General features: G+C 57.2%; 38 protein-coding genes and 2 tRNA genes. 20 read left to right on the top strand and 20 right to left on the bottom strand.

From position 1 onward, the window contains the following. Positions 1 to 64 precede the first annotated feature (64 nt). From F4X57_06710 to F4X57_06690, 5 genes are all read right to left on the bottom strand, one after another. Entirely contained in the window at positions 65 to 1,099 is a 1,035-nt protein-coding gene (locus F4X57_06710) for an MtaA/CmuA family methyltransferase (protein ID MYC06844.1), read from the bottom strand. Positions 1,100 to 1,133: 34 nt separating this feature from the next. Further along, a complete protein-coding gene (locus tag F4X57_06705) occupies positions 1,134 to 1,457 on the bottom strand; it encodes a hypothetical protein (GenBank protein ID MYC06843.1) in 324 nt (107 codons plus the stop codon). Continuing rightward, positions 1,438 to 1,707, bottom strand: coding sequence for a DUF433 domain-containing protein (locus tag F4X57_06700; GenBank protein ID MYC06842.1), 270 nt, complete (start codon positions 1,705 to 1,707; stop codon positions 1,438 to 1,440). The genes F4X57_06705 and F4X57_06700 overlap by 20 nt, the downstream gene beginning before the upstream one ends. A 197-nt stretch (positions 1,708 to 1,904) precedes the next feature. Then, a complete protein-coding gene (locus F4X57_06695) occupies positions 1,905 to 2,876 on the bottom strand; it encodes a DUF4268 domain-containing protein (protein ID MYC06841.1) in 972 nt (323 codons plus the stop codon). Between the two features lie 36 nt (positions 2,877 to 2,912). Next, positions 2,913 to 3,584, bottom strand: a complete 672-nt coding sequence (locus tag F4X57_06690) for a hypothetical protein (protein ID MYC06840.1) — start codon at positions 3,582 to 3,584, stop codon at positions 2,913 to 2,915. A 214-nt stretch (positions 3,585 to 3,798) separates the two neighbouring features. On the opposite strand from F4X57_06690, the gene F4X57_06685 reads away from it, so the two are divergent. The 7 genes from F4X57_06685 to F4X57_06655 all read left to right on the top strand — a co-directional run bounded on the left by F4X57_06685 (position 3,799) and on the right by F4X57_06655 (position 9,946). Further along, positions 3,799 to 4,101 (top strand): hypothetical protein, encoded by a 303-nt coding sequence (locus F4X57_06685; GenBank protein ID MYC06839.1) that lies wholly within the window; start codon positions 3,799 to 3,801, stop codon positions 4,099 to 4,101. A gap of 183 nt (positions 4,102 to 4,284) precedes the next feature. Then, entirely contained in the window at positions 4,285 to 5,265 is a 981-nt protein-coding gene (locus F4X57_06680; GenBank protein ID MYC06838.1) for an amidohydrolase, read from the top strand. Positions 5,266 to 5,344: 79 nt separating this feature from the next. Then, positions 5,345 to 6,556 (top strand): hypothetical protein, encoded by a 1,212-nt coding sequence (locus F4X57_06675; GenBank protein ID MYC06837.1) that lies wholly within the window; start codon positions 5,345 to 5,347, stop codon positions 6,554 to 6,556. Between the two features lie 89 nt (positions 6,557 to 6,645). Then, on the top strand, positions 6,646 to 6,990 hold the full coding sequence (locus F4X57_06670) for a hypothetical protein (protein ID MYC06836.1): 345 nt from the start codon (positions 6,646 to 6,648) through the stop codon (positions 6,988 to 6,990). Positions 6,991 to 7,051: 61 nt separating this feature from the next. Continuing rightward, positions 7,052 to 7,942 carry a methionine synthase gene (locus tag F4X57_06665; GenBank protein MYC06835.1) on the top strand — a complete coding sequence of 297 codons (891 nt, stop codon included), beginning with the start codon at positions 7,052 to 7,054 and terminating at the stop codon, positions 7,940 to 7,942. Between the two features lie 183 nt (positions 7,943 to 8,125). Beyond that, on the top strand, positions 8,126 to 8,845 hold the full coding sequence (locus tag F4X57_06660) for a PHP domain-containing protein (GenBank protein ID MYC06834.1): 720 nt from the start codon (positions 8,126 to 8,128) through the stop codon (positions 8,843 to 8,845). Between the two features lie 123 nt (positions 8,846 to 8,968). Beyond that, positions 8,969 to 9,946 carry an ABC transporter ATP-binding protein gene (locus F4X57_06655; protein MYC06833.1) on the top strand — a complete coding sequence of 326 codons (978 nt, stop codon included), beginning with the start codon at positions 8,969 to 8,971 and terminating at the stop codon, positions 9,944 to 9,946. 145 nt (positions 9,947 to 10,091) lie between these two features. Here F4X57_06655 and F4X57_06650 read toward each other — a convergent pair whose 3' ends face one another. From F4X57_06650 to F4X57_06635, 4 genes are all read right to left on the bottom strand, one after another. Continuing rightward, entirely contained in the window at positions 10,092 to 10,595 is a 504-nt protein-coding gene (locus tag F4X57_06650; GenBank protein ID MYC06832.1) for an HNH endonuclease, read from the bottom strand. A gap of 94 nt (positions 10,596 to 10,689) precedes the next feature. Then, positions 10,690 to 11,268: a hypothetical protein gene (locus F4X57_06645; GenBank protein ID MYC06831.1), complete on the bottom strand. Its 579-nt coding sequence runs from the start codon at positions 11,266 to 11,268 to the stop codon at positions 10,690 to 10,692. A gap of 258 nt (positions 11,269 to 11,526) precedes the next feature. Further along, positions 11,527 to 12,480, bottom strand: a complete 954-nt coding sequence (locus tag F4X57_06640) for an SDR family NAD(P)-dependent oxidoreductase (GenBank protein ID MYC06830.1) — start codon at positions 12,478 to 12,480, stop codon at positions 11,527 to 11,529. A 48-nt stretch (positions 12,481 to 12,528) separates the two neighbouring features. Beyond that, a complete protein-coding gene (locus F4X57_06635) occupies positions 12,529 to 13,452 on the bottom strand; it encodes an SDR family NAD(P)-dependent oxidoreductase (GenBank protein ID MYC06829.1) in 924 nt (307 codons plus the stop codon). 231 nt (positions 13,453 to 13,683) lie between these two features. On the opposite strand from F4X57_06635, the gene F4X57_06630 reads away from it, so the two are divergent. Then, positions 13,684 to 14,436, top strand: a complete 753-nt coding sequence (locus tag F4X57_06630) for a histidine phosphatase family protein (protein ID MYC06828.1) — start codon at positions 13,684 to 13,686, stop codon at positions 14,434 to 14,436. Between the two features lie 55 nt (positions 14,437 to 14,491). Here F4X57_06630 and F4X57_06625 read toward each other — a convergent pair. Both F4X57_06625 and F4X57_06620 read right to left on the bottom strand, forming a co-directional pair. Further along, positions 14,492 to 14,568 (bottom strand) — tRNA-Gly (locus tag F4X57_06625). 8 nt (positions 14,569 to 14,576) lie between these two features. Next, positions 14,577 to 14,652: transfer RNA gene (locus F4X57_06620), tRNA-Phe, on the bottom strand. 283 nt (positions 14,653 to 14,935) lie between these two features. Here F4X57_06620 and lpdA point away from each other — a divergent pair. The 6 genes from lpdA to F4X57_06590 all read left to right on the top strand — a co-directional run bounded on the left by lpdA (position 14,936) and on the right by F4X57_06590 (position 22,191). Continuing rightward, positions 14,936 to 16,321, top strand: a complete 1,386-nt coding sequence (lpdA, locus tag F4X57_06615; GenBank protein MYC06827.1) for a dihydrolipoyl dehydrogenase — start codon at positions 14,936 to 14,938, stop codon at positions 16,319 to 16,321. 285 nt (positions 16,322 to 16,606) lie between these two features. Further along, positions 16,607 to 17,527, top strand: a complete 921-nt coding sequence (gene pdhA / locus F4X57_06610; GenBank protein ID MYC06826.1) for a pyruvate dehydrogenase (acetyl-transferring) E1 component subunit alpha — start codon at positions 16,607 to 16,609, stop codon at positions 17,525 to 17,527. Positions 17,528 to 17,541: 14 nt separating this feature from the next. Continuing rightward, positions 17,542 to 18,516, top strand: coding sequence for an alpha-ketoacid dehydrogenase subunit beta (locus tag F4X57_06605; GenBank protein ID MYC06825.1), 975 nt, complete (start codon positions 17,542 to 17,544; stop codon positions 18,514 to 18,516). 298 nt (positions 18,517 to 18,814) lie between these two features. Then, positions 18,815 to 20,275: a 2-oxo acid dehydrogenase subunit E2 gene (locus F4X57_06600; protein ID MYC06824.1), complete on the top strand. Its 1,461-nt coding sequence runs from the start codon at positions 18,815 to 18,817 to the stop codon at positions 20,273 to 20,275. Positions 20,276 to 20,529: 254 nt separating this feature from the next. Further along, entirely contained in the window at positions 20,530 to 21,357 is an 828-nt protein-coding gene (gene thyX, locus F4X57_06595) for an FAD-dependent thymidylate synthase (protein MYC06823.1), read from the top strand. Positions 21,358 to 21,546: 189 nt separating this feature from the next. Beyond that, positions 21,547 to 22,191 (top strand): DM13 domain-containing protein, encoded by a 645-nt coding sequence (locus F4X57_06590; GenBank protein MYC06822.1) that lies wholly within the window; start codon positions 21,547 to 21,549, stop codon positions 22,189 to 22,191. Positions 22,192 to 22,260: 69 nt separating this feature from the next. Here the strand turns inward: F4X57_06590 and F4X57_06585 are convergent, their stop codons facing one another. Continuing rightward, positions 22,261 to 23,097: an alpha/beta fold hydrolase gene (locus tag F4X57_06585; protein MYC06821.1), complete on the bottom strand. Its 837-nt coding sequence runs from the start codon at positions 23,095 to 23,097 to the stop codon at positions 22,261 to 22,263. Between the two features lie 176 nt (positions 23,098 to 23,273). On the opposite strand from F4X57_06585, the gene F4X57_06580 reads away from it, so the two are divergent. Next, positions 23,274 to 23,654, top strand: a complete 381-nt coding sequence (locus F4X57_06580; GenBank protein MYC06820.1) for a nuclear transport factor 2 family protein — start codon at positions 23,274 to 23,276, stop codon at positions 23,652 to 23,654. Between the two features lie 98 nt (positions 23,655 to 23,752). Here the strand turns inward: F4X57_06580 and F4X57_06575 are convergent, their stop codons facing one another. The 3 genes from F4X57_06575 to rimI all read right to left on the bottom strand — a co-directional run bounded on the left by F4X57_06575 (position 23,753) and on the right by rimI (position 25,699). Then, positions 23,753 to 24,475: a DUF3179 domain-containing protein gene (locus F4X57_06575; protein MYC06819.1), complete on the bottom strand. Its 723-nt coding sequence runs from the start codon at positions 24,473 to 24,475 to the stop codon at positions 23,753 to 23,755. A 3-nt stretch (positions 24,476 to 24,478) separates the two neighbouring features. After that, on the bottom strand, positions 24,479 to 24,925 hold the full coding sequence (locus tag F4X57_06570; GenBank protein MYC06818.1) for a DUF3179 domain-containing protein: 447 nt from the start codon (positions 24,923 to 24,925) through the stop codon (positions 24,479 to 24,481). A gap of 84 nt (positions 24,926 to 25,009) precedes the next feature. Next, on the bottom strand, positions 25,010 to 25,699 hold the full coding sequence (rimI, locus tag F4X57_06565) for a ribosomal-protein-alanine N-acetyltransferase (GenBank protein MYC06817.1): 690 nt from the start codon (positions 25,697 to 25,699) through the stop codon (positions 25,010 to 25,012). A 196-nt stretch (positions 25,700 to 25,895) separates the two neighbouring features. On the opposite strand from rimI, the gene F4X57_06560 reads away from it, so the two are divergent. From F4X57_06560 to F4X57_06540, 5 genes are all read left to right on the top strand, one after another. After that, on the top strand, positions 25,896 to 26,552 hold the full coding sequence (locus F4X57_06560) for a sigma-70 family RNA polymerase sigma factor (protein MYC06816.1): 657 nt from the start codon (positions 25,896 to 25,898) through the stop codon (positions 26,550 to 26,552). Positions 26,553 to 26,626: 74 nt separating this feature from the next. Then, positions 26,627 to 27,553: a hypothetical protein gene (locus tag F4X57_06555; GenBank protein MYC06815.1), complete on the top strand. Its 927-nt coding sequence runs from the start codon at positions 26,627 to 26,629 to the stop codon at positions 27,551 to 27,553. Between the two features lie 385 nt (positions 27,554 to 27,938). Next, entirely contained in the window at positions 27,939 to 28,457 is a 519-nt protein-coding gene (locus F4X57_06550) for a hypothetical protein (protein MYC06814.1), read from the top strand. 239 nt (positions 28,458 to 28,696) lie between these two features. Beyond that, complete coding sequence (locus F4X57_06545; protein MYC06813.1) at positions 28,697 to 30,520, top strand: ABC transporter ATP-binding protein; 1,824 nt, start codon at positions 28,697 to 28,699, stop codon at positions 30,518 to 30,520. Then, positions 30,517 to 32,424 (top strand): ABC transporter ATP-binding protein, encoded by a 1,908-nt coding sequence (locus F4X57_06540; GenBank protein ID MYC06812.1) that lies wholly within the window; start codon positions 30,517 to 30,519, stop codon positions 32,422 to 32,424. Before F4X57_06545 ends, F4X57_06540 begins: the two co-directional genes overlap by 4 nt. A 348-nt stretch (positions 32,425 to 32,772) precedes the next feature. On the opposite strand, the gene F4X57_06535 is transcribed toward F4X57_06540, so the two are convergent. From F4X57_06535 to F4X57_06515, 5 genes are all read right to left on the bottom strand, one after another. Further along, complete coding sequence (locus F4X57_06535) at positions 32,773 to 34,977, bottom strand: CRTAC1 family protein (protein MYC06811.1); 2,205 nt, start codon at positions 34,975 to 34,977, stop codon at positions 32,773 to 32,775. Between the two features lie 56 nt (positions 34,978 to 35,033). Further along, positions 35,034 to 35,936, bottom strand: coding sequence for an ABC transporter permease (locus F4X57_06530; protein ID MYC06810.1), 903 nt, complete (start codon positions 35,934 to 35,936; stop codon positions 35,034 to 35,036). After that, positions 35,929 to 36,852, bottom strand: a complete 924-nt coding sequence (locus F4X57_06525) for an ABC transporter permease (protein ID MYC06809.1) — start codon at positions 36,850 to 36,852, stop codon at positions 35,929 to 35,931. The genes F4X57_06530 and F4X57_06525 overlap by 8 nt, the downstream gene beginning before the upstream one ends. 142 nt (positions 36,853 to 36,994) lie before the next feature. Next, on the bottom strand, positions 36,995 to 38,896 hold the full coding sequence (locus F4X57_06520; protein MYC06808.1) for a hypothetical protein: 1,902 nt from the start codon (positions 38,894 to 38,896) through the stop codon (positions 36,995 to 36,997). Positions 38,897 to 39,224: 328 nt separating this feature from the next. Further along, the gene (locus F4X57_06515; protein MYC06807.1) at positions 39,225 to 41,063 is read right to left on the bottom strand and encodes an ABC transporter ATP-binding protein; all 1,839 of its coding nucleotides are present in this window, start codon (positions 41,061 to 41,063) and stop codon (positions 39,225 to 39,227) included. Positions 41,064 to 41,498 lie beyond the last annotated feature (435 nt).

Raw genomic sequence — 41,498 nt, 5'->3', positions numbered from 1 at the left:
GGGCAGTTATCATTCGTTGCCTTTCCCCTCACCTGCCCTTTCCCCTCACCTGCCCCTTGAAATATTAGTCATGGGCGGCGTGCCACTCCTTCACCGCGCGTGGAATCTCCAGCAGGTTCTCCAGCTTAGTCGCCAGCGGGATCGCGCATTCCGGCGCGACCAGCTGTACACCGGCGTCCAGGCAGCGATGCACCTCTTCGCGCACTTCGGCGGGACCGCGCGCGTACAGAGTTTCAGGATTGTTGATGTTCCCCACCAGATTGATTCCGCCGTCCACCGCTTCCATCGCCGCGTGTGGGTCGTTCTTGGAATCAAAGTGGAACGCCGCCATACCCGTCTGCGCTATCCACGGCATCCTGTCAAGTGTGTTGCCGCAGATGTGCAAAATCAGCGGTGCATCCAGCCGCTCTTCCATCTCCTTGTGTATCTCCAGCAGGAAGCGGTGGTAGTATTCGCCGCTGACCAGATCGCCGGTGGCGTGGTCAGGGAACGTGAGCGCGTCTGCGCCTGCGTCTATCTGCGCTTGCCCGAACAGCACGGAGATTTCCTTCAGTGCGTCCAAGCAGCGCACAGTCATGTCAGGGTCGTCGACGGTCATCAGCAGGAAGGTTTCCACGCCGAACACATGGTACGCGAGCGTCCACGGTCCCATCGTCTTGCCGATAATCGCAACTTCGTCGCCGAATTCTTCCTTCAGTAGGCCAATAGAGCGCGTTATGGTGAGGTTGTCCGGATGCTCCAAGAAGCCCTTCGGGATGTGAATGTCGTCCAAACCCTTCCATATCGGGTTGACCATTCGCACGGTGGGCCAGTTGTCCTTTTCTTCCCACTGCATCTCGCAGCCGAGCGCGGCTGATTCTTGGATGATGGTGAAGTACGGCATTACGGCGTCGAAGCCGAGTTCGGTGTAGCCGGTGGCTGCGAGACGAGCGGCGAGTTCGGGATCGCGGCAGGCGTCCGGGAACGGCGCGTCCACCAAGTCCATAAGTTCAACAGTCGCCACATTTGTCGGATTGGCGACGGGCGTGCGATCGACAGGCAAGCCCGCAAGCGCGTTCATCACCCGCTCTCGCGGCGTCATGGTTTCGGTAAATGGCATTGTGGGGTCTCCTCATTAGATTTCGATTAGTCTATTACAATGGAAATATGCGGACGATTTCGCCGCGCCTGATAGTATTCAGACCCTCCAGTATCCAGGGTATGAGTGTCCTCAGCACATTTATGTCATCCGTTCCAGCCCTGATAACCATTAGACCAACATCGTCTTCAGTCAGATTTTGCTGATTTTCCATGCTCTTGTCGAGAGTGATAATCACATCGAATTCATCCCTTTCTAGAGCAAGCAACTCACCATTGACTCTGCCCTTCCACCCCATATAGTCGGCTGTTCGCACATCATGCCCCGGTATGTCATGCCGAAAGGCATGCGGCATGTTCTCATTGAGCAGCAGCTTCATAAGCGATGCTTTCCAAGGCGTCACTTGCTATTCCAAGGGCTTTGAGCGCCTGCTCACGCTCGACAGTCGGGAACATCGCAAGAAATCCGTCAATAGAGTAGCCATACGATATATAGTTGAACAGCGTTCTAACGGGAACTCGCGACCCCTTGAACACCGGAGTTCCGCTCATCCTCTCCCGTTCACTGTGAATGATGTCGTCAGCGTTGACATGCTCCCTTGCCCTAATCGCCACAACAGCCTGCACCATGTCCACCGACGGGAAGTATTTCAGGAAGGTGTACGGGTTGTAGCCCTCGTCCAAATAGGCAAACATGTACTGCACCGGCACATCAGTCCCTTCGAAAAGTGGACCGTCATTCGGCACATCGGCGAGGTCAACGGGCGGGCGGCAGGCTTTGCCTGAGTCCATAACGCCTTCTCTCGCCTCAGTTGTAATCGACTGCGTCATAACGCCCTCTCTGTCGGTTCATCCGCCAACTCCGCCAACCTAGGTCCAAACACTTCCTTGAACTTCAGCAGCCGATCAACCATCCACTCCCGAATTTCTTCGAGCGCCTCTTCGTCGTCGTCAATGCTTCCTTGGCGTGCAATTGATATACGACACGCTTTCTTATCGTCCAATCGCTCCCACAGAAGTTCCCCAAGTTCAGACTCAATGTCGTCTCTATCGCTCACTAACAGGTCAAAGTATGTCTTGTTCTTGTTGCTATCGCCGTTGAGATATAGCTCAACTCTTGCTCTGTTCATGTTGCTTGTGGTGAGATAGGGAGTGTAACTAAATCCTGTCTGTCCTGTGGGGAAAGTGCAGTAGGCTCTAGTCCCTGCTTTCTTCCTATTCGTAAATTTATGCACATCCCTCATTGTGTCTATAAGAGTCTGATAAAACTCCCTATATTGCTCTCCTCGCCCCGATGCAGGTATCGTACCTAATCTCCTATTCGGTGACCATTCGTTAGGGAAGGCTACCATCTTGAAGTTGACTGCGGGGCGAGAGCCATCAATCTTCCAAAGCTCCACTTCAACACCAAAAAACTGCGTATCTTCGCCAGTTCGATGGTTCAGATAGTCCAATGCCTCCCTATGCTCGTCGCGGAAGTTCTCTGCAATCCACACGACTACGCCTGCGTCAAACCCGCTCGCATAAGTCAGTAGTTGACCAAGGTGAGAGTGGTCTGTGTGCCCGAACTGGTTCTCAATTATGACTTCGCCCCTGATGTTTGCGTCTTGCGCTCTCACATCAAGCCTGAACGGACCTACTTGCGCCTCAGTCTCTACTAATTCCAAATCCAAGCCTATTTCAGCACCCAGTTTGTCCAGATTCTCGCCAAGCCAGGGCGTGAAGTGGCCAGGTTCGGTCGGCCACACCTGCCTTATGTCCACCTTCTCAATCGTCCCCAATTCCTGCGCCGTCGTCATCTCAACCCTTTATCCCCTCCATTCATGCCAGTCCGCCTAGGTCTGCGAGAAGCCCAGCGTTCCTGTCGTCATCTGCCCTCGCAATGCTTCGGCTGCCATCATGCCTTCCACGCTGGAAATGTTGCGCGAGTATGGCAGCAGCAGGCGCATTAGCTCGTCGTGGCGACTGCCGCAAGGGAATACGACTTCGGTGTCGCCGACCTTTTGCATCTCGCCGTAGCGCAGAAAGCCCGCAACGACCATTCGCAACCGCACGGCAGGCCTAGGGGCGTCTCCCTCTACGGACACGGAATATACATAAGCGTCGTCTCGCTGGCTGCCTGACACCTTAATCGTCAGCGGCGAGCGTGAGTCTCGAATGGTCATATCGCCCTGCGGTGGCGCGTAGTCCGGCGCCTTGCCCACTGCCTGTGTCATCAGGAATTTCATCGGTCGTTCATGAAGAAAGCCACACGCGAAGCGCGCCTGATTGTAGGTGCCCGATACCGCTTCCATGCCGCCAAGCGCGACAAGTTGATCGCGTATCTGTTCGATGCGCGCCTCTACGCCCCGCTTGCCACTGAATGTCCACACCGTGCAGATGTCGTTCTTCACATACAGTCCAACGCTTATATTCTTGAAGTTCGGGTCCATCGGCACGAGTTCAAGACAGCTTCCGTAGCGTTCCAGAACATCCGCCACCCGTAGGGTATTGCTTGTTTTCATCATGATGGCACCCCCCCTTACTGTCTATTAGCGATGTTACATAATAAGCCGTGCGGGTGAATGCGGCAAGTCAGGGCGTGGCGGCTCATGAGCGATGATTATCGTACTTGTCCTCCTCCTAACCTGCCCATGAGTGTGAAAAGACATGTGGTACAATTCGGCAACGGATGGGATGCTGGCGAGAGCATAAAGGCAGTCAATTGGAGGGATGTCGGGCATGACTACTACTGTGAAGTTCAGCGATGACGATTTCGACGAAGTAGAGCGCGGAATCGACTGGCTCGAAAGGCTGGAAGGCATCAAGTCTCGTCGGGACAAGGAAGCCGCGCTGCTCGAGACGGTCGAGTATGTGGACGCACTGCGGACGGCGCTCGTGGCTCTGTGCGGCGACGATACGGCGGACGACATCGCGGCACGGCACGGCAGGCAAGTCGCTGACTTGGTGAATGGCATACGGGACGCCGGAACTAGGGACCCGTGGGACGAGTATCTCAAGCCCGCGCTGACTGAAACGCAGTAGTGGGAATTTGCCGATATATGTCGACACAGACTGTATCAGCAGTAATCGTGCTCATTGACGGGATCATTGCCGATGGAATAGCGGCGGGCAATGTTCAAATCACGCCCATCCTAACGTTACCGCATCAAGGGGGAAGGGACAAAATGAACGGCGATTATCCCCAATAATTATGCCCAACACTGGATGGGAGATGTTGAGTTGACCAGAAGCATAGACATACACGCGCATATTTCGCCGGAAGGGTTCGTGCGGGCTGCGGGAAAAGGCGAAGACTGGTACGGCACGATGCATGACGCCGGCGGGATGCTTAACTACAATCCCAGAACTGCGTGGACGCCGGAAGAGCGGCTGGCGGACATGGATTCCATCGGCGTGGATGTGCATGTTCTGTCAACCAACGCGTACTTCTACAATTACGACAAGGACGCCGCTACCGTAGCGGCAATGTCGCGCGAGGCGAACGATTATGTCTCGCAGCTGACGAAGGACCATCCCACGCGCTTCGCCGGCTTGGCGAATCTGCCGATGCAGGATGTCGCCGCTTCCGTGGCAGAGTTAGAACGCTCGGTCGTGAAACTTGGGCTGAAGGGCGCGATGATTGGCGACCATGTGAACGGCAAGACCTACGACGACCCGGAGTTCGAGCCGCTGTGGGCGGCAGCGGAGCAAATCGGCGCGGTGCTGCTGATTCACCAAGGAGGGCCTACAATCGTAAGCCCGCGTTCCTCAAAGTATCACCTCCCCAACACGATCGGCAATCTCGCCGACCGCACGGTAACATTCGCGGCGTTCGTGTTCGGCGGCGTGATGGACAGGCATCCCGACTTGCGAATATGCCTGTCGCACGCGGGTGGATATGTATGCTACGGTATCGGTCGGATGGACAGGGGCTGGCAAGTACGTTCCGAGGCGCGCGAGCACATCGTCAAGCCGCCGAGCGAATACCTGAGCGATTTCTACTACGACTGCCTCACGCACGACGAACGGGCGCTCCGAATGCTGATAGACCTCGTGGGCGTGGAACGCGTGTTGTTCGGCACTGATTGGCCCTTCGACATGGCAATCGACTGGCCCGTGTCGTGGCTTATGGGACTGGAAAGCCTGACGGAAGACGAGAAGGAAGCGATTCTGTACAAGAATGTCGAGGCGTTGCTGGGGATATAATTGGTCGCGAATAGCACAATGAACGGTTGCGGGCGGATGGTATGTATAGGCTGACAATTACGGCGGCTAGTCCTGATGAATGGAGTTCGGCGATACGATGATTTCGAAAGAGCGGAACAGCGAAAAGTACATCGAGAAGGCGCGGGAGTTGGCGGCGCTTGTGGCGGCGAACACTGGCCGCATCAACGAAGAGCGCAAGATACCAACCGATGTGTCCGACGAAATTGCGGACGCCGGCTTTTTTCGCCTGCTGATGCCGCGCAATCTCGGCGGCGCGCAACTCGACCACCCTGATTTTCTTCGCATCGTGCAGATATTCGCCGAGGCGGACGGTAGCGTGGGATGGTCTATGAACCAGAACAACGTCTTCGCCACAAACTCCACACGGATGAACGACAAGACGCGCGAAGAGATATACGGCAACCCGCGCGCCGTGATTACGAACGGACCGCCCATGTCGCGGTCGCGGGCTGTCGAGGTTGACGGCGGGTTTAGCTTAAGCGGGCGATGGAACTTCAGCAGCGGCAGCGACCACGCGACCTGGATCGCCGCTCTGACGCCAATCGTCAGCGCAGACGGCTCCGGCGCGAGTGCAGGCGGCGCTGTGCCGCGCGAAGAAATGCGTATCCTGCTGATCCCGAAGGCGGAAGTGGATATGGTGAACAACTGGCAGGTGAACGGTCTGCGCGGCACGGCGAGCTGGGGCTTCGAGGCGGACGAGTTGTTCATCCCCAAGCACCGCACATACGACCCGTCGGCAGCGCCGCGAGAAGACGGACCGGTCTATCAGATACCGACATCGCTGCTATTCGCGTCGGGCTTCGCCACGGTGGCGCTTGGTGCTGCAAGGGCGGGCTTGGACGCGGCTAAGGAACTTGCGAATCGCAAGGTGCCAGGCAATATGTCAGCGGAGACACCATTGCTGCGAGACTGGTCCACGACGCAGCGGCAGGTCGGCGAGGCAGAGGCTATCTGGCACTCGGCGCGGGCGTTCCTGCGTGAATCCGCCGGCGCGGTGTGGCAATCTGTCGCGGCAGGCGAACCATTGACGATGAGCCAGCGAATACACATGCGACTCGCCAGCACGCACGCCAATCGCAAGGCTGCCGATGTGGTGGACATCGCATATACGCTGTGCGGCTCGTCCGCGATATTCGAAAGCAATCCGGTGCAGCGGCGCTTCCAAGATGTGCATGTCATCAATCAGCAGGTGCAAGGCCGGCTTACACATTATGATACGGCTGGACGGTATTTCATGGGTATGGAGCCGGGGACGGACGGGCTGTTCTAGGCGGGCGATGATGGACATGCGGGCATGAGTTTGATGCCTTGTGTCTCTTCGCAAGAATATAATTCGCTTATACTGGTTGAGGGCGGTGTATGGTTAAGGTTAGGGTGATGTACTGGAAGGAGATTCCGGTGCAGGTACAGGCGGTCGAAGCCGGCGCGCCGCCGGTTAGCGTGCCTCTCGATGCTCGCTTTCAACAAGGCGTGGATGCGATTGCCATGTTCGACGGGAGTATGGGCAGCGACGATTACCTGATGGCGTGGGAATGGCACGACTTTGCTGATGTGAGCGGCACGGCACAGGAAGCGGCGGACTCGGTCGCGGCGCGGTTTAATACGAACTTTCCGGCGGACTTCGTGGCACGAATACGCGATTTGCAGAATGCCGGTCAGCGAGACGCTATGCCAGGTGCGATTAATCACTGGCTCGACGAGTGATTCCGGCGAAATGTCGAAATGACCGATATAAGCAAGATGTAAGACGTAGAGGATATTGAATATGGCGGACACGATTTTGCAGCGGCTTGCAAAAGGCGATCTGTTAGTCTCAGACGGTGCAACGGGCAGCTACTTGCAGCAACACGGGCTGGAAGACGGTGATCCTGAAGAGTGGAATGTCAGCCACCCAGATGTGGTGCAAGGCATGGCGAAAGCGTACTTCGATGCCGGGTCTGACATGGTGCTGACGAACACATTCGGCGGCACAAGCCTGCGACAGAGTCATTATGGCTTTGCGGACAGGGCTGCCGAGTTCAACAGGCTGGGCGCGGAACTCGCCCGCAGTCAAGCGCCTGACGGATGCTTTGTCGTGGGGTCGGTTGGACCGACCGGCGAGGTGCTGAACGACCCGCTGCGAGACAATCCGCTGACTGAAGAACAGGCATACGAAGTATTCGTCGAGCAGATTGTCGCACTCGCGGACGGCGGCGTGGACGCGGTGAATATCGAGACGATGATCGACATCAACGAAGCGGTCATCGCGGTGCGCGCAGCGAAGGAGAACACCGATCTCGTGGTGATGTCCACGATGTTCTTCGACAAGGGACCGCGCGGATTCTTCACGATGATGGGGTCGAAGCCGGCGGACGCGGTCAGCAAGCTGCAAGAAGCGGGCGCGGACATTGTGGGCGCGAACTGCGGCAACGGCATCGACGTGATGATCGAACTCGCCCGTGAGCTGCGCGCGGCTACGGACGGCTACCTGCTAATTCACTCCAACGCGGGCATACCGGCGCCCATCAACGGCGAGATTGTATATCCGGAGTCGCCGGAATATATGGCAGAGCGGTTCAAGGTGATGGCGCACGATGTCGGCGTGAATATACTTGGCGGTTGCTGCGGCACAACGCCGGAACACATCAGGGCGCTCATCAATGCGTTGGGGCGATAGTGATTAAAGGGAATTGACTGCGCCATCAGTGCCATAGCCGCGCTTGACAGTCCTCACGTTATCGCAGAAGATACTAGGCTCAATAACGGCGTAGCTGCCTTGACTTTGCGCTATACCAGTGGCAGACTTGGGCAGACGTTATAATGTCCCTTCCCTCTTGATGAGGGAAGGTTACGGTGGAGAGTGAATTGGGCCACTCTCACCTTCGCGATTAGAACCTCACGGCGGACTTTCCACTTGCTTATAGACATTCACACGCACACCTTCCCAACTTCGGACGACGCATTTCATTCTCCTGAAGAACTTATTACCAATTCGAAGCGCTTCGGTCTTGACGGTATATGCATCACCGACCACGACAGGTTCTGGGAACCCAAAGACGTAGAAGCCCTAACGCGCAAGCACGACTTCCTTGTGCTCGCCGGCTGCGAGGTTACGACCGAGGAGGGGCATATCTTGGTATATGGCTTGTCAGAGTACATCTTCGGCATGCACAAGGCGGCGTATGTGCGCGAACTGGTGGACGAGGTGGGCGGCGCGATGGTGGTGGCGCATCCGTACCGCCGTTTCTATCGCAAGCAGGCGCACACCAGCGAGGAGGCGTACCAAGAGATGCTGGAACGGGCTTGCCGCAACCATGTCTTCAGCTTGGTTGATGCCGTGGAAATCTTCAACGGACGAGGCACGGACGAGGAAAACCACTTCGCCAGCGACATCGCGGACTGGTTCAGCATGCACACCACCGGCGCCAGCGACGCCCATGCCATCAAGGAAGTCGGCAACTACGCGACGCGCTTTCAGCAGCCGATACGCGACATTGACGATCTCATCACCGAGATAAAGGCGGGCAGGTGCAGCGCAATTTCGTTGCGCGACGCCGTCCCCGCGCTCGCACGAGTGTAACGGCGCTGGCATAGACGGCGGACATCACGATCGTCAACGCGTTCATTATTGATTGCGCCGCCGTTAATTACGCTGCAATAGCCGTCCCATAACCATATACGCAGCCACCACGAACGATATGCCATGCCTGCAAATCTCCTCGAAATAAGAGACCTGCACACCTACTTCAGCACGAAGGAAGGCGTGAATAGGGCGGTCAACGGTGTTTCGCTCACATTGAAAGAAGACTCCATCCTCGGAGTCGTGGGCGAGAGCGGCTCCGGAAAGACGGTTACCGCGCTTTCCATACTGCAGCTCGTGCCGTTCCCCGGCGAAATCGTCAAGGGCAGCATCACCTACAACGGGCAGGAACTGTTGAGGATGACGCCCGAAGAAATACGGCACATCCGCGGCAAGGAGATTTCGCTAATCTTCCAGGACGCCGGCGCGGCGCTCAACCCTGTCATTCCAATCGGCAAGCAAGTCGAAGAAATCGTCTTGGAACACACGGACATGGGACGCAGGCGCGCGCGCAATCTCGCGATCGATCTGCTGGGGCAAATGGGCATACCGGACGCCAAGAATATGCTCAATCGCTACCCGTTCCAGCTGAGCGGCGGTATGGCGCAGCGCGTGCTGATGGCAATAGGCGTCGCGTTAAAGCCGAAGGTGCTAATCGCCGACGAGCCGACCTCAAACCTTGATGTAACGCTGCAAGCGGAAATTCTGCACCGCCTCAGCCAGCTGCGCGAGGAGAACCACTCCGCGATCATGCTCATCACGCACGATTTAGGTGTGATAGCGCAGATGACGGAGACGGTCGCGGTGATGTACGGCGGCTCAGTCGTGGAATACACTGACACGAAGGCGCTGTTCGCCAAGCCGTTGCACCCGTACACATGGGGCTTGTTCCAAGCGATACCACGCTTGGACACAGGGCAGCAGGCTCTAAACCCTATCCGCGGCGCGCCGCCCAAGATGATAGACGCGCCCGACAGGTGCCCGTTCCTAGAGCGATGCAGCAAGGCAACAACCCAGTGCCGCACCATGCCCATCCCGCCGCTGGTGGAGGTGGAGCCTAATCACCGGCTGGCGTGCTACAACCCAGTCGTATATGCGTGAACTGTGTTGGCGGATAGGCATAGCTCGGACACGCCGGTATCGCCAAGGGCGTCAAGCACAACTTCGCTGCCGCGCTCTTCGGCAGGCAGGAAGCGGATTTGCCAGTTGCGAAAAATTACTTCTACGCTGAATATGACCATTGAGATCACTCCAGCCATGGCATAAATTGCCGCCATTCGTCTTCGATGTGGCGGTGGTGGAAGATGTAGTATGGGTTTGGGCGCGGCGCGGCGGGCTTGGTTAGCAGGCGCATGTTTGCCTCGCGCGGCGTAAAGCCTGCTTTGCGATGGTTGCAGGGAATGCACGCGCTTACCACATTTTCCCAGACGTGAGGACCCTTACGAGAGCGCGGGATGATGTGGTCGAGCGTTAGATTTTTCGACTCTTTGCCGCAGTATTGGCAACGGAAGCCGTCGCGGTAGAACACCGCGCGGCGCGACATCCTGCGGCGCACGACCGGGCGCTTGACCATATAGATAAGCCTTATGACGGACGGGATCGGCACGCGCCGCGACACCGTGGCGATGTGCTCGTCCGCGTCGATTAGGGCTTCCGCCTTGCCGCGTCCGAGCAGCACTATCGCGCGCCGCGCGTTGCACACATTCAGCGGTTGATAATTCTGGTTGAGCACCAGGACAGGCTTGTTTATCGACATTATCAGCCCCGCTCCGAATTCGTGGTGTTCTGGTCCGTGCGTGGTCGGTGTTGTATGGTCGTTTGATCGTATATTCGTCTGCTCGCGCTTAGATTCTTCTCTCTACTAATTCTAACGCTTGCTCGAAGCCTTGCGTTATCAATCCGAATGCATCGTACGGCAGGTCGTCCGCTATCGTGATGAAAAGTCTTACGACGACGGACTCCGCAAGCGTGCTCTCCAAGCCTTCTCGCACATTCAGCACCGCGCCGGCTATGTTCGTGCTTTCCAGCGGCAAATCATAGGTGAGCCTGGCGAGTCCCAGCACGATGATTGCCGCGAGCATGCCACCCAACGCGACTCCAAGCAGCAGCCCGCCCACGCGGTCAACCAGAGACGACGCGCCGAGTGTGACGATGCCCAACGCTCTGCGCAGGATGTTCCAAGCATACTGGATGACTACGACCGTAACCGCGCCGATGAGCCAGTATATGACGACGATGACGGAAGCGGACAGCCGGAAATAACCGTTCCCCACCAAGCCTAGTCCGTAAACGACCTGGCTCGCGATGAGCGCTGCCAAGACCAGCGCGGCGACATTGACCAACGCGCCAAGCAACCCTATGCGGTATCCTCGCAGCGCGCCGATTACCACAATTCCGATTAGTACAACATCAAGCCAATTCATCGCTTACGATTTTACCATACCATATTTAACAGGATTTTCAGGGTGGGCAGGATGGATAGTATGGATAGGATTGTGCTTCCATCCTAGCCTTCCCCCATCAAGAGAGGAAGAGACTTGTGAGTTCGGCAATGCGTATGTCCTTTAATGGATAAGAGGATATGGGATAAGAGGACGGGACTGTGGCGCGAAAAGCAGAACGGGAGCGACGAATGATCGCCGCTCCCGTTGTTTTTGCTGCTTGCGCCCTACCCTGCCCTATTATCTTGGTGGGGTGGGTGGGACTGGATTGACCAGGCCGTTTGCTAGCGAAATGGGAACTAGCTCGTCTAGTTCGTCGAGCGTCCAGCGGCTGTTCTTGTGGATGCTGCGGATTACATGGCGCGGCGAGTATAGCGTCGCGGGCCAGCCGCTCGTGCCGATGACCTGCCCGGTTATCTGGCAGTTCTCGGACGACAGATAGACTGCTTTCGGAGCGTTGTTTTCCGGAGCTCGCGCTTCAGGGGGACCCATAATCGGGGCGCCTTGCGTCGCCTGGCTCGCGCCAGCTGCTGCGGCTGCGGCTTGGCGCTGGGTCTGCCTAAGCTGCTGTGTGCTCTCCGGGATGGTCTCCGTCATTCGGGTCGCACCGCCCGGATACACGGCGTTCACCAGAATGCCATGTTCGTTCAGCTCACGCGAAAGCGCCCGGGCGAAGCCGACCATGCCCTCCTTCGCGGCTGCGTAGTTCGCCTGTCCGGACGCGCCCATGCCTGAGCCGGACGAGAACAGCACTAGCCTGCCGTAGCCCTGATTTATCATGTGAGGCACGGCATTGCGCACCATGTTGTATGCGCCGTAGAGGTGGACTTGCAACACGCCGTCCCACTCTTCCTCTGTCATATTGAACACCATGCGGTCTCGCAGGATGCCCGCTACATGGTTCACCACATCCAAGCGGCCGAAGTTGTCGATTGCCGCTTGCACAATCTTGCCTGCCGAATCGTAGTCTGCCACCGAGTCGAAGTTGGCGACTGCCGTGCCGCCGCGCGATTCGATTTCCGCTACGACCTGAGATGCGGGTGCGTCAGAACCGCCCACGCCGTCAACGCCGCCGCCGAGGTCGTTCACGACCACGGATGCGCCTTCGTCGGCAAGAAGCATCGCAACGCTGCGACCGATGCCACGCCCGGCACCAGTAACGATTGCCACTCGCCCTTCAAGTCTCTTGCCCATGCTTGTTTCCTTTCTGTGATTGCAGTATTGGTTTGCCAAAGCCGTGGGCTAGAGGCCCTTGCCGAATATCTTGGGGAATAGCTCGTCCATTTCCTCCATCGTGAATGTGCCCCACTTGTGGATGGCGTTCGCGATTTCGGGGTTGGAATACAGGTAAATGCTGCCGCCGCGCACGCCGAACACATTGCAGTTCACATTCGGCGCTGCGTAGGTGGACAGATACACAGCCAGCGGCGCGACATTGGCGGGGTCGTCCTCGCTGCCTTCGCCTTCCCAGTCGGAGACGGCCGGCGACTGCCCTATACCCGCGCGCTCTGCCGGCGACGGGGATGGACCCTGCGCCACACGGAACTCTTCGACGGAGCCGGGGAACAAGCGCGTCTCCACCAGTGGGGAAATCGCGTTGCAGGTTACGCCGTAGCGCCCGAGGTCTCTGCCCACTGTGCGGGTCAGGCCGATAATCGCCTCGGATGCCGCCGCGTAGTTCGAGCGCCCGATGTCGCCCAGACCGGCGTCGGATGTGAAGTTCACCACACGCCCGCTGCGCTGCTGCCGGAAGAGAATCGCGGCGAACTTCGTCGGTGCGAAAGTGCCCTTGACATTATATCGGATGACGCGATCCCAATCTTCAGGGGACATTCGATATATCATGCGGTCTTGCAGCACGCCGACGCTGTTGACTAGGACATCTACTTGTCCAAAGTTATCCACGGCTGCGCGAATGACCGACTCGCCGCCGTCCATTTCAGCCACATTGTCGTAGTTGGCGACGGCGTTGCCGCCTGCTTCTTGTATTGCCGCTACCGTGCTGTCGGCGGGTGCTTGCGAAGAGCCGCTGCCGTCAACATCACAGCCGAGGTCGTTGACCACGACGGACGCGCCTTCTTTGGCGAGCAGCAAAGCGGTCGCCCTGCCGATGCCGCGTCCCGCTCCGGTGACAACCGCTGTCTTGCCTTCTAAGCGGTTTCCCATGTATCTACCTCCGTATGTTGGTTAGGATTATTGCTTTCTTTTTGCCGTCTGTTTGCCGATAATTGCAGTTTGTAAGCCGTCGATAGAAGGTCAAACCGGAATGGCGGATGCCGGCCTGCGTTCGCTGCGCGGTATTCTTGCAAGAGAGCAAATCGCGCATTGACAACGCAGGTTCTTTAACAAAAGGCTAATATCGCTTAACCGTCCGTTGCGGTTTGAACCGCGCGAATTATGATACCTTATCGGCGCATGTTTGAAAAGTTTCTCACAATCGGCTGCCAAGATAACAAACTCAGGAGGAACACCACCTTGATACACGAAAACTTCGACTGCGAAATCTACTTCATAAGACACGGGGAGTCTGAATCAAATGCCTTGGGGGATCGGACATCTTTGGACCCTGATTCTTCGCTTACAAGCAAAGGCTTCGTTCAGGCGCGCCTTCTAGGAGAAAGGCTTAGGCAAGACGGTGTTAACTTTGACAAGGTGTACAGCTCCAGCCTTATTCGCACCGTGCAGACTACTCAGACGATGCTTGACGCGATGGGGGAACCGAACAGGGATTTCACGCGGGTAGATGCCATTGTCGAGCAGAGGACAACCGGCTGGAGGGGCATACGTACGGAGGAGTTGATGACGCCTGAATTGGTCGCGTATATGCGGACGAAGGCGAGCCATTTTGTCCCTCCACAAGGCGAATCGTACCGCATGGTGCAGCGCCGCTGCGCCAACTGGCTTGAAGATGAAATCCTTTACAACTCCGAGTTCGACGACAGCCCACAGTCTTTGCGAATAGCCATAGTGGGGCATGGCATTGCAACCCGCTGCATCCTGCACTACATCCTGGGCTTTGACGAACAGTTCATCTGGAAGATGGTCATGGAAAACACATCCGTCTCGCGTTTCCGCTTCAATCGAGAGGGTTGGTTTCCCATCTGCATCAACGACACCGCGCACCTGCGCGGCGCGACATACGAAGATTAGCGCGAAAGTCGGGCAAACAGGGGCGCGGACAGAACAAGGATGGGAGGGTGAGAATTGGAGCGGAAGACGGGGTTCGAACCCGCGACCTCATCCTTGGCAAGGATGTGCTCTACCAACCTGAGCTACTTCCGCTTACACTGTGGTGCCGAGGGTCAGAATCGAACTGACGACACCAGCATTTTCAGTGCTGTGCTCTACCTACTGAGCTACCTCGGCGCGTCCAATAATGTTAATGTCCGCGACTGCAAGTGTCAAGATTTGGTTTAACAGGATGGGCAGCATGGATAGGACGTGGAGTGCGTTTCTTGGCTCCGTCTATCCTGTCCATCCTATTTGACAAAGCCTAGAATCCGCATTTGTGCCGAATTGCGGAATTGGCGTGCTGTCTCACGCTTTATTGAAGTATCGCGGATAGTGTAGAATAGACACTTGATTGGTATTCGAGAGGCTTTGCTTGCGCGAAGTCGCCTCTTCAAGGCTTCTCTATCGAGGTGTTTGATTGGCAGACTATGATGTGGTTGTTATCGGCGCTGGGCCCGGCGGGTATGTCGCGGCGATAAGGGCTGGGCAGCTCGGCATGAGCGCGGCGGTCATCGAAGATGACAATGTCGGCGGCGTGTGCCTGAATTGGGGCTGCATCCCCAGCAAGGCATTGCTGCGAAATGCGGAAGTGCTCAACCTCGTAAAGGAAGCCGACAAGTACGGCATCACCACCGGCAATATTAGCTATGACTATGGCAAGGCGATCGACCGCAGCAGGCAGGTCGTCAGGCGCTTGACCGGCGGCGTAGGCTCGCTGCTGCGAAAGAACAACGTGGAGCACATCAGCGGTCGCGGTGCGCTGCGCGGCGGCACCACCGTATCTATCGACGGCGCAGAACGCGCCATCAGCGCGGACCACATCATAGTCGCGACCGGCGCGCGCGCGCGGCACATCCCAAACATTCCCGTTGACGGCGAGACCGTGCTAACTTCGCGCGAAGCCATTGTGTTGCGCGAAGTGCCTGATCGCGTGGTCATCGTGGGCGGCGGCGCAATCGGCGCGGAGTTCGCGGACATCTACCATTCTTACGGCGCGGAAGTTACGATTGTCGAAATGCTGCCACGCCTAGTTCCGCTTGAAGACGAAGAAATCAGCCAGCACCTCGAACGCGCATTCCGGCGGCGCGGCATCGGCTACAAGACAGGCGCAATGGTAAAGAGCGTTGTCGTCAACGATGGCGTTGCTACCGTTACGGTAACCGATGCAGACGGCGCGAACAGCGAGATAGAGTGCGACAAAGTGTTGGTAGCGATTGGCGTGCAAGGCAATTCTGACGGTATTGGACTTGAGGCGGCTGGCGTCAATGTCGAGCGCGGGTTCATCCCCGTTGACGACAAAATGCGGACGAATGCGCCGGGCGTGTATGCTATCGGCGATGTAACGGGCAAGCTGCCGCTGGCGCATGTGGCGTCCGCGCAGGGCGTAACCGCTGTCGAGGCGATTGCGGGCATGAACCCTATGCCGCTGGACTACACCCTTATGCCGCGCGCGACATACTGCCGCCCACAGATTGCCAGTTTCGGCTTGACCGAGCAACAGGCGGCGGACAGCGGATATTCGTACAATGTCGGCAGATTCCCGATGGCGGCGAGCGGCAAGGCTCTCGCTATGGGCGAGGTGAGCGGGATGGTGAAGCTCATCGTCGATAGCGAAGTTGGCGAACTGCTAGGCGCGCATATGATAGGCCCGGAGGCGACCGAGTTGCTGGGCGAAGTCGGGCTATCGCGCCTGCTCGAAGGCACAACCACCGAGCTCGGCTGGTTAGTGCATCCGCACCCGACCATATCCGAAACGATTAAGGAAGCGGCGCTCGCAGCCGAAGGCGAAGCCATTCACATATAGCAGATGCGGGCATAATTCAGTTCACTGCCATCCTACCCTGCCGCTATCAGCGGGAAAGGAACAATATGAATGGAGATTATGCCTAGCCATAACATTTAGGCGTTTAGAATTAGGCAGCAGCGACACTTGTCAGTCTGCACAAGTACAATATACAGCCGAGACACAGCCAAACAACCAAGATTGCACACCAGAATTACGCTTTAGATACGCCGATAGACGATGAGGTGAAAAGCCAAAGTGGAATCGACACTGAACAAGCAGCAGTTAGCCGAGTTCTACAGGCAGATGCTGTTGATTAGACGATTCGAGGAAGCATGCGGACGCCTTTACATGCAGGGCAAGATTCGCGGCTTCCTGCACCTCTACATAGGCGAAGAAGCGATCGCGGTCGGCACTATGGCGGCACTTCGCCCGGACGACTATGTTATCGGGCATTACCGCGACCACGGGCACGCCATCGCCAAGGGCATGGACACGAAGATAGCCATGGCGGAGCTGTGCGGCAAGGCGACGGGCAGCAGCGGCGGCAAGGGCGGCTCGATGCACCTGTTCGACTCCGAAAAGCACTTCATGGGCGGGCACGCCATCGTAGCGGGGCAGATGCCAATCGCTGCGGGTCTCGCGCTTGCGAGCAAGTATCGCAAAGAAGACCGCATTACCGTGTGCTTCTTCGGCGACGGCGCCGTGAACCAGGGGGAGTTCCACGAGACGCTCAATCTGGCGTCCGTGTGGAAGCTCCCCGTTCTGTTCCTGCTGGAAAACAACCTCTACGGCATGGGCACACACGTCGATCGATCGCGCGCCGGCGGCAGGCATATCTACGAAGCCGCAGCCGCGTACGACATACCCGGCGTGCAGATTAACGGCATGGATGTGTTGGGCATGAATGAATGCGTCAGCGAGACTGTTAAGTCCATGCGAAAGGACGGTGGTCCCCGCTTCATCGAAGCGATGTGCTACCGATACCGCGGGCATTCTATGGCGGACCCGACAATGTATCGCGAGCGCGACGAAGCGGAAGAGTTAGGCATCAAAGATCCGATAGAGAGCCTGAAGAACTTCATGCTGCAATTCGAGGTCGTGGATGATGGCGAGCTTGCGGAGATCAACGCGAAGGTTGAGGCGGAAATCAGCGATGCCGTGCAGTTTGCCGAGGACAGTCCCGCGCCCGAACTGGACGCGATGTACAGAAACGTTTACGCATAATTCTGGAGTAGGATATGGCTGAGATGATTCTCCGGGAGGCCGTCGCAAAGGGGCTGCGCGAAGCTCTAGAAGACGACCGGGTGTTTATCATGGGAGAGGACATCGGCGCGTACGGCGGCGCTTATGCCGTAACACGTGGCTTCCTCGACGAATTTGGGCCAGAGCGCGTTATGGACACGCCCATATCCGAGTCCGTAATCGTCGGCGCTGGCGTCGGCTCGGCGCTGGCAGGCCTGAAGCCGATCGTCGAACTTATGACCATCAACTTCAGCCTTGTCGCCATCGACCAGATAGTCAACCATGCCGCCAAGCTGCGCTATATGTCGGACGGACAATTCACCGTGCCCCTGGTAATTCGCACCGTAACCGGCGGTGGCGGGCAGTTGGCGGCGACGCACTCGCAGAGCTTCGAGAACTGGTACGCCTCCGTGCCGGGGCTCAAGGTCGTGGTGCCTGCGACGCCATATGACGCGCTTGGCCTGTTCCGCACCGCGATGAAGGACGGCAATCCGATTCTGTTCGCAGAGCACTCGCTGCTGTACGGCACGCGCGGCGATGTGCCGGACGACTGGTACGAAATCCCGTTCGGCAAAGCGGACATCAAGCGATCGGGCGACGATGTTACGATTGTCGCGTACTCACGCATGACGCATATCGCTCTGCAGGCGGCGGCGATGCTGGAAGAGCGCGGCAGGCAAGCGGAAGTCATCGACTTGCGCACACTGCGACCGTGGGACAAGGACACCGTATTGCAGTCCGTCCGCAAGACGAACAGAGTCGTCGTGGTCGAAGAGACTTGGCGCACCGGCGGCTTCAGCGGCGAGGTTACCAGCACGATACAAGAAGAAGCATTTGACGACCTAGACGGACCTGTCGCGCGCGTAGGCGGCGTAGATGTGCCCGCGCCATACAACGGCACGCTAGAAGCCGCCACGATCCCGACCGCGGAACGCGTCCTGCAAGCGCTTAACGATAGCTACGGCATTTAGTAGTCCGCGGCGTGATTTGACTTGGCGCAATCCTGCTACTTCAAGCGACGATGTGTGCCTGCCAGAAGTCCCATCCCCCTCTGAGAGAAGGTTATGATGGAGGCAGAGAGCATTAGGGTGCGCGCAATTCAAAGCGAACCTTCGTCAAAGATTAGGTACATTATTTGTCGCGCTTTTTCTATGTTTCAGCAGCGTAGTATGCAAGCAAATACGCAATGCATAGCCTAGTAAAACCTTGCGCTTTATCCTTCACACGCTTAACTTAATTATGTGATTTGCTTGCAATAGGGGGTTTGGATTGGCAACAGAACTGACAATGCCACAGATGGGCTACGACATGCAGGAAGGGACGGTCCTGCGATGGCTGAAGGGTGAGGGAGACGCGGTGGCAAACGGCGAACCCATCGCCGAAATCGAGACCGACAAAGCAGTCGTAGAGTTCGAGTCGTATGCGGATGGCGTGCTGCACAGCATCATCGTTCCCGCAGGGACGACCGTGCCCGTTGGCGAGCCGATCGCCGTCATAGGCGCGCAGGACGAAGCGCCCGCAAGCGCTCCTGCCGCTGCGCCGGAAGATGGCGCGGCGGACGAACCGGCTGGCGACGACACGTCCGCCGATGAGCCGGACAACGCGTCTAGCGGCGCAATTCCCATGCCAGCCGCCAGTACCGGCGTGGTCGAAGAAACGTCCGAGCCGGAGTCTACACCCGAACCCGCCCAGCCGCCGGCGCCATCAGCACCATTGCGCGCATCCCCGATCGCGCGGCGCATCGCAGGCGAGCGCGGCATCGACATCAGCAAGGTCGTGGGAACGGGACCCGGCGGTCGCATCGTCAAGGACGATGTGCTCAACTACGAAGAGCCGGAGCCGGTAGAGCCTGAGGTCGTAGAAGAACAGGAGCCGGAAGTCGTCGAAGCCGTTGCTGAAGTCGAAGCGCCTGTCGAAGAGGAAGTCGTTGAGGAAGAGGCAGCAGCAGTCGTCGAGACGCCTGATGATGATGTTGAAGAAGAGGCTGCCTCAGAGCCGGTAGCCGAGGCAGTCGAAGAAGTCGAGCCGGAACCGTCGACAGCCGAAAGCGATGGCATGGCGTTGTCGCGGATGCGGCAGCAGATTGCGCGCGTTACGGTGCGCAGCAAGCAAGAAAAGCCGCACTTCTATGTAACCTCCGAGGTCGATATGACTGAGGCGATGAGTCTGCGCCAGCAGATTAACAAGTCGCTTGAAGGTGAGGGCGTGCGGGTTACGGTGAACGACCTGATTGTCAAGGCGTGCGCCGATGCGCTGAAGCAGTATCCTAAGTTCAACGCCTACCTCGACGGCGATGTTATTCGGCCGAACGACAGCGTCAACATCGGCATTGCGATGGCGATTGAAGAGGGCTTGCTGATGCCCGCGATAATGGGCTGCGAGCGGATGTCGCTGCGGGAGATAGCGCAGGCGAGCAAAGACCTCGCCGACCGCTCGCAGAACGGTGCCCTGCGTCCTGACGAGTACACGGGCGGCACATTCGGCATTAGCAATTTGGGCATGTTCGATGTAAGTACATTCGTGGCGATAATCCAGCCGCCCCAGACTGCGATTCTCGCGGTAGGCACGGTCGCGAAGCGTCCTGTCGTCCGCGATGACGATATCGTCATTCGCCAGACGATGAACGCAACCATCTCCGCCGATCACCGCGTAGTGGACGGCGCAGAAGGTGCTCAGTTCCTGATTGATGTGAAGCAACGGCTGGAAAATCCGCTGAGTCTTATTCTGTAATGTCCCTGTGACTGCGGGAGACCGCAACCTTTACCGATAACTCGCCGGCGGGTGGATTGATTCTCCCGCCGGCTTTTTGCGCAATTGTGGGACTTTGGCTAGCTTTCAGGTTATGCTACTCACAAGATAAGCTGAGCGTATAACTTAAGATTGCGGTTAGGCAGCAATTTCGTTCATCTGCGTTCACCTCACTATCCCAACCTTCCCCCATCGAAGTGAAAGGGACTAGGCTGGACAGCAGGAACGGCAAAAATATGCCCACCGCTATCAAGGATGGCAGGGATTTGAGCGCAACTATTGGAGAGCCAAAGGTATTTCTGGTTTCCAAGCCGTCGGTAGTATGGGAACAGGTCGCGGCGTTTCTTGATGACGAGGGCGTGCCGGGTATTCCGGACAGCATCCGCGCGGGCAACGACGAATCCGCCGCGATTGCCGAAATTTCGGCGCGGCTGTGCTATATGAGCTACGGCAGGGGCAGAAGAGACATAAGTGACTTCATCAACAACCTGCTTCGTTCCAAGGACGGCAGCGTGTTCGAGCACATCAACTATGGCTTTGTGTTCACGGGCGTGTCGCGCTCACTAACGCACGAGCTTGTGCGCCACCGCGCCGGGTTCGCATACAGCCAGCGCAGCCAACGGTATGTCGATGAGAGCGCGGGCAGATTCGTTGCGCCACCAGCGATTAACGATGCGGCGGACGAATCCGTCAAGCTTGCATTTGATGAGGCTATCGAGCGCGCGGCGACGAGTTATGCGGCGCTCGTCGAGGCGCTGGAGACCGCCATTCCGCGTGAGAAGTTCGAGTTGGCGACGGATCATCGCAAGGCTATCAGACAAGCGGCGCGCGCAGTGCTGCCCAACGCCACCGAGACGAAGATTTTCGTAACCGGCAATGTGCGGGCGTGGCGACACTTCATCGAAATGCGCGCCAGCCCGTATGCCGATGTGGAAATACGCAGGGTTGCCATAATGGTGCTGGAAATCCTGCAAGCGGAAGCGCCGCTGCTATTCGGCGACTTCGCGGTGGACACGCTGCCGGATGGCTCGAAGACGGCGACGCCGGAGTATTCAAAGGTGTAGATTGGGTGATGGCATGCTATTATTGTATTGTAAGAAGGTCGCTGTGATGTTTGGCGCTCTTGCCTGCTTCCTAGCCTTCCCCTGATGGGGAGGAGACCTACACACCGACTTCCATTTAAGTCCGGTGGCAATCTTTTATCCATATCAATGCCACATTAAATCCAAATTCGGAAAAGTGCTGAGGTTCAGATGTTCACTCGCAAGCGCATAATAATTGGCGCAGTTGTAATCTTCGGCATACCGGCGCTCGCGCTGGCTTGGTGGCTGCTGTCGCCGCTGTTCATCACCACTACTGTAAACGAAGACTTTCCGCTCGCGGCGAACGCTGTGCTGCCCGCCGAGGTGGTTATGGACAGCGGCGAGACGGTGATGGTCGAGACGATGGCGGACGCGGAAACGATGATGCGCGACGCCGCGGGCGAGTTCGAGAAGTACGACGAGCGCGTGCCGGCGGAGATGGCGATGCCAGACAATTCGTCCATGATGGATGCGTCTGTGGTAAAGGTCAAGACGGGCAATTTCCGAGACGCGGATAGCTTCCACAAGGGCAGCGGCACAGCGACCATCTACCGCAGCGCGGAAGGCATGCATGTGCTGCGCTTGGAAGATTTCCGTGTTACGAATGGACCCGAATTGCACGTGCTGCTAGTGCCGAACGCCAATCCGCAGGGTCGCGACGATGTACAGGGCTACCTCGGGCTGGGCAAGCTAAAGGGCAACGAAGGCAATCAGAACTACTTCCTGCCGGACGGCGAAGACGGCGAGGGGTATGGCAGCGTGGTAATCTACTGCAGGCCGTTCCACGTGGTGTTTAGCGTGGCAACTTTGGAATGATAGGCTTGTCGAAAGCGACGGTTTAGTGATTTTTGCGCCGGTATCGCCCAATAGGCAATTGCGATAGCATTAGACTTCGCGGGCTGCCCAGTTGCCGGTTTCGACTGCGGTTAGGAAGTCTTGCAAGGTGCGGTTGAATAGGTCCGGCTCTTCCAGGTTGATAGCGTGGCCGGATTGCGGGAACATCACCAATCCTGACGACGGGATGCAGCGCTTCATGAAGATGCTTGGCTCTACACACGGATCGTCTTCATCGCCGAGCATGATTAGCGTGGGCACTGTGAGCGCGCGCATTTGCTCTTCGAGCGCGAATATTGGCGGGCGCTTGCCCTGTACACCACGAAATGTAAGTGCCGAACCAAGGCTGGAGTGCGACAAGAACTGGTCGGTGAACTCGCGGTAACCACGCGGGTCTTTGCGCCGCAGTTGCACGCGCGTCTCGCCCTGCGAGTAATCGGTCATCGCCACCATGCCGCGTTCTTGCATCGCGCGCGAGTTGGCGAACACGCTCTCGCGCCACCCCTCGACGTCGGTCGATCCACTGCCGGCGGCAGCGATGATGAGCGACTCTGCCAAGTCCGGGTGTGCCAGCCCGAAGTTCAGCGCAAGCGCACCGCCCATGGACAGACCGCAGATGTGCGCCTTGTCGATGCCCAGATGCTCCATCAAGCCGCGCAGGTCTTCTACTTCCGACTCTTGCGTATAGGCGTCCTCGTCCGCCGGCACATCCGATGGCGGATAGCCTCTGGCATTGTAGGTGATTACGCGGTAGCGGCGCGAGAAGTAGCGCACCTGTGGCTCCCACGATCGGAAGTCGCCCGCGAATTCGTGCGCGAGCACGAGCGGAAATCCCTCCCCTGTGATTTCGTAGTAGAGTTTGATTCCGTTTACCTCAGCCTTTGGCATTTTGCGATACCCCTTTCGCCTATTGATGCGCGCAAGTATAATCTGCGTTGACTATGGCGGGCAAGTTTGGGCAGATGCGGCGATCATGCCTATCCCCTGGCCTACTCTCATCGATGAGATATGAGCTATTGCAAGTCAGTCACGCAGGGTAGCGAATATCAGCAAAGGAGAATGGAATGTCGGATAACAATGTGAAAGAGACGATTGAGGCGCTGGACGGCGAGCGGATGCGCGCGATGGTCGCGGGCGATGTGGATACGCTAGGACGCATACTCGCGGACGATATGACATACGTGCACACCAGCTCGGCGGTGGACACGAAGGCGAGCATGCTGGAATCCATCGGCAACGGCAATCTGAACTATCGAAAGATGGCGGCGCGAAATGTAGTGGTGCGCGCCTGCGGAGACGCCGCTATCGTTAATGGCGAAGCGGATGTTGAGGTTACTTCAGGCGGAAACGACCTGACATTCTCGCTGCGCTTCACCGATGTCTATGTTAACGGCGACGCCGGCTGGCAGATGGTTGCGTGGCAATCGACGCGGCTGCCGGAGTAATTAATGATTCAAGGGGGTGATGTTAGATGCGGTAGATGTTTCGCGTACGCATTACCCTCCTGCGTAACCTTCTCACATAGGGAATAACGTTCTGCGCATTACTGCGCGTAGATTTCGGTGTGGGGGTTCCAGTCGCTCCAGGCGAACCAGAAGGATAGGTGTGATGGGACGCGCTGAAGGCGACTGCCCTTCAGCTCGCCGTCTGTTGCGCTACCGGTGAAGGCGGTCCATGTGCTGCCGGTCTGCTCATCGACTAGCGTTGTACGCGCGCCTGCGGGTTCGCCTTCCATGCGGAATGTGAGCGACGTGTCGCCAGGGCTGCGGTCAAATGCGAGCGCGGTGCCGGTTGCCGCGTCGAAGAATATCAGCACATCGTTGTCCGCGACGGTGTCGTTGACCACCTGCTGTGCCGTCAGCGCGCCGAACGGATACGCCTTCTGCTTGCCGTCGATGTTCACGCCCAGCACGAGCGCCTTTGGATGCAGGCGGTCGTCCGGGTTGAATTGCCCGTGTATTCCCGCCCTGTCGTTCTCATAGTAGTGCGTGTACGAATCGACTCGGTAGGCGCCTCCCTTGTCGAGCACCCTCGTGTCCGGGTGCAACTCCCGCCACGCCTGCCAGCCGGTCTGCGTTGCGGGCACGACTTCCAATTCGGTGTCGGTCAAAACGCCGTCAACTGCCTTGCTTAAGAATTGGCTCCATAGCGTCTCGGTCTGGTGGTCGTACATCACCAGCGCGTTCATAATGAGCTTGCCGGAGACGCCGAATGTGTGCTCGTTGCCATTGATTTCGCGGCTATAGACTATAGCCGAGTAGCACAGCGGTCACCATGTTACGGCGACGGGCTTGCCGCCAACCGTGTCGTTGACGATTTCGTGTCGGCTAAGCAATGGGATGGAATACGCACGATGGTCGCCGTTGATGGACAAGCCGATGACCTGCTCGTCTTCCGCCATCCACTCTTCGGCTTCAGTCGCGCTCACGAATTCGGGATTGTTGATGGAAGGGATAGCGTCGAACCCAAGCACAGTGATGATGTCGTAGCGCGGCTCGATGATTCGCGGCTGCCACATCGCCTCGCCGTTGATCGCCGCCGGCTCTTCAGGCGCGTTGCCGCCGAAACGCGGGATGACCTGCTCTTGGAAGAACGGCGTAAGCAGCGGCGCAAGCATGCTCACGACCAGCAAGATTGCCGTCAGGAATACTCCGATTTTTACCAGCAGCGACATTCTTTCTCCTAGTTCAATCCGTCCGACCCCGGCACTCGTCATTATCGGAACGCCTATCTTATCTCCTAACTGTGAAAATAAGATGCACTCTCGAAAGATTCGATTTTGCGCCGACGACTTTGCGCATTACGACAGGATGCGCTCTGCGCTGCCCCAACGCTTGCGGTGCTCCGCTGTCAGGCGGCGCAGTTCTTGGCGATACTCCAGGGTATGGATAGACGACACGGTCATAATTAGCGCGTCTTCGCGATTGTCCGAGTAGTAGGCCTTGCGAATGCCAGTCGTCTCAAAGCCGTATTTCTTATACAGATTCTGCGCGACATGGTTGGACACGCGCACTTCGAGCGTGACGATGTGCCGTCTGCGCTGTTGCGCCTGCTCTATCGCACCAATGAGCAGCAGTTCTCCTATGCCCAACCCGCGATAGTCGTTGCGCACGCCGACCGACACGATGTGCGCGTCGTCGGGCATATACCACACGCCGAGAAAGCCGACGATGTACTGCTGACCCGGCTGCCACGCGACTGGACGGCCGCGCCAGATGCTCGCCGCTGCGCGATGCCATAGTCCCCTGTTTCTGTTTGACTTAGCTTGCCGTTCAAATTGCGCCACCAGCTCCGGCGGGTCTTCAAGACGCCACGCAATCAGGTAGCGCGCGAGACGATTCTTCAGCTCGCGGCGAAAAGATGTCGGAGGGAACAGCGTGGGGAACGCGTCCCGCTCTACCTCGGACGCCTGCTCGAGATCGCGTTCGTGCATCGGACGCAGCGCGTAGGGCATCTTGTCGGTTTGCGGCAAGTCTTGGACGGCGCTCAACGGGTGGCTCGCATGTAGTAGTTCGCTAATGGATGGGGTAACTTGCTATTGGTTTGAGATTGAATGGCGGCATTCTATCAGGAAGTTAGCGGGTGTGTCAGTTGAGCGCCGGTCGGAAAGAGATTTGCAGGTTCAGAATTTGCTTTGGGTTGGGGACTTTACCACTTCGGGATTCGAGTGCTAACCAAATCCGGCGATGGGCGTTATAATGGTTGGCGAGATCGAATTCCGCGTGAGAAAGACATCGATGCAAGCTCCGATACAGGTTCAAGACGACATTGCGCTGCTGGTGAAGCAAGCGCAGGCGGGCGGCGCTGCGGCGTTTTCCGCGTTGTATGAGCAGTACTACGATTCGATATTCCGCTATGTCTCGTTCCGCACGGGAAGTGCTGCGGACGCCGAAGACATAACGGCAGAAGTGTTTGTGCGAATGATCGAGTCTATCCATCGCTTCAAGTGGAAGGGCTATCCGTTCAGTTCTTGGCTGTTCAGGATAGCGCACAACTTGGTCGTGGACTTTTACCGCAGGAACGGCAGGCGACAGACCGTGCCGCTGGAAAATGCGCCACCACTGTTGGAAGCCACGACCTTCGATGCGGACGCGCGAATGGACTTGGAGTTGACGATGGGCGATGTGCACAAGGCGATGGAAAGCCTAACTGACCTGCAGCGAGAAGCCATCACACTTAGATTCGCCGCCGGACTGTCGGTCGCAGAAACTGCGAAAGCGATGGGCAAGAAGGACAACGCGGTGAAGGCATTGCAGCACGCGGGACTGAAGAAACTGCGCCGGACGCTGTGTTCAGAGGTGGAAGGGCGACCGGCTGTGGCGTTGCGGTGTTCGGAAGGGTAAGAGGCAAATTGCCCTTATCCTAACCTTCCCCCTTTGGGGAATGGACTAAGTGACTGGAATGTCAGAGGAATGAGATGAAGGACTCTCACTTTGACAATATATTGGACGACTGCTTAGCGAGACTTGCCGCCGGCGAGAGCATCGTGGAGTGCTTGGCGCGGTATCCGGAGCATGCGGACGAGCTAGCTCCGCTGCTGCGGACGAGCCAAGAGACGATCCGCATCGCACACACGGCGACGCCAAGCGATGCGGCACGAGCGCGCGGTATGGCGCGTATGCAGGCTGCGTTGGCAGAAGGCAAGCAGCGAAGTCGCTGGCGCTGGCAGTTGCCCAGACTGTCGTGGCGGCCGCTGTCCACGCCAATACTGGCGGCTTTCGCGGTCGTCTTCCTGACCGTCGTGGCGGCGGGCGGCACCACTGTCGCATCAGCGGACAGCCTCCCGGGCGAAGCGTTGTATCCGGTCAAGACGATGCGCGAGAGTGTCGAAGAGCGCATTATCGCACGCTCGGCTGAGCGCAAGGCAGAGGTGCAAGCGAAGTTGGCGCGCGAACGCGGCAGGGAAATGCGCGAGTTGATTGTCAGAGGACGCATCCACGAGGCGGAAGTAGTCGCGTTTCGGTTACAGCGCCATTTGAACGAGTCCGCGAACCACATCGGCGTCGTGCTGCCATTGCACTTCATAGAGATGCCGCCGGCACCCGCCCATCACAAGCACAAGGCGAGCGTGGACGCACTGAGGCAGCGGCTTAGCAACGATGAAGCGTATGTGAAAGGGCAGCTGACCGCGGTCGTGGAACAGGTGCCGGAGCCGCACAAACAGCGCGTATGGCGGCTGATGCACCAGTCCGACATGGGCTACAAGATAATCATCATCGCGCTCGCCGACGACGGCGCAGGTACGATCAGCGGGTACTACGGTTACTACAGCGTGCCGGTGTCTAAGGGGCATCATCCTGTTGACTGGCATTCGCGCGGCGGCGGGACTGGCAATCGGCACTAGGTTTTGTTGACAGTGGGGGCATTCACGTGGAAACGAGAATGCAAAATCTTAAATGTAGCAGTCTTTGTCATATTGACGCCGCTTGCAAGCGCTAGATTCCTGCTTCCGCAAGAATGACGGGACGCAATTGTGAAATGTCAACGGAACCTAGCGATTTCTAGGCATGGTGGGTAGCACCTCTCATTCCTCACATTGTTCAAGCCTTCTGTCATCCCATAGGCGGAATTGACGGTGAGTCCCTAATATCGGGGATTCTTTTCTTGGCGAAAGACGCAATTTGTACGAAACTGCGGCAATTTTCGCGCAAATCAGTGGAATGGGCTTGACAGCATAGTGTAGATTAAGTGTAATCCAATCAACACTTGGGCAACACTTGGGAATGGATATGCTTTCGATTTCGGAGTTGCGCGCAAGCCCATTTCGGCAGTTCCTCTGGATGTTCGTGGCGACGGTCGCGATACAGACGCTGCACATGGTTGAGCATATCGCGCAGATCTATCAGAAGTTCGTGCTGGATTATTCGTACGCGCACGGGCTGATAGGCGCGCTCGACTTGGAGCAGGTCCACTTCACCTTCAACCTGATGTACCTAGCCGCGCTGATATTCGTAACGCTGGGCTGGCTCAACTTCGGCAAGCGCATGTGCAGGCAGGATAAGATGCTCGGCGCGATTCTAGTCGGTACGGTCGTATTGCAAGGCTACCACATGGTCGAACATTCGGCGCGACTGGTACAGTTCTTCAACTCCGGCTTACAGGGAACGCCCGGATTAGTCGGCGCACACTTCGACGGCGTCATATTCCATGCGCTGATGAACACGGCGGTCTATATTCCGGCGGTCGTGGTTTTCATCTGCTCCGGCGCGCATAGGCAAGTCTTCCGGCGAGGCTACGGCTTGCGGTAGTTCTTCCTTCTTCATTGCCATTCATTGCCGCACTTCATTGCTCCCAAACCCGTCCTTTCTATCCCGCACATGAATGCGAATGTCCATTTCCCTTCACCCTGCATTCAGAATTAGTTACCATAATGGACGCTGCAAGTGGTACAATTATTTGTCGAAGATGGTTGGAGGGATAGTGAACGGGCGGCGTGAGGGTTGTATATGCCGCCGCAGCGCGAATCAGAGGAGGGACTGGAGCGCTTATGCAGGTAATCTGGCGAATTGTGAAAATGGCGTTCAGTCGCAAGCGGGAGATGGCTGCCGCGTACATTGCGATGATAGGTGCGACAACCGCATATTTGATCCTACCGTATGTGTTCGGTCAGGCGATCGGGCAGATCGAGGATATGCTAACGGAGGGCGGGGTTCCTCTTCGGAACCTTCTGATAATTGTCGGAGTCATCATCGGTCTGAGCATTATCCGGGGCGGGCTGTCTTTCTTTCAGAACTACTTTGGCGAGGCGGTGTCGCAGTACGTGTCATACGACCTCCGCAACAAGCTGTACGACCATGTGCAGCACCTGAGTTTCGGTTTTCACGACAAGAACCACACGGGCCAGGTGATGTCGCGGGCAATTACGGATGTGGAGAACATCCGCATGTTCGTCAACATGGGCATCGTCCGGACTCCGTATTTTATGGCGCTGTTCGTAGTAGTCTCCATCATTCTGGTAAGAATGGACTGGCAGCTCGGTCTGGCGAGCATCGGCTTCGTGCCTTTGGTGATGGTGTTTTCGGGGGTCGTGAGGCTGAGGCTAAGAGAAGCCTGGCTGAAGATTCAGGATATGATGGCGGACCTGAACACCGTCCTCCAGGAGAATCTGACGGGGCAGCGCGTGGTGAAGGCGTTCGCGTCCGAGGACTTCGAGAACCAGAAGTATAACGATAAGAGCGAAGAGGTTTCGGTCGCCTTCCTGAGCGCGGAGAGACTACGTGCCGCAAACAACGCGTTCACGCTGTTTTCTTTCCAGATGGGTCTGGCGATCATACTTCTGTTTGGTGGCTGGCGGTATATCAACGGTGACCTGAGTATCGAACAGCTTTCGGCTTTCGTCTTCTATATGCAGATTTTGGCGATGCCGGTGCGGATGTCGGGCTTTCTGGTGAATGCGTACGCGAGGGCGGCGTCGGGCGGCCAGAGGCTGTTCGAGATACTGGACACCGAATCCGAAGTGGCGGAGAAGGCTGACGCCAAGGAGCTTGGGCGCGTGAAGGGTCATGTGCGCTTCGAGGATGTGAGATTCAGCTACGAAGAGGGCAAGCCCGTGCTGAACAACATCAACTTCGAGGCAGAACCGGGCAAGGTTGTCGCACTGTTGGGACCTCCCGGCAGCGGCAAGAGTTCGGTGGCAAACCTATTGCCGCGCTTCTACGACGTGGACTCGGGACGCATCACCATAGACGGAATGGACATCCGGGATACCACGCTGAAATCGCTGCGACACAACATCGGTATAGTGCAGCAGGACGTGTTCCTATTCGGCACGGGCTTGCGCGAGAACATCGCGTATGGCCGCGAGGATGCTCCGCTTGAAGATGTGATACAGGCGGCGAAGATAGCGCAGTTGCATAACTTCATATCGGCGCTTGACGGCGGGTACGATACCGAACTCGGCGAGCGGGGCGTCAACCTTTCCGGCGGTCAGCGGCAGCGAATGTCCATCGCGCGGGCAGTGCTGCTCGACCCACCGATACTGGTGCTTGACGATTCCACATCCAGCGTTGACGCTAATACGGAAGATCTCATCCGACAGGCTATGGAAGAGGTTATGAAGGGCAGGACGACGCTTATCATCGCGCACAGGCTGAGCACGGTGCACCGCGCGGACGAGATTATCGTGATGGATAAGGGTGAGATAGTCGAGCGAGGAACGCACCAGGATTTGCTCGCGTTGGGCGGCAGGTACCACGAGATCTACGAATTGCAGCTGAGGCCGCAGGAGGATGTCATGAGGGACATCGATGTGGGCGACGAGTTTTCGAGCACCGGCCAGGCGGCAAGCGCAAAGGAGGCCGTGACAATATGATGATGAGCGGCGGCGCGTTCAGCGGTAGAAGCAGCTCCAGAGAGGTTGACGGCGAGACCTTTGGGCGCGTTTATGACAAGCGGGTGATAATGCGGCTGATGCCTTATGTACGCCCGTACAGATTGTTTGCGCTCCTGGCGTTTCTGTCTATGCTGGTGTATGTAGGATCGCAGGTGGCTATCCCGTTCCTTCTGGGTCGGGGCATTGACGGATACATAAAGCAGGGGGACTTCCGGGGGCTGCTCGTGATGGGCGGCGTGTTCATAGCGGTCGCGCTGGGCGGAATGGCGGCGAACTTCTTCCAGCAGTTGTTCATGGCGAAGGTTGGCCTGGGAATGCTGTACGACTTGCGGCGCGCCATGTTCGGGCACCTGCAGAAGCTATCACTTTCGTACTATGACAAGACGGAAGTGGGACGCATTATGTCGCGGGTGCAGGGGGATGTGTGGCAGCTCCAGGAGCTTATGACCGTGGTCATTATGACGGCTGCCGACCTGCTGAGCCTGGGCGGGATCGTCGTGATGCTGCTGATACTGAATCTGAAGCTCGGCCTGATAACGATGGCGGTGCTGCCAATACTGGCGCTGACAATGGCAATCTGGCAGCCGTTCGCGGTGAAGGCGTTCCTGCGAATCCGCACCGCCATTTCGATAGTCAATGGTGCGCTGAACGAGAATATAACGGGCGTGCGCGTGGTGCAAGCGCTGAACCGTCAGCCGCGCAACCTGGAACAGTTCGACGAGAAGAATACGGAACACCTGAACGCTAACCTGTGGGCAGGCAAGCTGTCTTCAAGCCTGCTGCCCGCGGTGGATATTCTGACTGCGCTGGCTATCGTGCTGGCGGTATTCTTCGGGTCGAGCATGGTGCAGGGCAACGAGATCGCTATCGGAGTGTTGATAGCGTTCGTCATGTACATTCAGCGCTTCTTCGACCCGATTCGCAACCTGACGATGCAGTACACGCAGTTACAGCGTTCGATGGCGTCCGGCGCGCGCATATTCGAGCTATTGGATGTCGAGCCTGACCTCGTGGACAGACCAAACGCGGGCAAATTGCCGCGCCTGAAGGGCGATGTGGAGCTGAAAGACCTCAGCTTCAGCTACGCGGCGAGCGAGGCGATTGTCGGGCTGGACAGGGAGAACGCGCAGACGAACGGTATAAACGGCAGCGCGAGCGAGATGCCGGATGTGCTGAAGCACATGACGCTGCACATCAACCCGGGCGAGACGGTCGCGGTCGTGGGACCAACGGGCGCGGGCAAGACCACGCTCGTGTCTCTTATCTCGCGGTTCTACGATGTGCCGCGCGAAAAGGGCGCGATACTCGTGGACGGCTACGACATTCGCGATGTTACGCGCAGCTCGCTCGCCGGTCAGATGAGCATGGTGCTGCAAGAGCCGTTCCTGTTCTCCGGCACGGTGCGCGATAACATCAAGTACAACCATCCGGGCGCCAGCGACGAGCACATGATAGAGGCGGCGAAAGCGGTCGGCGTCCACGACATCATCATGCAGATGGACTTCGGCTACGACACCTACTTAGCGGAGCGCGGCGTTAACCTGAGCCTCGGACAGCGGCAGCTGCTGAGCTTTGCGCGCGCAATCGTTGCAGACCCGCGCATCCTAATCTTGGACGAGGCGACGGCGAACATCGACAGTTACACCGAGATGCTAATCCAGCAGGCGTTGCAACGGCTGCTAAAGGGACGCACGGCAATCGTCATAGCGCACCGTCTGTCCACCATACGCGGCGCGGACAAAATAGTTGTGCTGAACCAAGGTGAAATCGTAGAAGTGGGCAACCACGACTCGCTAATGGAACAAAACGGCTTGTACGCGCACCTCTACAGCATGAACTACGCCGCCATGGAAGAAGTAACCGAAGAGGCGGCGGATAAGTAGAATAGTCTGCTTGCACCACTATCGCACCCCAATGTCGGTGCGATAGTGGCACACTCAATGCCGGACACATTTAGAGGGCGGTCTCCTGACCGCCCTCTTTCCATTTGCCGCGCGTGATGACAAGAAGGCTGGCACAAGACTTCTGTGGCGACTTGAGATTCTCGTTAGTCCCTTCCCCTTGCAATCGCCACCACGAGCGTTGCAATTGCGGCTGGCAAGTAGAAGATGCCGATTGACAGCACGCTTACAGCACAAAAGGTGAACGGCAGAACGAATGATGCCCAGTGCAGAATGAGCGGGATGAATGGCGGGAATGACCACCAACCGCGCGCGTAAAGGAAGAAACTATCAGGATTCGGGTTCAACTATCTGAACAACCTGATCTGCGGGCACATCATCGATCACCTGTGTTCTCCCGCTAGGCCAACGCACCCTGATTTCGTCAGCCAATGCCGCAGAGCCTAACCCAAACTCCAGCGCAATGCTATCCATCGACAAATAACTCGATCCCGTGCGTACTTCCTGCACCTGCGTGCGCCCTCCCGAGACCAGATACACCCGCGCTCCAACGGCGTCAGCGTTGCTGCCCGTGCCATCCACGCCCATGCGCCCTTTCAGTAATAGCGTGATCCAGTGATTGTCGCCACCGCCGTTGAGCCACACAAATATCGGTCCCAATTCAGGTATCCACTTCCCCGTCCGATCATCCCATCTTGGTCCGCTGCTGTTCGTTCCAATCAGGTCAAGGTAGCCGTCACCATTCAGGTCGCCATGCGCGAGCCCCTTACCATTCAAGTGGAACCTGTTGCTGATGCGCTGCTTGTCCGCGTTGAAGTCCGGGTCGTCAACGTCAAGAATCGAGTAGTCAACATCACGAATGTCCAACAGGTGCGCCCTCACCGTGATGTCCTCAAAGCCCCCGGCGCCGTCCCCCTTCAGCATTCGCCCCGCTGCCGGAAACGAAGAGTTCCCCGGAGGACCCTCAGAGCCGAGCCAGTACAAGTCCTGATGCCCGTCGTTGTCGTAATCGAAGAAGGTCGTGCCGTAGCCGAAATCGTAGGCGCCGAGACCTGTGGGCGCTTCCCAGTCGGGATGGATACGCTTTTTGTCCAGCGAGCGCGGAGGCATCAAAGGACTTGGCTCCACTCTTGTATCGGATACTACATCCGGAAATACGCCCAACACACCCAGACTAGCGTCCTTTCTCGTTCCGTCGTTCCGAAGCATGTAATGCAGGCATGTTCCCCACTCAAATCTCTCCGTGTACTTACAGTCGCCTCCCGGCTCCTGCTGCGGGGCGAGCAAGCGAAGATGATAACCTACATTGGGGATGAATACATCCAGATCCACGTCTCCGTCATAATCGCCGACCGCAAAGCCCATCCAATTGCCGGATTTATCTATTCCCATAGCTTTGGCAACGGGCGTGAAACGAACATCTCCGGCAGTAGAGTCGTTGCGAAAGACATAAGGGCGATGCCCGTCATTTGCCGCCCATAGGTCTTGGTCCCCGTCATCGTCATAATCGAAGAACAGCACCGCGTGTGTGCGCCCGGAAGGGTCTGCGACCCGATTGCCGTTGGTATCCTTGATATTCGGGTCGTATCCTTCATACTCGGCGCTCGTCTCCTCGTCTTCAAACATGATAGGGGAGCCGTCTTCATACCGCAGCATTATCTCACCCCCCTCAACGCCCGCCGACTCTGATATTTCCTCGAAAGTCAGGTCTCCGTTGTTGCGATAAAGACGGTTGTAGTGGCCCGGATGAGATGGCTGGTCGAACATGAACCAGTCTTCGTCAACGGCATTGCCCACATAGATATCCAGCCAGCCGTCACCGTCTATGTCGGCGCACGCGATACTCGATGCCGAGCGCAGGTTCACAGCATCGCCGAATGCTGCCTCCGTGATGTCGGTGAAGCTGCCATCCCCGTTGTTCAGCAGAAGATGATCCTGAATCGCATCACGAAGCTGCGCCGCGTCCTGCCCGTCGTCCATCGCAGACCTGAAGTCTAACCCATCGCCAATTATCCCTCGCGCTCCAACATACAGGTCCTGGTAACCGTCGTTGTTCAAGTCGCACGCAACCGCACCGCTGCTATTGCTCTGCGAAAGCGCCGCGCCCACGTCCTGTGCCATATCGTTGAAGTTGCCGTTCCCTTCATTGCGATACAGCAGGTTGCCATTCCCTTTGTTCGAGGTAATGTACAGATCACTGTCGCCATCACGGTCATAGTCGAATACCACAACGGCGGGGCGATAGTTGTTCACTTCATGTCCGTCCCTGAGAAACTGCGACGCCACATTGATGAACGGTGTTATGTCAGGTGCTTCCTCTTCCTCTCGCTTCGCGCCCTCCTGAGATTTGCTCTGGGGACTGGGCGCGACTATGACCGCCGCCTTTGGTATGGAAGTCGCGCTGGGGAGAGCAGGGGGCGCTGGTCGAGGAGAAAGCGGCTCAAGCTCTTCCGAGCAGGCAATCACAGACAGCATCGCTAGTAGGATGAGCCAGATACAGGTAATCCGCGTTGTCCTAAGCGTCTGCCGAACCACGGCATACCCCCTTAGCCCGCTGCCGAAAACCGACCGCCAAGCCGGACGCAGACGCGCTATATCTGCCTCAGCCGAGGATCCAACTTATCGCGCAACCAGTCGCCGAAGAAGTTCATCGAGAATACTATCAGCAGGATGGCGAATCCCGGGAAAAAGGAAATCCACCACGCCGTAGAAATATACTGCCTGCCTTCCGACACCATACTGCCCCATGACGGCTGCGGCGGGGGTATTCCCACTCCAAGGAAACTGAGTACCGACTCCGTGAGAATCAGCGAACCAACCTGAAGCGAGGACAGCACCATCACAGTATTTACCACTCCCGGCAGAATATGCCGCACAGTAATGCGAAAGCCGGACGCACCCGCGACTCTAGCCAGCGCCACGTAGTCCATAGTCTTGAGTTGCAATGATTCCGCCCTCACTTGCCGCGCGAACGGCGCCCAGGTGAATAGCGACAGCAAGATGATAACAAGCTCTAGGCTCGCCCCCCAAACGACCGACGCAACTAACGCAACCACGATGAAGGGCAGCGCGAACACGAAATCGACCAGCCGCATCAGCGCTTCATCTACCAAGCCGCCCATGTACCCTGCGACCAGCCCCACGAGAGTTCCCAGAGCCGCGCCCGCTATCAGCACGGTTACGGCGACGATGAGCGACACACGCGCGCCGAAAATCATGCGACTCAGTATGTCCCGACCTATATGGTCTGTACCGAGCAAGAAATCTGGGCTGCCCTCCTCTGCCCACACCGGAGGTTCGTTCCTGTCGTAAGTGTCCCCTTCGAGCGGGTCGTGCGGTGCAACCAACTCCGCGAATACAGCCACCACGACCAGGGACACAGCGATGGCGACGGGGATGAACGGCCACCGCCTGAACGATTGATAGGCTTTGGATATCCGCCCGCCTTCAATCTTGAACTCGGGACTGTCGGCTCCGACTTGCTGCTCATTCATAGCGAATTCTTGGGTCTAGTATGCCGTACAGAATGTCCGCGAAGAGGCTTGCGATCAAAAATACTACGCCGAATACCAGTGCAAGCCCCGTTACAAGCGGGAAGTCCGTATTCAGCGCCGCATTCACCGCCAGCCTGCCTATGCCGGGCCACGCGAAGACCGTCTCTACCACTACTGTGCCGGTCATAAATCCCGCCAGCAATATCATGGCGAAGGTCAACGGCGCAATTAGCGCGTTTCTGAAGGCATGTTTCCATACTATACTCAGCGAGCTAACTCCTTTCGCCTTAGCCAGCTTTACGTACTCGCTGTCCAGCACCTCCAACATAGAAGAGCGAGTCAGGCGCAACAGCCCTGCCGCCGGGAGCCATCCCAGCGTCGCTACCGGCAGTACATAGTGCGGCCAGTCCCCCCTGCGAGAGGTTGGAAGCCACTCCAGTTGCACGCTAAATATCAGCACCAGCACAATCGCTATCCAAAACGGCGGCACAGACTGCCCAAGCAACGCGAAACTGCGCCCCAGATAGTCCCAGACTGTGCTCCTCTTGACCGCTGACAAGACGCCAAGCGGCATCCCGAGAGCGATGGCGAACAAGAACGATATACCGGAAAGCTGCAAAGTGGCTGGCAGCGCCTCCAGTATCATCTCAAGCGAATTGCGCTGGTAATAGACCGAATCGCCGAAGTCGCCGCGCACGGCGTTGCCAACCCAGATGACGTACTGCACTATCAGAGGCTTGTCCAGCCCCATCGCCTTACCCTGCGCCTCCCACGCTTCAGAGGTCGTCCGCGTGTACTGAGTCATGTACAGGTAACGTGGGTCGCCGGTCGCGTGCGACAGCGAAAATACCAGGAGGGTCAGCCCGAACAGCACGACCACTATTGCAGCCAGTTTCCGAAGGATGAGCCTTTGCATCACACCTGCCGGTCGATAGGGATTAGGTCAATGCAATCACCCACACCCGTCAAAGAGGAGGTGCGAGATGAGGGAGAATTAACCAATTCCATGCGCCCGGATTGCAGAATGTATCACTGCGCCGGGCGCATGGGAAAGAACATTACTTGTCGATAACTACGGTAGCCGGGTTGTTGAAGCTGCTGCCCCAGTAAGGATGCCACTCCTTAACTTCCGGCAATTGCACCCAGAAACTCTTTACCGTTGCCACGGCAGCGTTGATGTGCCAGTACGCCATGTAGTCTTGGAAATATATGCTGTTCTGAACGCGCTTCTCCAAGTTCGGCTCTATGTCGTTCTCGTAGTTCACATCGCAGACCACAGCCGGAAGTTCTGCGCCTCCCAAGTGTCCCGGAGTCGGGCAGAAGAACGGCGCTTTCGTTCCGCCGGGCGGCAAACCCCAGCCGTGCAACCAAGGCACATCCATCTCTTTCGTTACCGTCTCCGGTCTGCGCGAGGCATACGGTGATTTATCGACGGTAACATCCAAGTTCAGGTGCTCGCGCCACATCTCAGCTACCGCGTCCGCAAGTTCCGGATCCCATGTGTTCGGCACGCTCTCAGTCGCCCAGAACACTACTGAGAATCCGTCCGGAAAGCCCGCCTCGGCAAGATACTCACGCGCCATCTCAGGGTCGAAAGGCACGGTCCACTCTTCCTGGAAATTCGGGTCTCCCGGCGGGAACTGCGTATGCATTGCCGTATATGCCACATCGCTGAAGCCATCCATAACATTGTCCACGATAGCCTGTCGGTCTATCGCCATAGACATAGCCCAGCGCACCTTGCGCGGTCCTTCCATCTCAGGGCAGACCGAGCCGTCCGGCGGCGGCACGGACGAGAACATTGCGTCGTAGTCGCAGCCCTCTGCGAACGGGTTGCCAATCCACGGATGCTCATCATCCGGCAGGAAGCCCGGCCTAGGCTCCTTTAGCAGGTCCATCTCTTCGCACTCAGGGCATATCTTAGCCCAATAGTTTCCGGAGAAATAGATAGTGTTCGGATTTGGCAAGCCCATTGGAACGGCAACGCCATTAGTATCATCAATGATTCCCGCGACCTTCTTGACGGAAATCTTGGTAATATCTACCTCGCCCGTGCGGATGGCGGCTTCTCTCGTCGCGTCCTCGGGCATCTCGAACACTCTCAGCGTCTTGATGTTGGGCACAATTCGCCAGTGGTCGATTAGCGCCTCGCCCTCAACTTCATCATTGCCTACCCACTTTCTGGCTGCATAAGGTCCCGTGCCAATCGGAGTGGATATCAACTCGCTCTCGCCCATCTCGTCAAAGCAGTGCTTACAGGTCATTCCAAAAGTGGAGTCCCAGCCAAGCCCTCCATGCAGCACTCCCCAAGTCGGGCTGAACTCGCCGGGAACTACATTCATCTTGGCGGTGTACTCATCAATGACTTCCCAGCCTGCCCTGTGGCCCGGCGAAAGCTGCTCGCCCGCGTTGCTCACCGATCCAGCCTTGAACGAGTTGTTGTAGGTGAAGACTACATCCTCAGCCTTCAACTCACCCCAATCGTTATGCCACATAATGCCCTTGCGTATGTTCAGCGTGGCACTGTTGAGGTCCGGCGCAATCTCCCACGACTCGGCAATCTCCGGCTCGTACTCCTCTTGAGATGGGATGACGCCCGGCTCTGTGAACTGCGCGCGGAAGATACCCTCATAAATCTGGAAGTCAGTGCCTGGTCCGCCAACCGTCCCGTTCGCATCCTTCTCCTGCAACTGCACTAGAGGATGCAGCAATGGAACTCCGACTACCAGCTCGCCTTCCGGCTGCTTAGATGGCGGCGGAGTGGTGGGCGCAGGCGCGGGGGCAGCGGGGGCAGCGGTAGGCGCGGCAACGGCTGGCGCCGCAGCGGCGGGTGCGGTTGGCGCAGGCACGGCTACTTCCGGCTCGGACTGACTGGCGCACCCAAACGCTAGCAAAACCATCCCACACACGACGAATACTAGGAAATATCTGACGCTCAACTTTTCGCCCAACCAGATCATGGCACTTCCTTTCCCACCTAAATATACTGACTTATAGCCGCAATACAGAGATTAGCAGGTAATTGATTGGTGAAACAGAAGTTGGAGCCATGATGGTGTTCGCGATGCGAAGAAACCTATCCCATCTTTACATAAGTGTCAAGCCGTCTGTGCGTGGCAAGCACAGTTATCCAGTGTCTGGGTACAGATGAATTTTGGCTGATCGCGGCGCTCCGGCGAATTGCATAGACCATGTGCTCCACGGTAGGCAGCGCGGCTAGGTTTGTATCTATTTCCTTCCACGATTACGGGGGCACGCAGGTGCTTTCTGACGATGGTGGCCACCCACTCAGACACCGCTCCCTACATTCTCCGCAGCTTGCGAAGCGAACTGTTCCTCATACAGTCGCCTGTAGAGGTCGCACCTTTCAAGCAGTTCCGAATGCCGTCCAGAGTCGATTAAGCGCCCCCTGTCCAAAACGAGGATCTTGTCTGCGGCAAGAATGGTTGTGAGCCTGTGCGCTATCACAATGGTGGTCGTCCTTTCTTCGCCACGCCGCAGGGAAGCGAGAGCGTCGCGGATCGCACGTTCGGTTATCGAGTCGAGCGAGGATGTCGGTTCATCCATGACGAGAAGGCGCGGCTTCTTCAGTATAGCTCTCGCAATCGCCAGCCGCTGCCTCTCGCCGCCGGAGAGTCTGTACCCCATCTCTCCCACAACGGTCTGGTATCCTTCAGGCAGGCTCGTTACAAGTGCAAGTAGTTGCGCATCTTTGCAAGCTGCGACGAGCTCTTCTGCGGTGGCATCCGGCTTTGCTATCAGGAGGTTGTCCTTCACAGTGGCGTGAAATATGACGCTTTCCTGGGGGACGATGGATGTGTATCGGTTTAGGGAAGCAAGTCGAATATCGCGCAGGTCACGTCCATCCAGCGTGATGCTGCCTCCATCAGGATCGTAGAACCTGAGGGTCAAGTAAGTTACTGTGGTCTTTCCGGCACCACTCGGTCCTACCAGTGCGACCAGTTCGCCGGTGTCAATCTCGAAGGAAAGGTTCTCGACCACGGGAGCGCCGGGTTCGTACTCGAATGACACATTGTCGAATGTAATATGTCCGTGCGTGTCCTTTAGGTCTTGCGCACCAGGCAAGTCCCTTACGTCGGGCTCAAGGTCTATCCATTGGAAGATCCGGTCGAACAGGGCCAGTGAACCAATCAACGTCACGATCAAGCTTGCCATACCCGACATCCTCTCGGCAAGCATCACGGAAAGGGTCGCAAACGCAACTATCGTCCCCAGGATGGTTTCGCCGCCTATGACCTGCGTGCCGCCGTAAAGGTATATCAAGGCGGTGATGAACACTGGAACAACATTGAAGACCGTACTGACCCCCTGAAGGGTCATGTCCTGCTTTACCGACAGGCTGATCAACTCCGCCGTCTCGTCGGAAAACCGCTTGAGGTCGGCCGACTTGTCGTATCCAAACCCATTGATGACGATGAATCCGTCTATGCTCAGCCTGCTGGTGGCGAAGGACATTATCTCGGCGTACTTGGCAAACACTCTCTCGGTAAACTTGCGGTTCAATCTTCCCACGAAGAAGGACACGCAGAGCACCACAGGCAGGAATGGTATGGACAGGAGCGCTAACTGCCAGTTCCACACGAGCATAAAGATCAGCGTGCTGGCGAAGAGAACGACGCTGCCAAGCGCATTACGAATCAGCGAATGAACGAATATCTGAGTGCCAAACGCATCGTTCCACAGTCGGGAGACAATCGTGCCCTGGTCGGTGCGCACGAAAAAGCCGTACGACTGATTCTGTAGAGACTCGAACAGCATGATATGAACCCGCCGCACCACCTTCAGGGCGGCGAATGACAGCAGATAGTCCGACAGGAAGGAAAGCGCCAGCAGAGTCAAAGCGACGCCTACCGTGACGGCAGAAAGAATGGCAAGCAACCGAGTGTCGCCTGACAGAATTCCGTCATCAATGATTCTGCCCAGTAAGGCGGGTGGAATCAGCCAGAGAATCGAGACGAACAGAGTCAGTATCGAAGTTAGAGCAAGGATGCGCCAATAGGGGGAGAGAACACGAAAGATTCGCGGAACTGTCTCCCTAGCAGGGCGCGGCTCCATGCTGTGTTCGTCGTTAGACAGGGCGTCGTCCGAAAAGTCGAACTCAATCACGTACTGCTACCAAAAGTCACTCAGGACACGATACAAGCAAGAATCAATTCATAGTAGCATTTATTCTTACGATGCGAATGGGGGCAACGCGTTCAAGGGTTTTGAAGCCGCCGTCCATCGGTGCTGAGTTCGCCTGATGACTACGCTCAAAGTGTCGTACTCTTACAAGGCTGTATTTGTATCCAAACGCCTTTTTCTGTTGCATAATGGAATCTCCGCATGCCTTGATCGCCCTAAGATCTTTGCCTCGTAATCTTTGAGGAATCGCTTCTATTGATTCGGATTACTTGACTCTCGACGAGAACTGACAGTTCGGGTATGTCATGACGTACAGGAACCAGAAATAAAGGAGACAGCATTGACCTGCCCACGACCAGTTGTGCCGCCCGTTGCCGACCAACGACCGCACACCTATACTCAACACGGAGTCATGAT

This window comes from Chloroflexota bacterium (genome assembly GCA_009840355.1).
GTDB lineage: Bacteria > Chloroflexota > Dehalococcoidia > Lucifugimonadales > JADFKI01 > Bin90.
The sequence above is the reverse complement of the archived record's forward strand: the minus strand, read 5'-3'. Positions and strand labels throughout refer to the sequence as shown.

Excerpts from the sequence above, each read along its gene's own strand:
- F4X57_06710 (MYC06844.1), bottom strand. The coding sequence starts at position 1,099 with ATGCCATTTACCGAAACCATGACGCCGCGAGAGCGGGTGATGAACGCG.
- F4X57_06705 (MYC06843.1), bottom strand. The coding sequence starts at position 1,457 with ATGAAGCTGCTGCTCAATGAGAACATGCCGCATGCCTTTCGGCATGAC.
- F4X57_06700 (MYC06842.1), bottom strand. The coding sequence starts at position 1,707 with ATGGTGCAGGCTGTTGTGGCGATTAGGGCAAGGGAGCATGTCAACGCT.
- F4X57_06695 (MYC06841.1), bottom strand. The coding sequence starts at position 2,876 with ATGACGACGGCGCAGGAATTGGGGACGATTGAGAAGGTGGACATAAGG.
- F4X57_06690 (MYC06840.1), bottom strand. The coding sequence starts at position 3,584 with ATGATGAAAACAAGCAATACCCTACGGGTGGCGGATGTTCTGGAACGC.
- F4X57_06685 (MYC06839.1), top strand. The coding sequence starts at position 3,799 with ATGACTACTACTGTGAAGTTCAGCGATGACGATTTCGACGAAGTAGAG.
- F4X57_06680 (MYC06838.1), top strand. The coding sequence starts at position 4,285 with ATGGGAGATGTTGAGTTGACCAGAAGCATAGACATACACGCGCATATT.
- F4X57_06675 (MYC06837.1), top strand. The coding sequence starts at position 5,345 with ATGGAGTTCGGCGATACGATGATTTCGAAAGAGCGGAACAGCGAAAAG.
- F4X57_06670 (MYC06836.1), top strand. The coding sequence starts at position 6,646 with ATGGTTAAGGTTAGGGTGATGTACTGGAAGGAGATTCCGGTGCAGGTA.
- F4X57_06665 (MYC06835.1), top strand. The coding sequence starts at position 7,052 with ATGGCGGACACGATTTTGCAGCGGCTTGCAAAAGGCGATCTGTTAGTC.
- F4X57_06655 (MYC06833.1), top strand. The coding sequence starts at position 8,969 with ATGCCTGCAAATCTCCTCGAAATAAGAGACCTGCACACCTACTTCAGC.
- F4X57_06645 (MYC06831.1), bottom strand. The coding sequence starts at position 11,268 with ATGAATTGGCTTGATGTTGTACTAATCGGAATTGTGGTAATCGGCGCG.
- F4X57_06640 (MYC06830.1), bottom strand. The coding sequence starts at position 12,480 with ATGGGCAAGAGACTTGAAGGGCGAGTGGCAATCGTTACTGGTGCCGGG.
- F4X57_06635 (MYC06829.1), bottom strand. The coding sequence starts at position 13,452 with ATGGGAAACCGCTTAGAAGGCAAGACAGCGGTTGTCACCGGAGCGGGA.
- F4X57_06630 (MYC06828.1), top strand. The coding sequence starts at position 13,684 with ATGATACCTTATCGGCGCATGTTTGAAAAGTTTCTCACAATCGGCTGC.
- pdhA (MYC06826.1), top strand. The coding sequence starts at position 16,607 with ATGCTGTTGATTAGACGATTCGAGGAAGCATGCGGACGCCTTTACATG.
- F4X57_06605 (MYC06825.1), top strand. The coding sequence starts at position 17,542 with ATGGCTGAGATGATTCTCCGGGAGGCCGTCGCAAAGGGGCTGCGCGAA.
- thyX (MYC06823.1), top strand. The coding sequence starts at position 20,530 with ATGCCCACCGCTATCAAGGATGGCAGGGATTTGAGCGCAACTATTGGA.
- F4X57_06590 (MYC06822.1), top strand. The coding sequence starts at position 21,547 with ATGTTCACTCGCAAGCGCATAATAATTGGCGCAGTTGTAATCTTCGGC.
- F4X57_06585 (MYC06821.1), bottom strand. The coding sequence starts at position 23,097 with ATGCCAAAGGCTGAGGTAAACGGAATCAAACTCTACTACGAAATCACA.
- F4X57_06580 (MYC06820.1), top strand. The coding sequence starts at position 23,274 with ATGTCGGATAACAATGTGAAAGAGACGATTGAGGCGCTGGACGGCGAG.
- F4X57_06570 (MYC06818.1), bottom strand. The coding sequence starts at position 24,925 with ATGACGAGTGCCGGGGTCGGACGGATTGAACTAGGAGAAAGAATGTCG.
- F4X57_06560 (MYC06816.1), top strand. The coding sequence starts at position 25,896 with ATGGGCGTTATAATGGTTGGCGAGATCGAATTCCGCGTGAGAAAGACA.
- F4X57_06555 (MYC06815.1), top strand. The coding sequence starts at position 26,627 with ATGAAGGACTCTCACTTTGACAATATATTGGACGACTGCTTAGCGAGA.
- F4X57_06550 (MYC06814.1), top strand. The coding sequence starts at position 27,939 with ATGCTTTCGATTTCGGAGTTGCGCGCAAGCCCATTTCGGCAGTTCCTC.
- F4X57_06545 (MYC06813.1), top strand. The coding sequence starts at position 28,697 with ATGCAGGTAATCTGGCGAATTGTGAAAATGGCGTTCAGTCGCAAGCGG.
- F4X57_06540 (MYC06812.1), top strand. The coding sequence starts at position 30,517 with ATGATGATGAGCGGCGGCGCGTTCAGCGGTAGAAGCAGCTCCAGAGAG.
- F4X57_06530 (MYC06810.1), bottom strand. The coding sequence starts at position 35,936 with ATGAATGAGCAGCAAGTCGGAGCCGACAGTCCCGAGTTCAAGATTGAA.
- F4X57_06525 (MYC06809.1), bottom strand. The coding sequence starts at position 36,852 with ATGCAAAGGCTCATCCTTCGGAAACTGGCTGCAATAGTGGTCGTGCTG.
- F4X57_06520 (MYC06808.1), bottom strand. The coding sequence starts at position 38,896 with ATGATCTGGTTGGGCGAAAAGTTGAGCGTCAGATATTTCCTAGTATTC.